The organism is Streptomyces sp. NPDC016469, assembly GCF_040632905.1.
GTDB lineage: Bacteria > Actinomycetota > Actinomycetes > Streptomycetales > Streptomycetaceae > Streptomyces.
Genome location: NZ_JBEYCQ010000009.1, coordinates 1 through 54,564 on the forward strand (window position 1 = coordinate 1; position 54,564 = coordinate 54,564).

The window sequence follows — 54,564 nt, forward strand, 5'->3', positions numbered from 1 at the left end:
CTTCAACGTCAACCGCCACCTCAACATGACCAACGTGTGCACCGCCTCGTGCGCGTACTGCTCCTTCCAGCGCAAGCCGGGGGAGAAGGACGCGTGCTCGGCGGCCCGCCCCTTCTTCGTCCGTACGTCAGTGGCCGGCCACCGCGGCCGGTGACGGTTTTACGGGGGCCTGCGCGACGGCCGCCGCGGGCACCGGACCGCCGCCGGGCGCGGGCTGCTGCTCACGAGCCGGGGCCTGCGGTTCCTGGGCCCGGGGCGCCGGGCCCTGCGGTGCGGGAGCCTGCGGGGCCGGGGGCTCCGGGGCCGGCGGCGGCTGCATGTCCGCCGGGCCGCCCGCCGGGGGCTCGCCCAGGTTGTCCAGCGCCTCCCTGGCCAGCGGCGCGTCCAGCGGCGAGAACTTCGGACTGGTCCGCAGCGCCCCCTCCAACTGGCGGCGCGCCGAACCGTAGTCGCCCAGCGCGCGCTGCACCATGCCCAGGTGGTACGCGTACGAGGCGTTCTGCCCGCCCGAGTCCACCGCCCGCTGCGCGTACTCCAGCGCCCCGTCCGAGTCGCCCGACCGGTGCAGCGCCCAGCCCAGCGCGTCCGCCACCGCCGCGCTGTGGTGGCCCCGCCGCCACTCCGCCCGCAGCAGCTCCACCGCCGCGTCCGCGTCGCCGTGCGCGGCCTCGAAGCGGCCCAGCGGCAGCGACTCGTCCACGCCGCGCGCCTTGCCCCGGTCCAGGGCCGCCCGCAGCTTCTCGTACTGGCCCACCGAATCGCCGTCCAGGCCCAGCGACTCGTACAGCTCGCCCAGCTCGAGCAGGTACGCCGGGCGCGGCGACTTCGCCAGGGCGGCCTGGTAATCCCGCACGGCCTCGTCGGTGCGCCCGAGGGCCGCCAGCGCCCGGGCCCGCCCGGCGAGCGAGGGGTGGTGGCCCTTCTCGACGCGCAGCGCCGCCCCGTACTGCGCCACGGCCTCCTTCGGCTCGCCCCGCTCCCAGGCCAGGTCGCCCAGCCTGGACAGGCAGGCGGCCTTCTCGGCGGGCGTCCTGGCCCGGTTCGCCGCGTCCTGCGCGGTGGCCAGCGCGTCCTCGCGCCAGCCCCGGTCGCGGTACATCTCGGCGGCCCGGCCCAGCGCCGGGACCCCGGCCCGCAGCTCGGTGAACCGCTCCACCGCCGTGATCGCGGACTTCTGGTCGCCGAGGCCGTTGTAGGCGTCGATCAGCTGCGGGTAGACCGCCCACTCCTTCGGCCGCCGCGCCCGGACCGTCTCACCCCACTTCTTGGCGGTCACGAAGTCGCGGCGGGCGTTGGCCAGCGATGCGAGGCCCACCCAGGCGGCGGTGTTGCCGCTCTCGCCGGGGCGCACGTCCAGCGACCGCTTCAGCGCCTGCTCGGCCCGGGTGTAGTACGCCGGGTCGGCGGCCCGCCGCCCCGCCTCCACGTACGCCGACCCCAGCACCGCCCAGGAATCCGCGTCCGAGGGGTGCGTGCCGACCCACTTCTGCCGGTCCCCGATGAGCGCCGTCAGATCGGCGAGCGCGGCGGGGGAGCCGGCGGCCGTCGCACTCATCGCCCGCGAGACCGGGCCGGCCACCGGCGGTGCTGCGTCCTTGTCGTCGTCGGGCACCGCGACCACCGCGCCCGTCACCAGGACCGCGCCCGCCACGATGCCGAACGCGGCCCGGCGCAGCGTCGTACGCATCGTGGGGGGCGGCGGCTCGGCCGGGGACGCGGGGTCCTGCGGGGACGCGTCCGGGGCGGGCCAGCCGGTGTCGAAGGAGTACTCGGGCCCGGAGGCCCCCGGGGGCTGCTGAGGCGTGAGATCCATGCCGCTCACTGTGCGTCAGTATGAAGATCACACCGCGCCTTGGGATCGCCACCGCAGACGGGTTCACACCAATGGGCCCGGGTGCCACGCTTGGATCATGGACGATCTCCTCGAACAGCTGCGGGCGGGTCTTCCCGCCGGGGCCCTGCTCACCGACCCGGACGTCACCGCCTCCTACGCCCACGACATGGCGAGCTTCTGCGAGGCCGGCGCCCCCGCCGTCGTCGTGCTCCCGCGCACCGTGGAACAGGTCCAGCACGTCATGCGCACCGCCACCGCGCTGCGCGTCCCGGTCGTCCCGCAGGGTGCCCGCACGGGCCTGTCGGGCGCCGCCAACGCCACGGACGGCTGCATCGTGCTCTCCCTGGTGAAGATGGACCGCATCCTGGAGATCAGCCCCGTCGACCGGGTCGCCGTGGTCGAGCCGGGCGTCGTCAACGCCGTGCTCTCCCGCGCGGTGGACGAGCACGGCCTGTACTACCCGCCGGACCCGTCCAGCTGGGAGATGTGCACGATCGGCGGCAACATCGGCACCGCGTCCGGCGGCCTGTGCTGCGTGAAGTACGGGGTCACCGCCGAATACGTCCTCGGTCTCGACGTCGTCCTCGCGGACGGGCGCCTGCTCAGCACCGGCCGCCGCACCGCCAAGGGCGTCGCCGGATACGACCTCACCCGCCTCTTCGTCGGCTCCGAGGGCAGCCTCGGGATCGTCGTGAGGGCCGTCCTCGCACTGAAACCCCGGCCGCCCCGGCAGCTCGTCCTCGCCGCCGAGTTCGCCGACGCGGCGGGCGCCTGCGACGCGGTCTGCCGGATCATGGAGGGCGGCCACACCCCATCACTCCTCGAACTGATGGACCGTACGACCGTCCAGGCGGTCAACCGGATGGCGAACATGGGCCTCCCCGAGACCACCGAGGCCCTGCTGCTCGCCGCCTTCGACACCCCGGACCCGGCCGCCGACCTCGCCGCCGTCGCCGCCCTGTGCACCGCCGCCGGCGCCACCGACGTCGTCCCGGCGGAGGACGCGGCCGAGTCCGAGATGCTGCTCCAGGCCCGGCGGATGTCGCTGACCGCGCTGGAGACCGTCAAGCCGGCGACGATGATCGACGACGTGTGCGTACCGCGCTCGCGGCTCGGCGAGATGCTGGCGGGCACGGCGGAGATCGCCGAGAAGTACGGCCTCACCATCGGGGTCTGCGCCCATGCGGGCGACGGCAACACCCACCCCGTCGTCTGCTTCGACCCCGCCGACGCCGACGAGTCCCGGCGGGCCCGGGAGTCCTTCGACGCGATCATGGCCCTCGGCCTCGCCCTCGGCGGCACGATCACCGGCGAGCACGGGGTGGGCGTCCTGAAGAAGGAGTGGCTGGCCCGGGAACTCGGCGAGGTGGGCGTGGAACTGCACCGGGGCATCAAGCAGGCGTTCGACCCGCTCGGGCTGCTCAACCCGGGCAAGGTGTTCTGACCGGCCCCGGCCCCGGCCCCGGCCCCCGCTCCTCAATTCTCCCCGTCCTGCGACTCGTCCGACGGCCACGGGTCGCTCATCCAGAGGTCGTCGGCCGGCAGCGGCGCGAGGAGTTCGGCCAGCCCCTCGTCGATGCCGAGCCGCCCGGTCTCCGTACCCGGCGGCACCACCCGCAGGGTCCGCTCCACCCACACCGCCACGGCGGCGGAAGGGACCTCCAGCAGGGCGTTGCCGTCCGGGGACGTCAGCGCCACGCAGATGACGTGGTTCCCGTCCACCTTGGTGGGCCAGATCCGCACGTCCCCCTGCCCGCACGGCCGGAACACCCCCTCCACCAGCAGATCGCGGGCGAACGTCCAGTACACCGGCGAGTCCGAGGTGATGTGGAAGGTGATGTGCACCGCGTACGGGTCCTCCGTGCGGTACGTCAGCCTGGCCGGTACGGGGATGCTGCGCTCGGGCGACAGGACCAGCTTGAGCTCCAGCTCGCGTTCCACGACGGTGTGCATGACGGCGTCCTTCCGTTCTCCGGGGCCGGTCCCACGACCGGCCCGCACGGGTGAGAGCGCCCCGCACGCCATCCATTACGCGACTTCCCGAAAAAAGTTCGCGTGACCGGAAAGTGGGCCAAACATCCGGACCGGCCCGGGAGTACGCGCCTGTCTGGTAGATGTGGACCCCTGTATTGAGGCCGCGAAGAGATACGGGACCACGGTGATGAGCGCCCCAACCCCGGCACCCGGTGACGAGAGCCCCCGCGAGGGGTACTACCCCGACCCGTCCATCCCCGGTTACGTCCGCTACTGGAACGGCGCCTCCTGGGTGCCCGGCTCCAGCCGCCCGGCCCCGAAGCCGGACGAACCGGCGGTGGTCGAGGAGACCGGACCGGTGTTCCTCGACGAGGAGGGTCACGAGGGCGGCCGCCCCGAACCCGCCATCGCCTGGCAGGCCGACGCCTTCGCCGGCACCCCTGACCACCACGTGTCGTGGCCGGAGACCTCCAAGCCCGCCCCCGAGGACGCGAGGCCCCCCGCCCCGAGGGTTCCGTCCTCGAACGCCGGACGGGCTGGGTCGCAACGGGCTGAGGTGCAACGGGCTGGGCTTCCCGAGCTTCCTCGGGCGCATCAGCCACCTCAAGCCCGTCCAGGGGGTACCTCCCATGCCGTTCAGGCTGTGGGGGAGATGGAGGACGGAACGGGTACGCCGGAGCCTCCCGCGCCCACCGAGGGCACCCTGACCCTCCGCACCCTCAACGCGCGCCCCGCGCCGCAGGCGCACCCGGTGCCGCAGGCACGCCCCGCGCCGGAGGCGCCCGTCACTCCCTGGAAGCCACCCGCCGCCGACCCCTTCCAAGGGCTCATCGCGGCGCGGGCCGAGGGCCGCCCCGCCCCGCTCGGCAAGCGGTTCGCCGCTCGGCTCATCGACACCGTGGTGCTGGGCGCGCTCACCGCCGTGGCCGCCGTCCCGCTGGCCGGCCGGGCGGTGGACCACATCGACGGGAAGATCGACGCCGCGAAGCAGACCGGCGAGACGGTCACGGTATGGCTGCTGGACTCCACCACGGCCGCGCTGGGCGGCGCGGTGCTGGCGGTGTTCCTCGTGCTGGGCGTACTCCTCGACGCGCTGCCGACCGCGAAGTGGGGCCGTACGCTCGGTAAGAAGCTGTGCGGCCTCGACGTACGGGACATCGAGTCCCACGAGACCCCCGGCTTCGGCGCCGCGCTGCGCCGGTGGCTGGTGTACGGCGTGCTGGGCGTCCTGGTCGTCGGGGTGGCCGGCGTCCTGTGGTGCCTGGTGGACCGGCCCTGGCGCCAGTGCTGGCACGACAAGGCGGCCCGCACCTTCGTCGCGGGCTGACACCCCCGGCCCTTCCCCCGAACGCACCTGAGCCGTTGCGGGGGCCCGGGGCGCGGGATGCACTGCCCCCATGAGCAACGATCAGCCGCCGCCCGGTCAGCCGCCCGAGGACGACCCCTTCAGGAAGCGGCCGCCCGGGGACCAGCCGCCGCCGTCGTCCGGCTCGCCCTACGGAGGCGGCGCGCCGCCTCCGCCGTACGACCCGGGACCCTACGGTGGCGGCGGACCCTACGGCGGCGCGGACCCACTGGCGGGAATGCCGCCGCTCGCGGAGCCCGGCAAGCGCATCCTGGCCCGGCTGATCGACTTCCTGATCATCTCGATCCCGCTGTACCTGATCTCCCTGCCCTGGGGCGGCGCGGTCGGTGCCGCGGACGGCAACGGCAACGACGACGACGTCAGCGACATCTTCGCCCAGACCTACACCGGACATCAGCTGCTCTGGTCGCTGATCGGGCTCGTCTGCTACGTCGCGTACGACACGTACTTCACGCACAAGGACGGCCGCACGCTCGGCAAGCGGCTGCTGAAGATGCGGGTCGCGATGCTCAACGACGGCAGGGTGCCGGACACCGGCGCGGCGTTCCTGCGGGCCGTGGTGCTGTGGCTGCCGGCGCTGCTGTGCTGCCCCTGCCTGTGGTGGCTCATCAACATCGTGCTGATGTTCACGGACAAGCCCTACCGCCAGGGGCTCCAGGACAAGGCGGCCAAGACGGTGGTGGTCACCGTCAACTGAGGTTCGGCCCGGGCTCGGCGCGGGCCGGACCGGGACTCAGCGCAGGCTCTGCGCGGAGACGGGCGCGCGGTTCTCGTCGCGGGCGGCGGGCACGGTGCCACGGTGCGCGGACACCGGGGCGGCCGTCCCCGCCGCCCTTGCCGCGTAACGGCGGGGCTTCGCGGGTACGGTGACGGACACCACGAGTCCGAGGGCGAGCGCGACCGTACCGACGGCGGCGATACCGATGCCCGAACTGGTGCGGAACAGCAGCAACATGGCCAGGGTCGAGAAGACGACGGTGACCGAACCGTAGGAGAGCTGTGCGGCAGTAGGACGCGGCATGGCGGTTTCCGTCCTCGGGACGTCGGATGGGCGGTCTCTCAACACGGTCGCGCTGTCAAGCGACTCTATGACGGTGGATGCCCTGGAGGAACGGGTGGTAAGCGTAACCTAACCCACAGTGCCGGTGCATGGGGGGCGCACGGAGTCATCTCGCGCGCCCGCAGAGGGCGTTGACGCGCCGGGCGCCCGCGAACGTCTCGTCCGGATACCGGAATGGTGCTCCTGCATAGTGCACTTGCTCCGTTCAAGTCAAGGTCTGTCTTTTCTTCCGTAACTCCGGTCGAATGTCGTCACTTGTGACGCGTTTCCGCGCGCGGCCTCTCCACACTCCCGGGCCGTCGCCGCGGACGCCGGGGAGGACTGCATCACGTGATCATTAAGAGACGGGCGCTTCGGACCGGAGCGGTTGTCGTGGCCATGGCCGCGACCGCCGCGACCGCATCCGCCTTCGCCACCGCTCAGGCAGATGACCAGGCGTCAGGCGCCGCTGCCTCCGTCGACCGCCGGGACCCGGGGTCGGCCAAGGGCAACGAGCACGACCTGGACGGCCCGTTCAGCAAGCAGCAGGCCGCTCAGCGCCAGGCTGCTCTGGAACAGGTCATATCCGGCGACAAGAAGGTTTCGTCGCGCGGAGGCTCGCAGGTCGTCAAGCTGGACGACAAGAAGTACGTCGAGCTCGGCCGTGAGAAGACCGACAAGATCTTCACCGTCCTGGTGGAGTTCGGCGACCAGGTCGACAACACGACCATGTACGACCCGGACGGCGCGGGCCCCAAGCCGGCCGTCAAGAAGTACGGCGGCACGCCCGGGCCGCTGCACAACCAGATCGCCCAGCCGGACCCGAAGAAGGACAACAGCACCGCCTGGCAGGCCGACTACAACCAGGCCCACTTCCAGGAGCTGTACTTCGGCACGGGTGCGGGCAAGCACTCCCTGAAGACGTACTACGAGAAGACCTCCTCCGGCCGTTACTCGGTCGACGGTGAGGTCTCCGACTGGGTCAAGGTCCCCTACAACGAGGCGCGCTACGGCTCGAACTACTGCGGTTCGACCAACTGCGCCAACGCCTGGGACATGATCAAGGACGGCGTCAACGCCTGGGCCGCCGACCAGAAGGCCAAGGGCCGCACGCCCGAGCAGATCAAGACGGACCTCGCCCAGTACGACCAGTGGGACCGTTACGACTTCGACAACGACGGCAACTTCAACGAGCCCGACGGCTACATCGATCACTTCCAGATCGTGCACGCGGGTGAGGACGAGTCGGCCGGCGGCGGCGTCGAGGGCACCAACGCCATCTGGGCGCACCGCTGGTACGCGTACGGCACCAACGCCGGCGCCACCGGCCCGGAGAACAACAAGGCCGGCGGCACCCAGATCGGTGACACCGGCCTCTGGGTCGGCGACTACACCGCGCAGCCCGAGAACGGCGGCCTGGGCGTCTTCGCCCACGAGTACGGCCACGACCTCGGCCTCCCGGACCTGTACGACACGACCAACACCGCCGAGAACTCGGTCGGCTTCTGGTCGCTGATGTCGGCGGGCTCCTGGCTCGGCACCGGCAAGGACAGCATCGGGGACATGCCCGGTGACATGACCGCCTGGGACAAGCTCCAGCTGGGCTGGCTGAACTACGCCGAGGCCAAGGCCGCGACGAAGTCCACCCACAAGCTGGGCGTGTCCGAGTACAACACCAAGGACAAGCAGGCGCTCGTCGTCGAGCTGCCGGAGAAGGCCGTCACCACCGCCGTCACGACGCCCGCCGAGGGCGCCAAGCAGTGGTGGAGCGACATGGGCGACAACCTCAGCAACACGCTGTCGCGCCCCGTCGACCTCACCGGCAAGTCCAAGGCCTCCCTGGACCTCCAGGGCTGGTGGGACATCGAGAAGGACTACGACTACCTCTACACCGAGGTGTCCACCAACGGCGGCACCAGCTGGACCGCGATCGACGGCACCGCCGACGGTCAGCCGATCCCGCGCGACGCCAGTGACAAGCCGGCCCTGACCGACGTCTCCGGCAAGTACCAGAAGCTGTCGTACTCGCTGGACGCCTACGCGGGCCAGAAGATCGACATCCGCTTCCGCTACGCCACCGACGGCGGCGCGGGCGGCGTGGGCTTCGCGGCCGACACCATCTCGGTGAACGCCGACGGTGCCGCGCTCTTCACGGACAACGCCGAGGGCGACGACAACGGCTGGACCAGCAAGGGCTTCTCGCGGGTCGGCTCGTCGTTCGAGAAGGACTACCCGCAGTACTACCTCGCGGAGAACCGTCAGTACGTCAGCTACGACACGACGCTCAAGACGGGCCCGTACAACTTCGGGTTCTCCACCACCCGTCCGGACTGGGTCGAGCACTACCCGTACCAGAACGGTCTGCTGGTCTGGCTCTGGGACACCTCCCAGAAGGACAACAACGTCTCGCAGCACCCGGGCCAGGGCCTGATCCTGCCGGTGGACGCGCACGCCAAGCCGCTGAAGTGGACGAACGGCTCGATCATGCGCAACAAGATCCAGCCCTTCGACGCCCCGTTCAGCTGGTACCCGACGGACGGCTTCACGCTGCACCTGGCCGACCAGGCCGTGAAGGTCAAGCCGCAGCTCGGCGTCCCGTCGTTCAACGACCACACGGGCACCTACTGGTACAAGGAGAACCCGACCGGAAGCGTCAAGGTTCCTGACACCAACACCAGGATCACGATCGTCAGCGAGCCGCTCAGCGGCGAGACGATGACCGTCCAGGTCGGTGCCGCGCACAAGTAGAACCGCGTCACCGCAGGTCACAGCATGATCGGCCGTCGCCCTCTAGCGGGCGGCGGCCGATCGTGTTTAGGTGCCTCTGTTCACTTTCTTATTGACACGATGTCTCACGGGGGAGCGCGTACGTATGGCAGGCGGAGGATTCAGCAAGTTGCCGAACGGCAGTGTGGTCGTCGCGATCACCCTGCCGAGCCCGGCCGAGGGCCCGGGTCCCGGCGCCCCCGTCCGGGTCCTGGTGCACGCGGCCAACCGGGCCCGCGCCCTGACCCGGCTGCGCAACCTGGGCCTGCGCGCCGTCTACCTGCGAGGCAACGCCGAGCCGCCCACCCCGGACGAGATCACCGCCGTCCTGCACCACCCGGACGGCGTCCTGTGGCGCGCCAGACCCGGCTGCGCGCAGGAGCTCTGGCACCCCATCCGCGCCCTGCTGAGGCCCGCCGCGCCCGCCGTCCCGGCCGGCAGCGGCTGACCCCGGCCCGGGGTGCTCAGACGACCGGCTTGCCGGTCAGCGTCACACCCGCGCCGCGCATCTCGGCCAGCGCCCGGTCGGTCGTCGCCTCGGCGACCCCCGCGGTCAGGTCGAGCAGCACCTGCGTGGTGAAGCCCTCGCGGACGGCGTCCAGCGCGGTCGCGCGCACGCAGTGGTCGGTCGCGATGCCGACCACGTCGACCTCGCTGACGCCGTGCCCGCGCAGCCACTCGGCGAGCCCGGTGCCGTTCTCGTCGAGCCCTTCGAAGCCGCTGTACGCCGCCGCGTGGGCGCCCTTGTCGAACACCGTGTCGATGGCCCCGGAGGCGACCGCGGGGGCGAAATTGGGGTGGAAGCCCACACCTTCCGTACCGGCCACGCAGTGCGGCGGCCAGGAGTGCTCGAAGTCGGGGGCCGACGAGAAGTGGTCCCCGGGATCGATGTGGTGGTCCCGGGTGGCCACCACGTACCGGTAGGCGGGCCGGCTCTCGCCGATCAGGTCGGTGATGGCGGCGGCGACATCGGCACCCCCCGCCACGGCGAGGCTCCCGCCCTCACAGAAGTCGTTCTGAACGTCCACGACGATCAAGGCGCGGTGCATGGTGGGTGTCCTTCGGGGAGTGGGGGAGCGGTACGGGGGACGGCCCCGAGCCTAGGGATTCCAGCGGGTCAAGCAAGCGCACCCGCGCAAAATCGGCGGGGTCGCCGCACATCGGGCTTCCGTCGCCCACACCGAGCCCGTCCGGCCATGGAGGACAAAGCGGTACCCCGGGGGCCGCCCGTCACGCGTACTCGGTGGGGATCACCGCCTCGCCGCGCGACAACTGCATCGCCGACAACGGCAGCCCCGCCCGCGCCGCGATGTGCCGGTCCCGCGCGGCGTCCAGCGGCTCACGGGCCACCACCTCGCCGCCCCGGACCAGCTCCACCAGCAACTGCCGCCCGGCCAGCGCCTCCGGCACCGGCCCCGTGCCGATCACCTCGGCCTCGGCCACGCCCTCCTCGTCCAGCCGGCGCGCCGCCCACTTGCGGCCGCCCTTGGACGACTTCGCGCCCATCGACTTCTTCGCGACCGGGCGCAGCTCGTCGGCCGGGTCGCCGGACCCCGCGCGGGCGACGAGCTTGTAGACCATCGAGCACGTGGGGTGCCCGCTGCCCGTGACGAGTTGCGTGCCCACCCCGTACGCGTCCACCGGCGCGGCGGCCAGCGAGGCGATGGCGTACTCGTCCAGGTCCGAGGTCACCACGATCTTCGTCTCCGTGGCGCCCAGCTCGTCCAGCTGCTGGCGCACCCGGTGGGCGACCAGCAGCAGGTCCCCGGAGTCGATCCGTACCGCGCCCAGCTCCGGCCCCGCGACTTCGACCGCCGTACGGACCGCCGTCGCCACGTCGTACGTGTCCACGAGCAGCGTCGTACCGCGCCCCAGCGAGTCCACCTGGGCGCGGAAGGCGTCCCGCTCCGAGTCGTGCAGCAGGGTGAAGGCGTGGGCGCTCGTGCCGACCGTCGGGATGTTGTAGCGGAAGCCGGCCGCCAGGTCGGAGGTGGTGTCGAAGCCGCCGATGTACGCGGCACGCGCCGAGGCGACCGCCGACAGCTCGTGGGTGCGGCGTGCGCCCATCTCGATCAGCCGGCGCCCGCCCGCCGCCGCCGACATCCGGGAGGCCGCCGCCGCGATGGCCGAGTCGTGGTTGAGGATCGAGAGGATCACCGTCTCCAGGAGCACGCACTCGGCGAACGAGCCCTCGACCCGCAGGATCGGCGAGCCGGGGAAGTACACCTCGCCCTCCGGGTAGCCCCAGATGTCGCCGCCGAACCGGTAGTCCGCCAGGTAGTCCAGCGTCGGCCCGTCCACGATCGCCTGGTCGCGCAGGAAGCCGAGCATCTCCTCGTCGAAGTGGAAGTTCTCCACCGCGTCCAGGACCCGCCCGGTGCCCGCGACGACGCCGTAGCGCCGCCCTTCCGGCAGCCGGCGGGTGAACGCCTCGAAGACCGAGCGCCGCCCGGCCGTCCCGGCCTTCAGCGCGGCCTGCACCATCGTGAGCTCGTACTGGTCGGTGAAGAGCGCTGTCGACGGCACACCGACCCGTCGCCCAAGGTCCGCAGAGTTCATGCCGGGGATGCTACCCCTATTTCGTCAGAGTGACGAGATGGGGGTGCCGAGGTGGGGCCGTTTGTGCGGGCGCCCCCTGCGAGTGGCAGCATGGGACAGGTGAGCGTCGCCCCTACAGAGATCGAACGTCCCGAATCGGCCGAGGACCACCTCGTCGTCCCCGAGCCCGACGTCCCCTGGCTGACGCTGGTCCACAACGACCCGGTCAACCTCATGAGCTACGTGACCTATGTCTTCCAGGCGTACTTCGGCTACTCCAAGGACAAGGCGCACAAGCTGATGCTCGACGTCCACCAGAAGGGCCGCGCCGTCGTCTCCAGCGGCAGCCGCGAGGAGATGGAGCGCGACGTCCAGGCCATGCACGGCTACGGGCTGTGGGCCACGCTCACCCAGGACCGCAACTAAGGGGATGTCTTGCCGATCATGGCCGGGTCCGCGCCTGATCGACAAGACACCCCCCAGCACCGCACCGCACGGCCCACCCGCACCGCCCGACCATCATCGGAGAGAACCCATGGCCGGCCACTTCGAGGCCACTCCCGGCGGCGGCGCGGCCGTCGCGCTCGACGAGGTGGAGATCGCGATCCTGCGCTCCCTCGCCGTCCAGCTGCTCGAACTCATCGGCCCCGGCGACGAGCCCGCCGAGGGCGAGGACCCGCTCGCCGCGCTCTTCGCCGAGGGCCCCAGCGAGCCGCCCGCCGACCCGGCCCTGGCCCGCCTCTTCCCCGAGGCGTACGGCGACGAGGACGACGAACTGCGCGCCGCCTCCGCCGAGTTCCGCCGGTTCACCGAGAACGACCTGCGCACCCGCAAGCGCGAGGACGCCCTCGTCGTCGTACGCACGCTGGACGCGCTGACCCCCGCCGGCGAGGGCGCCGCCGTGCTCACCCTCACCGCCGACGAGTGCCGGAACTGGCTCGGCTCCCTCAACGACCTCCGGCTCACCATCGGCACCCGCCTGGAGGTCGGCGACGAGGACGAGGGCGAGGAGAGCTCGCTCTACCGGCTCCCGGACAGCGACCCCCGAAAGCCCATGGTCATGGCCTATCTCTGGCTCGGCGCCCTCCAGGAAACCCTGGTCGAGACCATGATGCCGTGACACCCGGGGCGCGCCCCGTCACCGTGTTCGCTCAACGGACACTCAAATCCGAATAACGATCGCGTCACCTCAACGGTCTCGTTTGCAGCGCCCGGACCGCCTTGTCCGCTTTTACTTGTGCTGTGCGCCACAGAACGTCCGCCGGATCGCCTTCACGCCCGTGGTAAATCTTCACGACCACCCGGGAACGCCACCCCTGTTCCCGGGTAGGCGCTATCAGCCGGTAACCACCGGCGGCACTCCATCCGTATCCGGGGGGATCAGGACCTGATCCGCGGCCGAAAGGCGCGGATCGGCGTGGAGAAAGGCGCAACCACATGACATCGGCGCAGATCGACGACAAGGGGCAGGACGGCCCGCACGCCGCAGCCGCGGATGCCACCGCCTCTCCCGAGGGCTACCAGAGAGCCCTCGGCGCCCGCCAGATCCAGATGATCGCGATCGGCGGAGCCATCGGCACCGGGCTCTTCCTCGGCGCCGGCAAGGCCATAGCCAAGGCCGGACCCAGCATCATCCTGGCCTACGCCATCGCGGGCCTGGTCATCTTCTTCATCATGCGCGCGCTCGGCGAACTCCTCATGTACCGCCCGGTCTCGGGCTCCTTCTCGGAGTACGCGCGCGAATTCATCGGCCCCTTCGCGGGCTTCGTCACCGGCTGGACGTACTGGCTGTTCTGGGTCGTCACCGGAATCACCGAAGTCACCGCGGCCGCCCAGTACATGACGTTCTGGTTCGAAATCCCGCAATGGGTCTCGGCCCTGGTCTTCACGATCATTCTGTACGGCGTGAACCTCATCTCCGTAAAACTCTTCGGTGAGCTGGAGTTCTGGTTCTCGATGGTCAAGGTCACCGCCATCGTCGGCATGATCCTCATCTGCGCCGGAATCCTCACCCTCGGCTTCTCCGACGCCGGGGACACCGCGAGCGTCACCCACCTGTGGTCCGACGGAGGCTTCTTCCCGCACGGCATCAAGGGCACCCTGATGACCCTGCAGATCGTGATGTTCGCCTTCCTCGCCGTCGAACTCGTCGGCGTCACCGCCGGTGAGTCCAAGGACCCCAAGACCGTCCTGCCCAAGGCCATCAACACCGTGCCCTGGCGCATCGCCGTCTTCTACGTCGGCGCCCTGATCATGATCCTCTCGGTCGTGCCCTGGACCGACTTCTCGCCCGGTGTCTCCCCGTTCGTGGAAGCCTTCAAGAAGATGGGCCTCGGCGTCGGCGCCGGCATCGTCAACTTCGTCGTCCTCACCGCCGCGCTCTCCTCGTGCAACTCCGGCATGTACTCCACCGGCCGCATGCTGCGCGACCTCGCGCTCAACGGCCAGGGCCCGAAGTTCTTCACCCGGCTCACCCGCAGCGGCACCCCGCTCATCGGCACCACGTTCTCCGCGGCCCTCATGCTCGTCGGCGTGTGGATCAACTACCAGTGGCCCGGTGACGCCTTCACCTACGTCGTCTCCTTCGCCACGATCTCCGGCATGTGGGCCTGGATCATGATCCTGGTCAGCCAGATCCGCTACCGCCGCCTCGCCGAGCGCGGGCTGCTCCCGCAGTCCTCCTTCCGGGCCCCCGGAGCCCCGTTCACCAGCGGCTTCGCGCTCGCGTTCATCGCCGTGGTCATCGTCATGATGGGCATCGACAAGGACGCCAGGATCTCGCTCTACTGCGCCCCGCTGTGGGCCCTGATCCTCGGCGTCTCCTACCTGGTCCTGAAGTCCAGGAACCCGGACGGCAAGGCATTCGCGGACCGCGTGAAGCGCTGAGGCGTACGCCCCCACCAGCGGCGTCCCACGATGCGGGCCTCCGCGTACCACTCCTCGGTACGCGGGGGCCCGCCGTCCTATCCTGGGCGCCATGCTGACCATCACCCAGACGCTGTACGACCAGATCGTCGCGCACGCCCGCGCCGACCACCCCGACGAGGCGTGCGGCGTCGTCGCCGGACCCGCCGGCAGCGGCCGCCCCGAGCGCTTCATCCCCATGCTCAACGCCGCGCGCTCGCCCACGTTCTACGAGTTCGACTCGGGCGACCTGCTCAAGCTCTACCGCGAGATGGACGACCGCGACGAGGAGCCCGTGATCGTCTACCACTCGCACACGGCGACCGAGGCGTACCCCTCGCGCACCGACGTCACGTACGCCAACGAGCCCGGCGCCCACTACGTCCTCGTGTCCACCGCGGACACCGACGACGCGGGCCCCTTCCAGTTCCGCTCGTACCGCATCGTGGACGGCGAGATCACCGAGGAGGAGGTGGCGGTCGTCGAGGCGTACCCGGCGGCCTGACCACCCCCGCAGCGGCGGGACAGGGCCGCGCACAACCCGGCCCTGTCCGCCCACCGAACGCCGACCATCCATCAGGTGAGATCACACTCCGAATCCCCGACCGGGAATCGATACGATGACCGCATGGTTCCCCATGACGTGAGTGACAAGACGCCGGGCTCGCTGCTCGTGGCGCGCCTGCACGTCGACCTGTGCCGCCTCTCCAGCGCGATCTGTACGAACCACCGGTCCGCCGGCCGCGAGGCCTGAGCCGGGCCACCTCCCGGGCGCCGCCGCCCGGGCCCGGGCACCACCGCACCACGTACCGACCCCGCGCGGGGGCAGAGCCGCACGCCCCACGCCCACCGCCACCACTCCGCTTCGACAGGAGCCCACGCCATGGCCATCGAGGTCCGCATCCCGACCATCCTCCGCACCTACACCGACGGCGCCAAGGCCGTCGAGGGCCAGGGGGACACCCTCGCCGACCTCTTCACGGACCTGGAGACCCGCCACACGGGCATCCGCGAGCGGATCGTGGACGGCGACCAGCTGCGCCGCTTCGTCAACGTCTACCTGAACGACGAGGACGTCCGCTTCCTGGACGGCATCTCCACCAAGCTCAGCGACGGCGACAGCATCACCATCCTCCCGGCCGTCGCCGGCGGCATGAACTGATGCGCTTCGACAGCCCGCTCGCCGCGGTGGGCAACACCCCGCTCGTCCGCCTGCCGCGGCTGTCACCCTCGGCCGACGTCCGCATCTGGGCCAAGCTGGAGGACCGCAACCCCACCGGCTCGGTCAAGGACCGTCCCGCGCTCCACATGGTCGAGCAGGCGGAGAAGGACGGCCGGCTCACCCCCGGCTGCACGATCCTGGAGCCCACCAGCGGCAACACCGGCATCTCCCTCGCCATGGCGGCCAAGCTCAAGGGCTACCGCATCGTGTGCGTGATGCCGGAGAACACCTCCCAGGAACGGCGCGACCTGCTCGCCATGTGGGGCGCCGAGATCATCTCCTCCCCGGCGGCGGGCGGCTCCAACACCGCGGTCCGCGTCGCCAAGGAGCTCTCGGCCGAGCACCCGGACTGGGTGATGCTCTACCAGTACGGCAACCCCGACAACGCCGGCGCGCACTACGCGACGACCGGCCCGGAGATCCTCGCCGACCTCCCCTCGGTCACCCACTTCGTCGCGGGGCTCGGCACGACCGGGACCCTGATGGGCGTCGGCCGCTACCTGCGGGAGCACGTCGAGGGCGTCAAGATCGTGGCCGCCGAGCCGCGCTACGACGACCTCGTCTACGGCCTGCGCAACCTGGACGAGGGCTTCGTCCCCGAGCTGTACGACGCGTCGGTCCTCACCACGCGCTACTCGGTCGGCTCCGCCGACGCGGTCACCCGCACCCGCGAACTCCTCCAGCAGGAGGGGATCTTCGCGGGCATCTCCACGGGGGCGGCGCTGCACGCCGCGATCGGGGTCGGCAACAAGGCGGTGAAGGCGGGGGAGACCGCGGACATCGTGTTCGTCGTGGCCGACGGGGGCTGGAAGTACCTGTCCACGGGCGTGTACACCGCGCCGACCACGGAGGCGGCGATCGAGACGATGCAGGGGCAGCTCTGGGCGTAGCCGTTTTCGGGGGCGCCGCCCCCGTACCCCCGCCGCTCAATCGCCGCGGGGGCTGGATTTTGCCGCCGTCGCCGCACATCTGCGGCGGCGGCATTTTCATTCCGGCCCCTCCGGCGTCGGCAGGGGAACAGGCCCGCCGCAGGCGCCCCCGCCACCCGAACCGGTGACAGCGCAGGTGAGTTCCCCCACAACGAGCCACCCCGAAGGAGCGACCCGCACTTTCGCGCCTTACGCTCAACAAACCGCACCGCGAGAACCGCACGAACCCTCCCCGTTCCCACGTCTCGGAGGTTCACGCTCCATGAAGCTCACCGTCGTCGGCTGCTCCGGCTCGTTCCCCTCCGCGGGATCGGCATGCTCGAGCTACCTCGTAGAGGCCGACGGCTTCAGGCTGCTCCTCGACATGGGCAACGGCGCCCTCGGAGAGCTGCAGCGCCACGTCGGTCTCTACGACCTCGACGCGATCTTCCTCAGCCACCTGCACGCCGACCACTGCATCGACATGTGCGCGTACTTCGTCGTCCGCTACTACCCGCACGGCGGCGACCGCCCCGCCCGCATCCCGGTCTACGGCCCCGAGGGCACGGAGCAGCGGCTCACCACCGCGCACGCGGACACCCCGTCCGACCATGCGATGAGCGAGGTCTTCGACTTCCACACGCTGAAGCCGGGCTGGTTCGAGATCGGCCCCTTCTCGGTGCGTACGGAGAAGCTCCGGCACCCCGTGGACACGTACGGCATCCGCATCGAGCACGGCGGCTCCTCGCTCACGTACTCCGGCGACACCGGCATCTGCGAGGCCCTGGACGAGCTGGCCGAGGGCACCGGCCTCTTCCTCTGCGAGGCGTCCTTCGTGCACGGCAAGGAGGACATCCCGGACCTCCACCTCAACGGCCGCGAGGCCGGCGAGCTGGCCGCCAGGGCGGGCGTCGGCCGCCTGGTGCTGACGCACATCCCCCCGTGGACCGACGCCGAGCGCAACCTCTCCGACGCCCGCGAGGTCTTCACCGGCCCGACCGAACTCGCGGCGCCGGGCGCGGTGTACCAACTCTGAGCGGTGCGCCCGTACGCGTACGACGAAGCCCTCACCTTCCGCCGGGAAGGTGAGGGCTTCGAGCTGTCGGGCCGGACCTACTTGGTCAGGTCCTCGATCTCCTCCTCGGGCTCACGGCCCGGGGTGGTGAGGTTGAACTTGATGATCGCGAACCGGAAGGTCACGTAGTAGATCGCCGCGAAGACCAGGCCGATCGGGATGATCATCCAGGGCTTGGTGGCGTGGGTCCAGTTCAGCGCGTAGTCGATGAACCCGGCCGAGAAGTTGAAGCCCGCGTGGACGCCCAGGCCCCAGGTGACGGCCATCGACACGGCGGTCAGTACGGCGTGCAGCACGTACAGGACAGGCGCGATGAACATGAACGAGAACTCGATCGGCTCGGTCACACCGGTGACGAACGAGGTCAGCGCGAGCGAGACCATCATGCCCATCACGGCCTTGCGGCGCTCGGGGCGGGCGCAGTGCGCGATGGCGATCGCGGCGGCCGGAAGGCCGAACATCATGATCGGGAAGAAGCCGGACTGGAACATACCGGCGGTCGGGTCGTCGGCAAGGAAGCGCGGGATGTCACCGTGGACGACCTCGCCGGCGGCGTTGGTGAAGTCACCGAGCTGGAACCAGGCGACCGTGTTCACGAACTGGTGCATGCCGATCGGGATCAGCGCACGGTTGATCAGGCCGAACAGCGCGGCGCCACCGGAGCCGAGACCGGTCATCCACTCGCCGAAGTTGGATATGCCGTCACCGATGGGCTCCCAGACCAGGCCGAAGAAGACGCCGACGATGACGCCGACGAAGGCCATGATGATCGGGACCAGGCGGCGGCCGTTGAAGAAGCCGAGCCAGTCGACGAGCTTCTTGCGGTGGTACCGCTGCCACAGGACCGCGGCGAGCAGACCCATGATGATGCCGCCGAACACGCCGGGGTCGTTGTACGTCGCGGCGGTGTCCGCGCCCTTCTGGACCACGGCTTCGGTGACCGGGAACGCCTGGAGCACCTTGCTGTAGACCAGGAAGCCCACGAGGGCGGCGAGAGCGGTCGAGCCGTCCGACTTCTTCGCGAACCCGATGGCGACGCCCACGCAGAACAGGAGCGGCAGGGCGCCGGTGATCGCGCCGCCGGCATTGCCGAAGACGGCTGCGACCTTGTCCCACCCGAGACCGTCGGCGCCGAACACGTCCGGCTGACCCAGGCGGACCATGAGACCGGCGGCCGGCAGCACCGCGATCGGCAGCTGCAGGCTGCGACCCACCTTCTGCAGGCCCTGGAACAGGCCGGAGCCCCGCTTCTTCGCGGGGGCCGCCGTAGCGGTGGCCGTACTCATCAACTTCCTCCAGTAAGCAAGGCGCCGCCGGGGACAGGGGGTTTTGGGTGGGCGACGACTCGAGAAACGTGAGGCGCGAGCTTCACGTGGTCTGGACCACTGAGTGGTGTAGACCAGTTGTAGCACGGTGAGGGTTAGATAAGGAACCTGCAATTTGCGACTACTTCGCAGCAGCTACCGCATACGTACCGTGACATGCGAAAAGCCCCCGGACCGCAGGGTCCGGGGGCCGCGCTCACAAGGTCAGCGACCTTGCATAAAGCCTACTTCGTGAGGTTCCTCTCGATGTCCTCCTCCACCTCCTCGGGCTCCCGCCCGGGCGTCGGCAGGTTGAACTTCGTGATCGCGAACCGGAAGATCACGTAGTAGACGACCGCGAAGCAGGCACCGATGGGCATGATCAGCCACGGTTTCGTATCCAGATGCCAGTTGACGACGTAGTCGATCAGCCCGGCCGAGAAGCTGAACCCCGCGTGCACCCCCAGCGCCCAGGTGACGCCCATGGACACACCGGTCAGGATCGCGTGCACCCCGTACAGCAGGGGCGCGACGAACAGGAACGAGAACTCCAGCGGCTCCGTCACACCCGTCACGAACGACGTCAGCGCGACCGACAGCATCAGACCGGCCACCTCCTTGCGCCGCTCCGGCCGCGCGGTGTGCGCGATGGCCAGCGCCGCCGCGGGCAGCCCGAACATCATGATCGGGAAGAAGCCCGAGGTGAACTGCCCGGCCGACGGGTCCCCGGCGAAGAACCGGGAGATGTCGCCCTGGACGGTGCCCCCGTCGCTCCCGGTGAACTCGCCCGCCTGGAACCAGAAGAACGTGTTCAGGAACTGGTGCATGCCGATCGGGATCAGCAACCGGTTGGCGAAACCGAAGATCGCCGCGCCCCAGGCGCCCAGGTCGATCAACTGCTTGGCGAACCAGGTCAGCGCGTCACCCACCGGCTGCCACAGCAGCCCGAACAGCACGCCCAGGATCACGCAGAGGAACGCCATCAGGATCGGGACCAGGCGGCGGCCGTTGAAGAAGCCGAGCCAGTCGACCAGCTTGGTGCGGTGGTAGCGCTGCCAGACCACGGCGGTCAGCAGCCCGATGATGATCCCGCCCAGCACGCCCGGGTTCTGCGGCACCCCCTCCGGGACGTCCTTGGTCACCGAACCGTCCACCGGGAACGCCGTCAGCACCCCCCGGTAGACCAGGAAGCCGGCGACGGCGGCCAGGGCCGTCGAGCCGTCCGCCTTCTTCGCGAAGCCGATCGCGACCCCGATGCAGAAGAGCAGCGGCAGGCCCAGCTCGCCGTCGAGGATCGCGGTGCCGCCGTTGAGCAGGACCTTCGCGAACTTGTCCCAGAAACGTCCGTGCAGCGAGGAGTCGAAGAGATTGCCCAGGCTGACCAGCAGGCCCGCCGCGGGCAGGACCGCCACCGGCAGCTGCAGGCTGCGGCCGACCTTCTGCAGGCCCTGGACCGGCCCGTTCCACCACTTCCGCTGCGGTAGCGCGGCCGCGTTCGAACTCATCGGCATCCTCCCGGAACACGCCTGGTTTGGCGGTCGTCGCATACTGGTGTAGACCAGTCGCGATACGGTGCGGAGCCCGGCCCGGAAGGCGGGGCGCCGGTGATCGTCATCATTGGGGACCGTGCGGATGCCCGCCCGAGAAGTTGGGCCAACCGTGCGTTACCGTGACGAAACGGACCCATGGTGGGCCGTCGCACGCACATGAGGAACCAGGGAGAAGGCCATGGCCAGCAAGGCTGAGAAGATCGTCGCCGGGCTCGGCGGAATCGAGAACATCGAAGAGGTCGAGGGCTGCATCACGCGCCTCCGCACCGAGGTCATCGACCCGGGCAAGGTCGACGAAGCCGCGCTCAAGGCCGCCGGCGCCCACGGCGTCGTCAAGATGGGCACCGCGATCCAGGTCGTCATCGGCACCGACGCCGACCCGATCGCGGCCGACATCGAAGACATGATGTGACCACCGCCTGACCCCGCCCCCGCAGGCCCCGCCCACCCCGGACGGGGCCTGCGGCGCGTCCGGGGCCGCGGCCCGCACGGACCCCCTCCGCACCGGGGCGCCCGCCCCTCCACACCCGGAAAACGAGGCCCCCGCCACCCGATAGGCTCGGCGCCATGTCTCGTATCGACGGCCGCACCGCCGACCAGCTCCGTCCCGTCACCATCGAACGCGGATGGAGCAAGCACGCCGAAGGATCCGTGCTCATCTCCTTCGGCGACACCAAAGTCTTCTGCACCGCCTCCGTCACCGAAGGCGTGCCGCGCTGGCGCAAGGGCAGCGGCGAAGGCTGGGTCACCGCCGAATACTCGATGCTCCCCCGGTCCACCAACACCCGCGGCGACCGCGAATCCGTACGCGGCAAGATCGGCGGCCGGACCCACGAGATCAGCCGGCTCATCGGCCGCTCCCTGCGCGCCGTCATCGACTACAAGGCCCTCGGCGAGAACACCATCGTCCTGGACTGCGACGTCCTCCAGGCCGACGGCGGCACCCGCACCGCCGCCATCACCGGCGCCTACGTCGCCCTCGCCGACGCCATCGCCTGGGCCCAGGGCAAGAAGATCATCAAGCACGGCCGCAAGCCGCTGACCGGCACCGTCGCCGCCATCAGCGTCGGCATCGTGGACGGCACCCCGCTCCTCGACCTCTGCTACGAGGAGGACGTCCGCGCCGAGACCGACATGAACGTCGTCTGCACCGGCGACGGCCGCTTCGTCGAGGTCCAGGGCACCGCCGAGGCCCAGCCCTTCGACCGCACCGAGCTCAACGCCCTGCTCGACCTCGCCACCGCCGGCTGCGTCGACCTCGCCCGGCTCCAGAACGAGGCACTGGCCACCACCCTCGGCGCCTGAAAAACAGACCGAGAAGGTAAAGAGGCAACCAAGTCCCGCCCAGCGGCGTCGATACGCATACGGGCGCACGGGTCGAACCGTGCGCCCGTCCGCGCATCCGCACCCGGGGAGGGACCACACCATGGCCGCGCGCCACCGGCTCCACCGCACCGCACTGGCCGTCACCGCCGTACTCATCACCGCCACCGCGGCGGCCGGCTGCGGCGCCCTCGACAAGACGCTCGACTGCGTCCGCACCGCCGACACCATCGCCACCAGCGTCGACAACCTCCGCCAGGCCGTCTCCAACGCCTCCAGCGACCCCACCCAGGCGACCGAGGCCCTGGACCAGATCCAGGAGGAGCTGGGCAACCTCGGCGACAAGACGGACAACGCCGACCTCTCCAAGGCCGTGGACGACCTCCGCTCCGGCGTCACCAACGTCCGCGACGCCATCGACAAGGGCGACGCCACCCCCGACATCACCCCGGTCACCGACGCCGCCGGCGAGATCGCCAAGGTCTGCACCCCGTGACACACCGGTGCCCCGGCAGCACCACGGCCGCCGGGGCACCCGGACCACCTCACGACGAGGACAGGTTCTTCCAGAACGCGTAGTGGTGGTCCGCCGCGAAGTCCGTCCGGCCGATGTTCCCCGACGCCAGCCGCTGCACGTACGCGTCGCCGTCCGTGAACCGCTGCCACGCCGGCAGCCCCGCGCCGTTCATCCGCCCGGTGCTCGCGAACCGGCTCCAATACCCGACCACCGTGTCCGACAACTCCGCCTGCGCCCCGTCCAACGGCTCGAAGAGCTCGTTCTCGAACAGGTAGGCCAGATCCGTCATGTGACCGGTACCCAGGGAAAAGCTCGCCGGACGCGGCACCCCCCGGAAGTACGGAGCCGACTCCTCGGCGAACTCGTACGCGTACACCGACGTGTGCCGCGCCAGCGCCCGCTGCGTGTCCAGCGCCGCCGTCGACCAGTCCGCATCCGTCAGTACCGCCGACAGCGCTGCCGCCGGAGCCGCATACCGCTCCACCGGATACTCGGCCAGCACCGCCGGGGCATCCGCTCCGAACCGGGCCGCCACCTTCTCCGCATACCCCTCGGCGGTCAGCGGCTTCCCCGTCATGAGCTCGTCCAGACCGGCCAGCCCGCTCATCTCGTCGCGCGTCGAACCGTGCAGCACCGGCACCCGCGCGAACCGCCCCGCCGCGATCGCCCGCGCCGGCGCCTCCGGCACCACCTCACCGTCCACCACCGGCCGGTAACCGTCATGACCCGACGCGGACGCCTCGACCAGGTCGGCCGTCGGCAGGGCCCGCAGACGGGAGTCGACATTTTCCGCGTCGCCGCCCAGGGCCGCCGCGACGACGGCCTCACCCTGCTCCTCCGCCTGCGCCCGCGTGAACGAACCGTCCGGCCCGACACACCCCGCGCTCTGCAGGATCGCCTTGTGGAACAACCCCCGCGCCCCCGGCGACACCAACTGGGCGCACACGCTGTACGCCCCACCCGACTGCCCCATGAGCGTCACGTTGCCCGGATCCCCGCCGAAGGCACCCGCGTTGCGCGCCACCCACCGCAGCGCCGCCTGCTGGTCGAGCAGCCCCAGATTCGCCGGAGCGCGCAGACCCGGCGCCGACAGGAACCCGAACGCCCCCAGCCGGTAATTCACCGTCACCACCACCGCACCCTGCCGCGCGGCCGCCAGCTTCGCCGCGCCGTAGCTCGCCCCGTCCCCGTACGCGAAGCTCCCGCCGTGGATCCATACGATCACCGGCCGGGGCCGCGCCGACCGCCCGGCCGGCGTCGTCACATTCAGATACAGGCAGTCCTCACTGCCCCCACCCGCGATCGAGATGGGCTGATCGGTGGGCTGCGCGCAGGCACTTCGCGGGGCCCGGGCGTCCAGCGTGGCCGACCACGGCCGGACCGCGGCCGGCTTCTTCCACCGGCGCTCACCGGTCGGCGCAGCCGCGTACGGGATGCCCTGGAACGTACGCACCCCACCGGTGACCGCCCCCTGCACGGGGCCTTCGGCGGTCACCACCCGGGCGGGGAGGGGGGCGGTGCCGGGACGCTCCGCAGCGCCGGCGGCCGGCGCGAGAGCGACCGCGGCGAGGGTGGCCGCGGTGAGGGCGGTGACACGGGACTTCAGGGAACTCATCAAGGACTCCAGAGCTGGACGTGATCTTCGGTGCGCCAACAGGACCAACGTAGCCGGGAGTTGGGCGAACGTGCAAGACGTCTGTATGAGGCGATCGCGCAAAACATCTGCGTCAGGCGTTCGCCTCACGCCCGTGGGCGGCCCTAGGATGCGGCGCATGGGTATGGGAAACCGGGAAAAGCTGCTGGAAGCGGCCAGGAAGTGCCTCTTCGAGAAGGGGTACGAGCGCACCACGGTCCGCGACCTCGCCTCGGCGGCGGGCGTCAGCATGGCGGCCATCGGCTACCACTTCGGCTCCAAGGAGGCCCTGCTCAACCAGGCGCTCTTCGAAGCGCTCGACTCGGGCGGCCAGGCATTCGGGCCCTCGACGCGGGGCGACGGCCTCGGGGCACTGTGGGCCCACCTCATCGAGGCGTTCTCGGCCAACAAGACCTTCTGGCTGGCCAACCTGGAGACGATCCTGCGCGCCCAGCGTGACCCGGAGCTCCGCGAGCAGGTCGCCTCAGGACTGCGGCAGGGGCGCAGCGGCATGGCCCACGAGGTCACGGGGACGCCCGAGGGCGAACTCTCCGAGGAGACCGTGCGCACCCTCGGGTCCGTACAGCTCGCGCTCGTCGGCGGCCTGATGATGCAGCACATCACCGATCCGGAGTCGGCCCCCACCGCCGCCGAGGTGCTGGCCGGCATCCGCGCCCTGGCCGCCAGCCTGCCCGACGAGGCGTGACACCGGGCCGGGCGATACTGGGCGCATGACCCGCCTCATCCTCGCCACCCGCAACGCCGGGAAGATCACCGAACTCCACGCGATCCTCGCCGACGCGGGCCTCACGCACGAGCTCGTCGGCGCCGACGCGTATCCGGAGGTCCCCGACGTCAAGGAGACCGGCGTCACCTTCGCCGAGAACGCCCTGCTCAAGGCCCACGCCCTCGCGCAGGCAACCGGCCACCCCGCGATCGCCGACGACTCCGGCCTCTGCGTGGACGTCCTCGGCGGCGCCCCCGGCATCTTCTCGGCCCGCTGGTCCGGCACCCACGGCAACGACCGCGCCAACCTGGACCTGCTCCTCGCCCAGCTCGGTGACATCTCCGACCCCCATCGCGGGGCCTACTTCGCCTGCGCCGCCGCGCTCGCCCTCCCGGACGGCACGGAACGCGTGGTCGAGGGCCGCCTGACGGGCACCCTCCGCCACACCCCCGCCGGGGGTTACGGCTTCGGCTACGACCCGATCCTCCAGCCGGACGGCGAGACGCGCACCTGCGCGGAACTGACCCCGGCGGAAAAGAACGCGATCAGCCACCGGGGGAAGGCGTTCCGGGCGCTGGTGCCGGTGGTGCGGGAGCTGGTGGGGTGACGCAGGAAGTGGCCTTCGCCTTCGAAATAAAGGCGAAGGCCACTTCCTACCTGTGAGCCCGGTGGGATTTGAACCCACGACACACTGATTCTAAGTCAGCGCCCTCTAGCCTGCTGGGGTACGGGCTCGCGCAACCCACTCTACTGTGCGGTGGCGCGCCCCTTCGAGAAAGTCGCCGTTTGGCTGTGGCACGAAGGGCAGAGATAGCGCAGATTGGCCTGGCGGTTGTCGGCACGGTTCCCGTTGATGTGGTCGATCTCCAGCACGAGGCGTCTCCCTCGCCACGACTCTCCGGTTCCGCACACCGCGCACGCGCGCGGCAGCCCCACGTCGTCCAGTGCGCGTCTCAAGAGGGACGTCCTTGTCCGGGATGCGCCATCCCTCAGGACAAGGATCTCGTCAGCCCCTTTGCGGCTCGGGGAGCGCGTCCCCGCCGAGTGGCCCTGGCCGACGAAGTGAGCGGTCGAGAGCTGGTATTTCTCGATGTCTCGCTTCAGGCGGATGCGGGCGCCGCCGTTGTCGACGTGTCCCAATGCCTCCAGCACGGCGGCGAGGCTGCGGGATGCGGCAACCGCGGCCTCCAGCTGGGCGCGCGGGACCGAAGGAGTGCCCTGCTTGCGCCCGCTCGTGAAGTGGGACGTGTCTATGCCGAGTCGATCGAGCTTCGCCCGCACGTACCCGTACGGGCTGTCGCTCGGCGGCAGACCCATGTACTCGAACATCCCTCTGATGCTGCACGAGTTGGCGGCCGCTTCGGCGAGGAGTGCGGCCGGGTAGGCCGTACGGGCCCGTTCGGGAAGAGATTCGTCCGCGAAGTGGGAGGTGTCGATGCCGTAGTGCCGGAGGCGGTCGCGTACGTATCGGCATGTGCGGCTGCCCAGCGGTGCGTCGAGCTTGCGCACCAGATCGACAAGGCTGGTAGCCGTGGCCGCGGCTTTCTCGAGCACGCTGCGCGTGTACATGACGCTCATGCTGTCCTCGCGCGGTTGCGTCCGCGGTACGTGTCGGTCGACGCGTGGCAGTTGGGGCACAGGATGCGAGATTCACCGGACGGTTGTCCCACCAGTTGCCGTTGACGTGATCGACTTCAAGTCGCAGCGGCTGCCCCTGCCACTCGCCCGGGTTTCCGCACTCTGCGCACGCGTCGATCACCCCCGTACGTACCAGCTCTCGGCGCAGCCGTTCGCCGGGAATCCGGCCGTCGTGCGGGTCACCGAGAGCAAGGGGGTTTCCTCGCGCTCCCGTGGGGCGGCGGCGTGGCGGTGTGCGCACGAAGTGGGATGTGTCGATGCGGAGAGCGGCGATGCGGCGGCTGATATGCGTGTGATGTCCGCCCACCGGATTGATGCCGAGGCGGCGCACGACCTCCGCCACGCTCGTTGAGCGCGCCACCAGATCGCGCAGTACCGCTTCGGTGTGGCGCACCCTCGTGTCAGCCAAGTGCGAGACATCCACACCCCACTCCGCCACCTTCCGCCGCAGGTAGCTCCGTGCCCCCGGCGTGGGAGTCCCTCCGCACCACCGCACGGCGTCATTGATGTTCGTCGTCATGCGCGCCGCTTCTTCGAGCAGCTCGCGCGTGTACCGAATCCCCACGTTCCCCACCGCATCCGGCCGCCCGTTCGCGGCCTCGTACGGAGTAACGAACCGACTATCGGAGCGTCACGTCCGATATCCGACAAGATGCGGAACGGCCCGTACCGCTTCGGGGGAAAGCGGTACGGGCCGTGGCCGGGCGGGGTGGGTCAGAACTTCGGGTCGGGGCTCTGGGCGTGGACCAGTTCGGCGGCTTCCTCTTCCGTCTCCACCGACGGAGGGGAACCGTCCAGCGGCTTGTTCGCCGTCTCCTTCATGCAGGCCACCGCGATCACGCCCACCAGGGCCGCCGCCATCGAGTAGTACGCCGGCATCAGGTTGGTGCCCGAGACGCTGATCAGGGCCGTGATCACCAGCGGAGTCGTACCGCCGAAGATCGACGCGGAGAGGTTGTAGCCGACCGAGAGCGAGCCGTAGCGGACGTTCGTGGGGAACAGGGCCGGGAGCGCCGCCGACATCGTGCCGAGCATGCAGACCAGGGAGAGGCCCAGCATCAGCATGCCGATGATGATCGCCGGGATGCTGCCCTGGCGGATCAGGAGGAACGCCGGGAGGGAGAAGATCAGGAAGCCGAGCATGCCCGTCATCAGGAGGGGTTTGCGGCCGAAGCGGTCGGAGAGCTTGCCGACCTGGCTGATGATCAGCATCAGGAACACCATGACGCCGAGCAGGATCAGCAGGCCGTGCGTCTCGCTGTAGCCGAGCTCGTCGGAGAGGTACGTCGGCATGTACGACAGCAGCATGTAGTCGGTGATGTTGTACGCGCCGACGAGGCAGATGCAGAGGATCAGCGTCGGCCAGTAGTCGCGGAAGATCTTCGCGAGGTCCCCCTTCGCCGTCGTCTCGACGCTGTCCGCCGCCTCCGTGGCGTGTGCCGTGCCGCCCTCCAGCTTCTGGAAGGCCGGGGTCTCGTCCAGGCGCAGTCGCAGGTAGAGGCCGACGAGGCCGAGCGGGCCCGCGACGAGGAACGGTACGCGCCAGCCCCAGGCGTCCATCTGGGCGTCGTTGAGGAGCGCGTACAGCAGGGTCACCAGGCCCGCGGCGCCCACGTAACCGGCGAGCGTGCCGAACTCCAGGAAGCTGCCGAAGAAGCCGCGCCGCTTGTCGGGGGCGTACTCAGCGATGAAGGTCGAGGCGCCGCCGTACTCGCCGCCCGTCGAGAAGCCCTGGAGCATGCGGAAGAAGATCAGCAGGACCGCGGCCCAGACGCCGATGGTCTCGTGGGAGGGGATCAGGCCGATCGCGAAGGTGCCGATCGCCATCATGATCATCGTGAGGGCGAGGACCTTCTTGCGGCCGATCTTGTCGCCCATCGGGCCGAAGAACATGCCGCCGAGGGGCCGTACGAGGAAGGCGACCGCGAAGGTGGCGAACGAGGAGAGGAGCTGGGTCGTGTCGTTCCCGGACGGGAAGAACACGTCGCCGAGGGTGCCGGCCAGGTAGGAGTAGATGCCGAAGTCGAACCACTCCATGGCGTTACCGAGGGAGGCCGCCTTGACCGCGCGCTTGACCGCCTGGTCGTCCGTGATCGTGATGTCGGTGCGCCGCAGCTTGGGGTTCTGACGCTTCCGGATGGCACGGAACAGCGCGGGATGGCGTTTGACCGCTTCCGGGTCGGCCACCTGGTGGGGGTCGGAGGCCGCCATGGCCGGTTCCTTTCCTCGGCAACTGTTACAGGAAAGGCTTCTGCGCGGACATGGCGGCCGCAAACCGGTTCAGTGAAGGAATGGGATGTCCATCACATGATTTCGGCCATTCGGCCCAGTGAATGGCCCGTTTCGGTCCGTTCCGTGCGGCTTGCGGACCGGCCCGCCCGCTCCTCAGATCTTGAGGTCCTTGATGATCTTGGCGACGTGGCCGGTGGCCTTCACGTTGTAGAAGGCATGGGCGACCTTCCCCTCCTCGTCCACCACGACGGTGGACCGGATGACGCCCGTCACCGTTTTGCCGTAGAGCTTCTTCTCGCCGTAGGCGCCGTACGCCTCAAGGGTCTCCTTGGCCGGATCACCCACCAGTGTGACCTTGAGGTTCTCCTTCTCGCGGAACTTCGCGAGCTTCTCCGGCTTGTCGGGGGAGACCCCGATGACGTCGTAGCCGGCCTCGGCGAGCAGGCCGAGGTTGTCCGTGAAGTCGCACGCCTGCTTGGTGCAGCCGGGGGTAAGCGCTGCGGGGTAGAAGTACACGATGACCTTGCGGCCCTTGTGGTCCGCGAGCGAGACGTCGTTGCCGTCGGCGTCGGGGAGGGTGAAGGCGGGGGCGGTGTCGCCGGGCGTGAGGCGCTCGCTCATGGTTCTCCTCGTTGGTACGTGGGGTCTAAGGGACCGAGCGTAATGGGGGTGCCGCCGGGTGCGGATGCGGCGGAACTGACAGACTGTCGATGAAGGTTTACCGGACGAGGACCACGGAGGCGGCGCGGTGTCGGATGCCAGGACCCCTGCGCAGATCGAGGCGGACATCATCAGCAGGCGCGAGCGGCTTGCGGTGGTACTCGATGAGATCGGGGTGCGGGTGCACCCGAAGACGATCATGGGCGACGCGAAGGCGAAGGTCGCCGGGACCGTGGACCGGACGGCCGGCCGGGCTTACGTGGCGGTGAACCGGGCGGTGTCGGACGTGAAGGCCCAGTTCGTGTCGGAGACGGGGAGCCCGCGGCTGGAGCGCGTGATTCCGGCGGCACTGCTCGCGGTGGGCGTGGTCGGCCTGGTGGTCGTCTCCTCGCGACGCGGCAAGCGCTGACCCCTCGCGCGGGGCGGGCGCGCCGCCCGGTAGGTTGCGGGGCGTGAGCGAGAACAGCGACGACAAGCTGCCCATCCGGATGCTGCACGACCGAGTGCTGGTCCGGTCCGAGTCGCCCGAGGGCGAGCGGCGTTCCGGCGGCGGCATTCTGATTCCCGCGACGGCCGCGGTCGGCCGTCGGCTGGCGTGGGCCGTGGTGGTGGCGGTGGGGCAGAACGTGCGGACGGTCGAGCCGGGTGACCGGGTGCTGTTCGACCCGGAGGACCGGGCGGAGGTCGAGGTGCGGGGTGTGGCGTACGTGCTGATGCGCGAGCGCGACCTGCATGCGGTGGCCGCGGACCGGTTCGAGGGTTCGGAGGATTCGACCGGGTTGTATCTGTAGTTCTGTGGGTGAAGGGCCCGGTGACGGTTGTCACCGGGCCCTTTGCCTGTCCTTTGCTACGGTGGGGGGACCCCGACGAGACGCGCCGTACCGGGTTTCGCAAAGACGACGCACCCGTGTTGTTCGCGTGTTCTGTCTCGTCGGAGGTGCTGTCGTGGCGTGGGTTCTGCTGGTCGTGGCCGGTCTGCTGGAAGTGGCCTGGTCGATCGGGATGAAGTACACCGAGGGGTTCACCCGGCTGTGGCCGAGTGTGTTCACGGGTCTGGGGATCGTGGCGAGCATGATGCTGCTGTCGCACGCGGCCCGGACGCTGCCGATCGGTACGGCGTACGGGGTGTGGGTCGGGATCGGTGCGGCGGGTGCCGCGGTCCTGGGCATGGTGGTGCTGCACGAGCCGGTGACGGCGGCCCGGATCTTCTTCGTGTGTCTGCTGCTGGTGGCCGTGGTGGGGCTGAAGGCGACCTCGGGGCACTGAGCCCGGGCGGGGCTCGGGGGCTTCAGGGCCGGGTGCTGGGGGCCCGGGTGCCGCGCGGCCCTTCGAGGAAGCCGCCGATGTCGCCGCCGTCCCCGCCCCCGGTGTCCCCGCCGTCCCCGCCGCCCGTGTCCGCCCCGCCGTCGCCGGTGCCTCCGGCCGGGTTGTCCGTGGTGCCGGGGGTGGTGCGCGGGGCGGAGGGGGTCCGGGACGGGGTGGTGCGCGGGGTGCGCCGGGGGGTGGCCGAGGGGGTGCGGCGGCCGGTGTCGCCGGGGGCGGTGGATTCGGCGGTGGGCAGGGCGGTGTCGCCGGTGTCCTCTTCCACGTCGAGGTCGAAGTCCTGGGCGGGGGTGGCCTTGAGGGCGGCCCCGGTGTACTGGGCCCAGGTCTCGGCGGGGGCGCCGCCGCCGTTGATGCGGGGGAGTCCGAGCGCGCCGTAGAGGGACTTCTGGGCTCCGGTGTCGGGGTCCTGGCCCATGACGGCGATGACGGTGGCGAGGTCGGGGGTGTAGCCGGCGAACCAGGCGGCCCGGTCCTCCTCGGCGGTTCCGGTCTTTCCGGCGGCGGGGCGGCCCGCGCCGCGTGCGGCGGTGCCGGTGCCGCCCTCGACGACGCTTTGGAGGATCGACGTGGTGGTGTCGGCGGCCTCGCGGCTGACGGCCTGCTTCACCGTGCGGTCGGGCAGGGTGACGTTCTCGCCGTCCTTGGTGACCTTGCTGACCAGGACGTGGGCGCCGTGCTTGCCGTGGGCGGCGAGGGTGGCGTACGCCTCGGTCATGTCGAGGACGCTGGCGGTGGCGACGCCGAGGGCGATGGAGGGGGTGGGGGTGAGGTCGGAGGTGTCCTTGGGGATGCCGAGGTCGATGGCGGTCTGCCGGACCTTCTCGGGGCCGACGTCCTCGGCCATCTGGGCGTAGACGGCGTTGACGGACTTGTCGGTGGCGGTGCTCACGGTGATGGGGCCGTAGCTGCGGTCGTCCTCGTTGGCGGGGTCGTAGCCGGTGGGTCCGTCGGGGCCTTCGACCATGCGCTTGTTGGTGCCGTCGTAGATGGTGCTGGGGGTGATGCGGCGGCCGTCCTGGGTGGTGGAGTCGTTGGCGACGGCGGAGGTGAAGACGAAGGGTTTGAAGGTGGAGCCGACCTGGTAGTCGCGGCGGGTCGCGTTGTTGACGTACTGGCGGGTGTAGTCGATGCCGCCGTACATGGCGACGACGTGGCCGTCGGCGGGGTCGATGGAGGCGCCGCCGACACGGACGTTGCGGTCGGGTGCGCGGTCGTCGTCGGTCTTGGACATGACCTTGTCCTCGACGGCTTCGATCAGGGCGTCCTGCTTCTTCTTCTGGAGTGTGGTGGTGATGCGGTAGCCGCGGGTGGCGAGGGTCTTCTCGTCCAGGATGTCGTTGCCGACGAGGTAGTCCTCGACGGCTTTGACGATGTAGCCGCGCTGCCCGGAGAGGCTGTTGGCGGGCTTGACGGGGCCGGGGACGGGGAAGGTCATTGCGGCGCGTTCGGCGGGGCCGAGCCACTTCTCCTTGACCATGCCGTCCAGTACGTAGTTCCAGCGGGCGACGGCTGCGGCCTTGTTCTCGGGGTGGGCGACGACGTCGTAGGCGCTGGGGGCATTGAGGAGGGAGGCGAGGTACGCGCCCTGGGCGGTGGTGACGTCGCCGATGTCCTTGCCGTAGTACGCCTGGGCGGCGGCCTGGATGCCGTAGGCGTTGCGGCCGAAGTAGCTGGTGTTGAGGTAGCCCTCCAGGATCTGGTCCTTGGACTGTTCGCGGTTGAGCTTGATGGAGATGAAGAATTCCTTGATCTTGCGGACGACGGTCTGTTCCTGGCCGAGGTAGTAGTTCTTGACGTACTGCTGGGTGATGGTGGAGCCGCCCTGTTTGCCCTTGCCGGTGAGGGTGTTCCAGCCGGCCCGGAACATCGCTTTGACGTCGACGGCGCGTTCGGAGTAGAAGTCCCGGTCCTCGGCGGCGAGGACGGCGTGCTGGACGGTGCGGGGGACCTGGGCGAGCTTGATGTTCTCGCGGTTGACGTCGCCGTCGCGGGCGATGACGGTGCCGTCGGCGTAGAGGTAGACGTTGGACTGGGCCGTGGCGCTGGCGTTGGCGGCGGGGATGTCGACCAGTTGGTAGCCGGCGATGAAGCCGCCGATGAGGATCAGGGCGATGAGGAGGACGCCGCCGAGGACCATGCGCCAGGTGGGGATGAGCCGCCGCCAGCCGGTGCGCTTGGGGCGCTTGGCCTTGCCGGGCTTCTTCGGGGCGGTGCCGTCGGCGGCCTCGGCCCGGTCGCCTTCGGGGGCCGGTCCGGGGGCGGCGGCGTCGGCAGGCAGGTCCCTGGGGGCCCAGCCCGGCGGGTCGGCGTCCCCGTTCTGCTGCTGTGGCTCGTCGCTCATGTCGGTGCAGACTCCTCGGCCGCGGTCAGTTCCCCCATAGTGCCCTTTTCTGGCGCATATCCCTTGGATCGACGGCCGAAAAGCGCTCGCGGCGGCTGTCCCGGCTGGACTAGGCTCCTGCGCTTTGGTGTCCGCGCACGGTGCGGCACCCGTTGACGGGGAGGCGGTTGCTGTGCGGGTCTACGCGGTGGTGGCGGCGGGTGGTTTCCGCCGTTACGCCACCTATCGGATCGAGACGGCGGCGGGGGTGTTCACCAACACCGTCTTCGGCTTCATCCTCGCCTACACGTACATGGCGTTGTGGGACGAGCGGCCCCGGCTCGGCGGTTACGACATGCCCCAGGCGCTCACCTTCGTCTGGCTGGGCCAGGCGCTGCTGATGACCTGCGTGATGATGGGCGGCGGTTTCGAGGACGAGCTGATCGAGCGCATCCGCACGGGCGACATCGCGGTCGACCTCTACCGCCCGGTCGACCTCCAGCTGTGGTGGCTGGCGCAGGACTTGGGGCGGGCGGCCTTCCATCTGCTGGGGCGCGGCATCGTGCCGATGGTGCTGGGCGGGCTGGCGTTCGACCTGGCGCTGCCGGGGTCGGCGGGGCCGTGGCTGGCGTTCCTCGTCTCGGTGGCGCTGGGTGTGGTGGTGAGCTTCGCGATCCGCTATCTGGTGGCGCTGTCCGCCTTCTGGCTGATGGACGGGGCGGGCGCGGCGCAGATCGCCTTCCTGGCCGGGCTGTTCTTCTCGGGGATGCTGCTGCCGCTGAGCCTGTTCCCGGGTCTGCTGGGGGAGGTGGCGCGGCTGCTGCCGTGGTCGGCGCTGCTCCAGGTGCCGGCGGATGTGTTCCTGGGCAAGCACACGGGCTGGGGTCTGGTGAGGGTGTACGTGTTCCAGGCGTCCTGGGCCGTGGTGCTGCTGCTGGTGGGGCGGATGGTGCAGTCGGTGGCGACGCGGAGGGTGGTGGTCCAGGGTGGCTGAGGTGGCGGAGGCGGTCGTGCCGGAGGCGCCGGGGGAGGTGTTCGCCCCGCGCCCGCGGCTGGTCGAGGGGGTGCGGGCGTACGGGCTGATCGTGTCGATGTGGCTGCGCTCGACGATGGCGTACCGGGCGTCGTTCCTGATGACGGCGGTCGGTAACTTCGCGGCGACGGCGTTCGACTTCGTGACGATCATGCTGATGTTCGGGCACGTCGACGCGCTGGGCGGCTACACGCTCCCGGAGATCGCACTGCTGTACGGGGCTTCGGGGACGGCGTTCGGGCTGGCGGACCTGCTGATGGGGTCGATGGACCGGCTGGGCCGCCGGGTGCGCGACGGCACGCTGGACACGTTGCTGGTGCGGCCGGTCCCGGTCCTCGCGCAGGTGGCGGCCGACCGCTTCGCGCTGCGCAGGCTGGGGCGGATCACTCAGGGGCTGCTGGTGCTCGGCTACGGGCTGGTGGCGGCGGACATCGACTGGACCGTGGCGAAGGCGGTCCTGCTGCCGCTGATGCTGCTGAGCGGGTCGGTGATCTTCGGGGCGGTGTTCGTGGCGGGCGGGGCGTTCCAGTTCATCGCGCAGGACGCCTCGCAGGTGCAGAACTCGTTCACGTACGGCGGCAACACGCTGCTCCAGTACCCGCCGACGATCTTCGCGAAGGACCTGGTGCGCGGGGTGACGTTCGTGGTGCCGCTGGCCTTCGTGAACTGGCTGCCGGCGCTGTACGTGCTGGGCCGGGAGCTGCCGCTGGGGCTGCCGTCGTGGGTGGCGTTCCTGCCGCCGGTGGTGGCCGCCGTCTGCGCGACCGGGGCGGGCCTGGCGTGGCGGGCGGGGCTGCGGGCGTACCGGAGTACGGGAAGTTGAGACGGGACGGGAGAGGGAGCGGCATGGGAACGGACACGGGCGGCGGGGCGGCCTTCATCGAGCTGGACCGCCTGGAAAAGGTCTTCGACGTCCGGCGCAGGACGGGGTTCCTGCGCGGCGAGCGGCGTCAGGTGCGGGCGGTCGACGGGATCAGCTTCCGGGTGGAGCGCGGCGAGATGGTCGGCTACATCGGGCCGAACGGGGCCGGGAAGTCGACCACGATCAAGATGCTGACGGGCATCCTCACGCCGAGCGGCGGCTCCCTGCGCGTCGCGGGCATCGATCCTTCGCGGGAGCGTACGCGGCTGGCGCACCGGATCGGGGTGGTCTTCGGCCAGCGCACGACGCTCTGGTGGGACCTGCCGCTGCGCGACTCGTACCGGCTGGTGCACCGCATGTACCGGGTGCCGGACGCGCGCTTCCGGGCCAACCTGGACAGGTGCGTCGAACTCCTGGACCTGGGCGAGCTGTTGGACGTACCGGTGCGCCAGCTGTCGTTGGGGCAGCGGATGCGCGGCGACATCGCGGCGGCGCTGCTGCACGACCCGGAGGTGCTGTATCTGGACGAGCCGACGATCGGCCTCGACGTGGTCTCCAAGGCCAAGGTGCGGCAGTTCCTGCGGGACCTGAACGCGGAGCGCGGGACGACGGTGCTGCTGACGACCCATGACCTCACGGACATCGAGCAGCTGTGCGACCGGGTGATGGTGATCGACCACGGCCGGCTGATGTACGACGGTGCGTTGGCCGGGCTGCACGAGGTGGGGGAGAGCGAGCGGACGCTCGTGGTCGATCTGGAGCGCGAACTCCCGCCGATCCGGCTGGAGTCGGAGCCCTCGGTGCGGACGGTGAAGGTGGAGGGGCCGCGCCAGTGGCTGGCTTTCCCGGCGTCCGCGTCGGCGGCTCCGCTGGTGGCGCGGATCGCCGCGGAGTACCCGTTGGCGGACCTTTCGGTGCGGGAGCCGGACATCGAGGCGGTGATCGCGAAGATGTACGCGCGCGAGCGGCCCGGTGAGCCGGTGACGTGAGCGGGCGCGTTCCATAGGCTGAGTGCCATGACGAGCGAACTCCCCGATATGCGCGCCTCCGACGCCGAGCGTGAACGTGTTGCCGAGATCCTGCGTGAGGCGGTCGCCGAAGGGCGTCTGGAGATGGAGGAGTTCGAGCAGCGCCTCGACACCGCCTACAAGGCGCGGACGCACGGCGAGCTGGAACCGCTGGTCCGTGATCTGCCGGCCGTCGGCTCCGCCTCGTCGGTGGCCGCCGTCGTCCAGCCCCGGTCGGGTTCGGCGGCCCGCTGGTCGGAGCGGATCGGGCGGCCGGCGACGTCGACCGGCGGGTTCGCGCTCTGGGGCGGTTTCCGCCGCCGGGGCAACTGGACGGTCGGCCGGGTGTTCACCGCGTTCGCGATGTGGGGCGGTGGTGACATCGACCTGCGTGAGGCGAACTTCGAGGCCCGTGAGACCGTCATCCGCTGTTTCACGATCATGGGGGGCCTCCATGTGACGGTCCCGCCGGACCTCGACGTGGAGGTCCGGGGCATCGGCATCATGGGCGGTTTCGGGGAGCACGCCAAGGACGAGTCGGCCCCCGCGCCGGACGCGCCCCGGGTCCGGATCACCGGCTTCGCGCTCATGGGCGGTGTCGGGGTGGAGCACAAGCGCAGCAAGGCGGAGAAGCAGCGGCTGCGGGAGGCCGAGCGCGAGCGGGGGCGCCTGGAGAAGGGCGAGGGGCGCTAGCTCAGAGCGCGTCGACCTCCGGCCTGTCCCCGGTCAGGGCGTCCACGTCCAGCAGTGCCGCCAGGCGGGCGTATCCGGCGTCGTTGAGGTGCAGGTGGTCGCCGGAGTCGTAGGGGGCGCGCAGGTGTCGGGGGTGGGCCGGGTCGCGCAGGGACAGGTCGGAGTCGAGGACCTGGTCGAAGATCCCGCCCGCCCGGATCTCCGCGTTGACGTGCTGCCGCACCCGCTCCCCGCCGGCCGTCCAGACCGCCGAGCCCTGGTACGGCATGAGGGTCGCGCCGATGACCTTCAGGCCGCGTGCGTGGGCCCGCCGGGTGAGGTCGCGCAGGGCGTCGGTGATCCGCTCGGGGTCGGTCTCCCTCGGGAGCGCCTGGATGTCGTTGATGCCGAGGGCGATGACGACGGTCTTCGCGCCGGAGACGCCGAGGACGTCGCGTTCGAAGCGGTCGAGGGCGCGGGGGCCGATGCCGTCGCGCAGGAGGCGGTTGCCGCCGATGCCCTGGTTGGCCACCGCGTACCGGCCGTGCAGCCGGTCGGCGACGACGTCCGGCCAGCGGGTGTTGGCGTCGGTGGTGGTGCCGGAGCCGGCGGTGAGCGAGTCGCCGAACGCGACGAGTGTCCCGGTCGCCTTCGTGCCGCCGCCCCGCACGTCGACGGCGGTGAGGTAGCGCCACTGCGTGGTGGCCCAGGTGCCCCGGTCGTCCTCGGTGTACGAGGTCTGGTGGCTGTTGGGGTGTACGGTGACCGGCCCGTCGGCGGTCGGGGTGCGCAGGGTGACCACGAGGTCGGCGTCGGCGGCGACCGGGACGGCGACGGCGTCGCTGACGGTCTGCCCGCCGGCGGCGACCGTGACGGACGAGGCGCCCCGGAACGTCACGGGCCGGGTGTTCACGGTGACGCGGTCGATGAGCAGGGGCCGCGTACCGAACAGGTTGGACAGCGTGACGCGGGCCTCGGTGCCGCCGATGCTGGTGTGCACGACGTTGCGGATGACGCGCCGGCTCTGGTCCTCCGCCTGCGCCGGGTCGGCCACGCCCCCGACGGGGGCCGCCGCCCAGGTGGCGAGCCAGTGCCCGGAGGAGTGGGCCGGGGCGGCCGGGCTGTGGGCCACGCCCCGCGGGGCCGTGGTGGCGGCGGCCGTCGCCCTGTCCCCGGAGAACAGCAGGGAACCGGCGAACGCCACGGCTGCGGCGAGCGCGGCGGTACCCGCCACGAGGGCTATGAGCAGGGCGTACCCCTGGCGCCTGGGCATGGGCGGTGTGTCTCCTTGCGGAAATGAGGAAAGCGGGGAGTGGACCGGTTCCCATGATGAGGCAGGGCGCGGGGAACTCGACGTGCGGGCCGGGAGTAGGTCAGGTAGGCACAATGCGTAGCGGACGTCTGGGGCTGTGCGTACGCGGACGGGTGGAGCGGATGGAACGGATCGACGGAACCGGGCGGACCGAGCGGGGAGAGCTGCCCCCGGGGCCCGGTGGGAGGGCGAGACCCGGGGGCCTCGCCTCGTTCGCGTACACCGCGGCGGACGAGGAGAAGCGTCGTGGCGTACGCCGTATGAAGACCACGGCCACCGGCCTCCTTCTGCTGGTCGCGCTGGTGTACGTCCTCGCCACCTGGGCGAAGAACGAGGGGGTGAGCGGCTGGCCGGGCTTCGTCGCGGCGGCCGCCGAGGCGGGCATGGTGGGTGCGCTGGCGGACTGGTTCGCCGTCACGGCCCTCTTCAAGCGTCCGCTCGGTCTGCCGATTCCGCACACCGCCATCATTCCCACCAAGAAGGACCAGCTGGGGGCGTCCCTCGGTTCCTTCGTCGGCGAGAACTTTCTCTCCGGGGACGTCGTACGTGACCGGATTCACTCGCTGGGCATCGGCGGCCGGGTCGGGGCGTGGCTCGCGGAGCCGGCCCACGCGGACCGGGTCACGGCCGAGCTGGCGACCGCGCTGCGCGGGGCGCTCACCGTCCTGCGGGACGCGGACGTCCAGGCCGTCGTCGGCGAGGCGATCACCCGGCGGGCGGACGCGGCGGAGGTCGGCCCCGGCCTCGGCCGGATGCTGGAGAAGGTCGTCGCGGACGGCGGTCACCGCAAGCTGGTCGACCTGGTCTGTACCCGCGCGCACGACTGGCTCGTGCTGCACGGCGACTCGGTGATGGACGCGGTGCAGGGCGGGGCGCCGGGCTGGACGCCCCGGTTCGTGGACAAGCGGGTCGGGGAGCGGGTCTACAAGGAGCTCCTGCGCTTCGTCACGGAGATGCGGGACATGCCGGGGCACCCGGCGCGCGGCTCCATCGACACCTTCCTCGCGGACTTCGCGGCCGACCTGCAGACCGACTCGGAGACCCGGGAGCGGGTGGAGCGCCTGAAGTCGGAGATCCTGGGGCGCGGCGAGGTGCAGGACGTCATCGCCTCCGCCTGGGCGTCGGTGCGCGCGATGGTGATCGCGGCGGCGGAGGACGAGCAGAGCGAGCTGCGGCTGCGCGCCCGGGCCTCGCTGATGTCGCTGGGTGCCCGGCTGGCCACGGACGAACGGCTCCAGGGGAAGCTGGAGGGCTGGCTGGAGGACGCGGCGGCGTACGTCGTGACGACGTACCGGGCGGAGATCACCTCGCTGATCAGCGACACGGTGGCCGGCTGGGACGCGGACCAGACGTCCCGCAAGATCGAGGCCCACATCGGCCGCGACCTGCAGTTCATCCGCATCAACGGCACGGTGGTGGGGGCGCTGGCGGGGCTGGCGATCTACACGGTGTCGTGGGCGTTGTGGGGGTGAGGGGGCCCCGGGGCGGGGCCGCGGGGGCCCCGGGGCGGGGCCGCGTGAGGCGGCACCGGGCGCCGGGCCCAGGGCGGGCGGCCGTTCGCGCCCGGCCCACTGCGTCACCGCGCGTCCGCGCGGTGCCTGCGCCGGGGTCGGGAGTGCCCGCGCCCGGGTCAGGGGCGCCCGGCTCGGGGATGCCCGGATGGGAGGCGCCCGGGGTCGGGGTCGCCCGGGGGCAGGGACGCCTCACGACGGCGCCCGGAGGGCGCTCCGGTCAGGCCGGCCGGCGGGTGACCGCCCAGGACGCGGCGGCCACCGTGCCCGCCGCGGTGAAGACGGCGGGCCAGGCGCCGACCTTCTTGGCCAGCGGGTGCGAGCCCGCGAACGCGGCCACGTACGCGGTGGTCAGCGCGACGGCCGCGCGCCGGCCCGCCTGCCGGTTCCACTCGTACGCGGCGACGCCGCCCGCCGCCGCGAGCGCGACCCCGCCCAGCGGACGCTTGCGGGTCCACCGCGCGACGGCGTAACCGCCGACCAGTCCGCCCGCCGCCACCGCCGCTGCCGGCACCTTCGCCATCGCAGCCACCTCCGCCTTCGTCCACGTCATGGGTGTGCGCCCGGCGCACTCGTACGCGCCCCGCGCCCAGCGCCGTACCGGCGCCGGAACCGAGGCTAACGCGCGCTTCCGCCCCGCCGTCGCGGAGGGGGTGCACAGACGTTTACCCTGGGGGGTGAACATCCGTGCACCCCGAGCCGGCAACGGAGAACCATGCCCGCGGACATACCCGCCCCCGCCGCCCCGACGACCCCTGCGGCCCAGGCCCCGCACCCGCGCTTCGCGGTGGGTGTACTGGCCTTCTGCGGGGTCGTCGTCGCGGTCATGCAGACGATCGTCGTCCCCCTGCTCCCGCACATCCCCGAGCTGACCGGCGCCACCCCGGCCGCCGCGAGCTGGCTGGTCACCGTCACGCTGCTGACCGGCGCGGTCTTCACGCCCGTGCTCGGCCGGGTCGGCGACATGTACGGCAAGCGGCGGGTGCTCGTCGCCTCGCTCGCCGTGCTCGTGGTGGGCTCGGTGCTCTGCGGGATCAGCTCGCACATCGGCGTGCTGATCACCGGCCGCGCGCTCCAGGGCGCCGCGATCGCCGTCGTCCCGCTGGGCATCAGCATCCTGCGCGACGAACTGCCGCCCGAGCGCGTGCTGTCCGCCGTCGCGCTGATGAGCTCCACCCTCGGCATCGGCGCCGCCGTGGGCCTGCCGATCGCCGCGCTCGTGGTGGAGAACTTCGACTGGCACACGATGTTCTGGGTCTCCGGCGTCATCGGCCTCATCGACATCGTGCTCGTCCTCGTCTTCGTACCCGAGTCCCCGCTCCGCAGCCGCGGCCGCTTCGACGCGCTCGGCGCCCTGGGGCTGTCCGGCGCGCTGGTCTGCCTGCTGCTCGCGGTGACGCAGGGCGGCGACTGGGGCTGGACCTCCGGCCGGACGGTCGGCCTGCTCGTGGCGGCCGTCGTGGTGGCGCTGGTCTGGGGGGCGTACGAGCTCCGCGTCGCGACGCCCATGGTCGACCTGCGGATCTCCGCCCGCCCGGCCGTCCTGCTCACCAACGTCGCGGCCCTGCTCATCGGCTTCGCCTTCTACGCGAACTCCCTGGTCACCGCCCAGATGGTGCAGGAGCCGAAGGCGACCGGTTACGGGCTCGGCGCCTCGCTCGTCGTCAGCGGTCTGTGCCTGCTCCCGGGCGGTGTCGCCATGGTGGCGCTGTCCCCGGTCTCCGCCCGGATCTCCGCCAAGCACGGCCCCAAGGTCAGCCTCGCGCTGGCGGCCGGGATCATCGCCGCCGGTTACGGGGTGCGGTACTTCACCAGCCACAGCCTGTGGCTCATCATCGCGGGCGCCACGGTCGTCGCCTCCGGCACGGCCATCGCCTACTCGGCGCTGCCGGCCCTCGTGATGCGCGGGGTCCCGGTCAGCGAGACCGGCGCGGCGAACGGCCTGAACACCCTGATGCGCTCGATCGGCCAGGCGTTCTGCAGCGCCACGGTGGCCGCCGTCCTGGCCAACCTCACCTTCCGGGCGGGGGGCCGGACCGCGCCGACCCTCCACGCGTACCAGCTGGTCTTCGTCATCGCGGCGGGCGCGGCGCTGCTGGCCCTGCTGGTCACGCTCATGCTGCCGGGCCGCGGGCCCGCCGGGGCGGGTACCGTCGAAGAGAGCCGCAAGGCGCCGGTCACCCCGACGGGGGGTGCGCGGCCGGCGGGAATCCAGGAGGGCGCATGACCGGCGGCCAGGCCATCGCCGCGACCCCGGCCACGGACACCGGCACGGGCCGGGACGCGATCCTGCGCGCGGCCCGGCGGGCGTTCACGCAGCGCCCGTACGCGGAGGTGACGATCCGGGGGATCGCGGCGGACGCCGGGGTCAGCCCGTCCCTGGTGGTCAAGCACTTCGGCCGCAAGGAGGAACTGTTCAACACGGTGGCCGACTTCGGACCGGCCGCCGCGAAACTCTTCGACGCCCCGCTCGACGTGCTGGGCCGCCACATGGTCGTCACCCTGGTCACCCACCGCCGGGCCCTCCAGTCGGACCCGCTGCTGCGCGTCGTCTTCTCCCTGGGCAACCAGGACGAACGCTCCCTGCTCCGCGACCGCTTCCACGAACAGGTCACCGACGCGCTCACCGCCCGCCTCCCCGGCGAGGGCCGCGCCCTGCGCGCGGAACTCCTGGCCGGCCACCTGCTGGGCCTGGGCGCGACGCTGAGCCTGCACCGGGCCGGCGCGGGGGCGTCCGCGACGCCGGAACGCATCGCCGACCTGTACGCGCCGGCCCTTCAGCGGCTCATCACGGGCGAAACGTAGCCTCGCCGGCGTTCGAGGCGCGGGGTCCGGGGCGGAGCCCCGGAACTCAGCCCTCCGGCGCTTGAGGAGCGGGGTTCCGGGGCAGCGCACCGGTTTCGGGAAGGGGCGGGGTGGGGGAACAGGCCCGCCGCAGGGGCCCCGCCCGCGCTCACCGTGCCGCGTTCCGCCAGACCGTCACGTCGAGCGTGACGTAGTCACTCGGGGAGTCCTCCGGCGAGTGCCCCTGATACGTCACCAGCGCCATGTGTCCCGTGCCCGTGGTGACACACATCTGCCGCCCCTTCGACAACTGCTCCAGGGGCACGTTGTCGGCGAACCGGGTCTCCGCACGGCAGACGTCCAACGACCCCTCCTGTCCCGGGTCGAGCAGGGTGAGGCGGCCGCCCTCGCTCTCCGCGTCGAGGTATCCGGATTCGTACGTCAGGTCGTACCCGCCGTCCGTGCCGTCCTGCGGCCGGACATCCGAGTCCCCGAACGTCAGGTGGTATCCCCGCGTGAGGTTGATGCCCGTGAAGTCCTCGGGCGTCGGGCTCGACGTGGCGGTGGGCATCGGGTTGGGATCGACCGACGCACCGTCGTCCCCCGACTCCGTCGGCTCCGCACTCGGCTTCGAACTCTCCTTCGCCGCAGGCGAGTTCTTGTCCTGGGCGGTGGTGCCGCTCTGCGACCCCTTGTCGTCGTCCTTCTGCGTCAGGAAGTACGCAGTCCCCCCACCCGCCACTCCGACCAGCAGCGCGGCCACGACCGCGATCGCCGCCGCCCGGCCCCGCCGCCGCTTGGGGGGCGCGGGCGTCTGCGGTGTCGGCTGTGTGACGTGCGACTGCGGCGGCACGCCACCGCCGGGATACGTGGGCCCCGGCCCCGGGTACCCGTACGACGGCTGCTGGGCGGCCGGGTACCCGTACGCCGGGGTCTGCGCGGAGGGCGCCGTGGGCGCACCGTACGCGCCCTGCCCCACCGGCGCGGGCCCCTGCCCGGGCGCGGGCGTGACCGGCGGCCCGTACCCCGGCGGCGGGGTGCTCGGCGCCGGCGTCGTGGGCGAGTAGGCGGCGGGCGCGGCCGGGCCGGCGGGAGTCGCGGGCGCGGGGGGCGTCGCGGCCGGCGGCGTGGCCGGGGCGGTCGACGGCGGCGGCGGCGTCTGCACGGGCGCCGGCGCGGCGGCCCGTACGGTGATGTCGGCGGCGACCGGTTTCGGCAGCCAGTCCTCGGGCCGCCGCAGCACGGTCTCCGCGTTCGCGGTCTGGCAGAGCTGGATCACCTCGGCGACCGAGGGCCGGTCCTCCGGGTTCTTCGCCAGGCAGCGCCCCACGAGATCCATCAGCCGCTCCGGCACACCGGTGAGATCCGGCTCCTCGTGCACGATCCGGTAGAGCACCCCGTGCGAGGTCCCCTCGCCGAACGCGGGCGTCCCGGTCGAGGCGAACACGGCGACCTGGCCGAGCGCGAAGATGTCCGTCGCGGCGGTGACCCGGCGCCCGGCGGCCTGCTCGGGCGCCATGAACGACGGCGTGCCGATCGTGACCCCGCTCCCCGTGAGCGACGTCGCGTCGGCCGCGTACGCGATGCCGAAGTCGATGACGCGCGGCCCGTCCGCCGCGAGCAGCACGTTGGACGGCTTGAGGTCGCGGTGGACGATGCCGGCGCCGTGGATGACGTGCAGCGCCTCCGCCATGCCCGCGATCAGCAGCAGCACCGCCTCGACGGGCAGCGCGCCGTGCTCGACGACCGCGTCGGCGAGCGAGGGGCCCGGCACGTAGGCGGTGGCGAGCCACGGCTGGGCGCCCTTGGTGTCGGCGTCGATCACGGGCGCGGTGAACAGCCCCTGCACGCGCTGCGCGGACTGCACCTCCTGCGCGAACCGCCGCCGGAACTCCGCGTCCTCGCCGAACTCCGGCCGGATGACCTTGATCGCGACGGGCCGCCCGCCGGGCGTGTACGACAGGTACACCTTGCCCATGCCGCCCGCGCCGAGCTTGGCCGCCAGCCGGTAGCCGGCGATGGTGGTGGGGTCGTCACCCGCGAGGGGCTGGAAGACCTGCGAGGCGCCGCCTCTGCGTGGCTGCTGACCGCTCATGTACTCGTAACTCCCCCGGAGAGCGCTGCTGTAGACACGGCACCTTATCCAAATACCGGGGCCCTGCGGAGCGGTGGGAGCGCGTGGGTTCAGCCGGACGGGGGGAAGGCGAACCGCACACCCGTGGCCTCCTCCGACACCTCCCACAGCCGCCGCCCCGTCGCGGCGTCGGCCGCTCCGGCGGACAGCCGCACCCGGGTCGGCGCGCCGCGCAGCTCACCCCTGCCGTCCGGCCCGATGAACTCGCCTCCGGCCAGACCCGGTTCGGTCGCCGCGTACAGCTGCGGCAGCGCCCCCCGGCCGGGGGTCTGGGCGAGCGGTCTGAGTACGCGGCCGAACAGCAGGGAGACCGGGGCGACGGGTCCGCCGGTCTGGAGGTTGGTGGCGGTGTAGCCGGGGTGGGCGAGCAGGCTGCGGACCGGGCTGCCGGCCTCGGTGAGGCGGCGGTGCAGCTCGTGGCCGAAGACGGCGTTGGCCAGCTTGGACTGGTTGTAGTAGCCCATCGGCGAGTACCGCCGTTCGCCCGTGAGGTCGTCGAAGTACAGGTGTGCCTTGCGGTGGTTGGGCGAGCTGACGGTGACGACGCGCGGGTCGGTGCCCGCCGCCAGGAGGCCGAGCAGCCGCCCGGTGAGCGCGAAGTGGCCGAGGTGGTTCGCCGCGAACTGCACCTCGTGGCCCTGCGGGGACAGCGTCCGGGGCGGCGCCATGACCCCGGCGTTGTTCACGAGCACGTCGAGGCGCGCGTGGTCCGCGTGCAGCTTCTCCGCGAACGCGCGTACGGAATCGAGGTCGGCCAGGTCGAGCCGGCGCACCTCCAGCCGGGCGTCCGGCTGCGCGGCGGTCAGCTCCGCCGCCGCGCGGCGCCCCTTCGCCTCGTCGCGTACGGCGAGGACCACGTGCCCGCCCCGGCGGGCGAGGGCCCGGCTCGTGGCCAGGCCGAGACCGCTGTTGGCCCCGGTGACGACGAAGACGCGCCCGGTCTGGTCCGGGATGTGCTCGGCGGTCCAGCGTTCCTGCTGTGTCATACGGCATAGGCTGCCTCGTATGACACCAAGTGTCAACATGGCGCAGGGTGCCATGTAAGGCATGGAGTACCGTGTGGAGGGTGAGCACTCCCCGAACCACCCTGGCCGAGCGCAAGCGCCGGCTGGTCTCCGACGAACTGACCGAATCCGCCCTGCAGTTGCTGGCCCTGAAGGGCTTCGACGCGGTCACGGTGGACGAGATCGCGGCGGCGGCGGGCGTCTCCAAGCGGACGTTCTTCCGCTACTTCGCGTCCAAGGAGGACGTGGTCGTCCAGTTCCTCGCGGACATGGGCACAGGCATCCGCGCCGAGCTGGCCGCCCGCCCCGCCGCCGAGCCGCCGTCCGTCGCGCTGCGCCACGCGGTCTGGGTGCCGCTCGGCACGTGCGCGGACCACGGGGACCGGGCGCTGCGCGTCGTACGGCTGATCCTGCGCACGCCCGCGCTGCTGGCCCGCTTCCTGGAGCGCCAGGCGCGGTGGCGCGACGACCTCGCGCAGGAGCTGGCCGAGCGGCTGGGGCGGGACGCCGAGGCGGACCTCTACCCGAGGCTGGCGGCGGGCATGGCGCTGAACGCCTTCGACGCCGTGCTCCACCACTGGAGCGCCGACGGTTCCACGGACACCCCGGCCGACCTCACGGACCGGGCCTTCGCGGTGATCGCCCCGGCGCTGGACGCGCACGCCTAGGCACCGGAAGCCGCCATTCCCGTTGCCTGCCACGGGAGCCCGTTCGATCATGAACGGCCCGCGGCCCCGCGTACCGGAGGCCGCCCCCGGACGAAAGGCTCCCCGTGCGCAAGCTGGTGTACTTCATCGCCGCGACCCTCGACGGCTTCATCGCCGGCCCGGACGGAGCCGATCCCTCCGCTCCGGGCGGCTTCTGGCCCATCCCGGAGGACTACCTCACGCACCTGGTCGCCGAGTACCCGGAGACCCTGCCCGGCCCGGCGCGCGCCGCGCTCGGCGTGACGGCGGAGGGCACGCACTTCGACACGGTCGTCGAGGGCCGCCGCTCGTACGGGATCGGCCTCGACGCCGGGCTCACGGACGCCTACCCGCATCTGCGGCACCTGGTGTTCTCCCGCACCCTGGGCGAGAGCCCGGACCCGGCCGTGGAGCTCGTCGCGGGCGACCCGGTCGCGCGCGTACGGGAGTTGAAGCAGGAGGACGGCAAGGACATCTGGCTCGTCGGCGGCGGTGAGCTGGCCGCCTCGCTCTACACGGAGATCGACACGCTGATCCTGAAGCTCAGCCCGACGACGATCGGCACGGGCATACCGCTGTTCGGCCGGCGGGCGGCGTTCGAACCGGCCGCCTGGACGCTCGCGGACCACACGGTCCTGGGGAGCGGAGCGATGTATCTGACGTACCGGCGTGCCGTGGCCGCCGGCTGACTCGCCGAGACCGGCCGGCAGGGGTGCGAGCCCCCGCCGGCCGGCACCGGGTCACGCGGCGGCGCAGGCCGCGCCGCTGAGGGTGAAGGCGGCCGGGACGGCGTTCGTGCCGCTCTGGCTGCCCGTGAAGCCCACGGTCACCGAGGAGTTCGGGGCGATCGTGGAGGTGTACGAGGCCGGCGTGACGCTCACCGAGCCGCCCGTCTGCTTGGGCGTACCACCCCACATGTTGGTGACGGTCTGCCCGTTGGCGAAGGTGAAACCGAGCGTCCAGCCGTCGATCGCGGCGGTGCCCGTGTTGCGGATGGTGATCTCGCCCTGGAAGCCGCCCGGCCACTGGCCGACCACCTTGTAACCGACCGAGCAGCTGCCCGCCGGGGCGGTCGTGCCCTCGTCCGTGGTCACGCTCACGGTGGCCGACCGTGCCGAACGGTTGCCGGCCGCGTCCCGGGCGTAGACCGCGAAGGAGTACGCGGTGCCGGCGCTCAGGCCCGTCACGGTGACGCTCGTGGTGGCCGAGGAGGCGACCGCGGTCTCCGTACCGCCGCTGACGCGGACGACGTCGTAGCCGGCTACGGCAACGTTGTCGGAGGACGCGGCCCAGGTCAGCGTGGCGGAGGTGTCGGTCACGGCGGAGGCGGCCGGGGTGCCCGGGGCGGTCGGGGCCTCGGTGTCCTCGGAGGTGCCGCCGTAGACCGTGGCCTCGCGGGAGGTCTGCGCGATGCCGTTCGCGCCGTGGAAGATCCGCTCGCCCCAGGAGCTGAGCCGCGCCGGGTCGAATCCGATGGTCAGGTCGAGGATCGGGTCGGTGTTGCCGCTCCACGACCAGGCGATCCAGCCGAGCCCGAGCCGCTGGGCCTCGGACATCATGGTGTCCTCGTCCGGGTCCCCGTACTGGTCGGCGGGCCCGCCGAACTCACCGATGACCAGGGGCAGTCCGGCGTCCACGAACGCGTTCAGATAGTCGGTGACCTTCTGGGCCGTGTTGTAGACGCTGTACATGTGGATCGAGAAGAGCAGGTTCCCGGTGGTGTCGGCGTCGTACACCGCCTGGGCGTTGTCCCGCATGACGTTCTGCCAGTCCTGGCCCCAGTTGGGCGCGTCCACCATGATCGTGTGCGCGAACCCGGCGGCGCGCAGCTTCTTGACCGCGGCGGTGGTGGGGGCGGTCCAGCCGGCCGGATTCGTGTTGCCCCAGGGCTCGTTGCCGATGTTGATGACGACGTAGTCCTCCTGGCCCTGGAGGACGTCCTTGAGGGAGATCCAGTAGTCGGCCGCGTGGTCCAGCGTGCCGGCGGCGGAGTCCTCGCCGTACCCGGTGGTGTCGTGCACCTCCAGGACGCAGATCAGCCGGTTCGCCTTGCACTGGGCGATGACGGCGGCGACGTCGTCCGGCCCGTTCTTGCTCCAGCGGTAGCCGTCGGACAGCACGACGCGGACGGTGTTGGCGCCGGTCGCCTTGATGTCGGCCAGCGACTGGGTTTCGCCGGGGTACCAGGTGTGCGCGTGGTTGACGCCGCGCATGATGAAGTCGTTGCCGTTGCCCTCGACCAGCCGGCCGTCGCTGATGTGCAGCCCGGTGGCGGCGGCGGGCGCGGCCTGCGCGGGGGCGAGGGCGCCGAGGGAGAGGAACCCGAGCAGGGTGGCCAGGACGGTGAGGATGACGGCGGCGGGACGCTTTGCCGGATGTCTCGCTGTTCTCACTGCGGCTCCAGAGGGGGAGGAGGGGCGGTCACCGGTGTGGGAGCGCTCCCACACGGAGTGGACCCATCAAGCCATTCGGTCAGGGGCACGTCAATAGATCGGACGACCGGAGACGAGGTTCTATGGTTCCCCGTACCGGTCGCCGCACCCGATGAAGCGCTCGTCACGCCCGATGAAGGGAACGCCGCAGATGACTGAAACCGACCAGAACGAGATACGGGCCCGCATCGCGAAGGGCCTCATCTACACGGAGACCGAGGCGGCCTTCCTGGCCCCGCGCCGTCGCGCGGACGAGATCTTCGCGTACAACCTGACGCCCCCGGGCGACACGGAGAGACTGCGTGCGCTGCTGACCGGGATCTTTGCCTCGGTGGGCGAACGCACCGTCCTCCAGGCGCCGTTCCACGCCGCGTTCGGCAGCAATGTGTACATCGGCGACGACTTCTTCGGCAACGTGAACCTGACGTTCGTGGACGACGTGGAGATCCGCATCGGCGACGACGTCATGATCGCCCCGAGCGTGACCCTGACGACGACGGGCCACCCGGTGCACCCCGCGCGCCGGGCGGATTTCGGCCGCTTCTCGGAGCCGATCGTCATCGAGGACAAGGTGTGGATCGGCAGCAACGTGGTGGTCCTGCCGGGCGTCCGTATCGGCTACGGCTCGGTCATCGGCGCGGGCAGTGTCGTGAGCCGCGACATTCCTCCGATGAGCGTCGCCCTCGGCACGCCGTGCCGGGTGGTCCGGCCGATCACGGACGAGGACCTGGCCACCCGGATGTAACCGGCCCCGCTCACCAGGCCCCGTGGTCCCGCACGCTCAGGACCAGGGCGGCGATCGCCGTCGCCAGGAAGGCGATGCCGCCGACGATGTTGCGGGAGCCCACCCGCAGATGGGCGATGATCGCGCCGACGAAGGAGAGGGATGAGCCCGCACGCGGCGAGCGTGCCGAGCGCGGGCGCGGCGAACCCGGCGAGCAGCCCCGCGGTGCCTGCGGCCAGGCACATGCCGAGCCACGGGACGTATGTGCGGGGGATGCCCTTCATGTCGGCCTGGGACTTCGGGTATGCGTGGCCGATGAGGTAGGTCGCGGCGACGGCACCGTTGAAGAAGATGCCGGGCCCCGCCGGCCGGTTCAACGCACCGAAGGCCCTCCGGGGCGCTCGGTCAGCAACTCCGCCAGCCGGTCCGCGAAGGCGGTGATCCACTCCAGTTCGGGCCCGCCGCGGGCGACCCGGAACCCGTGCCGCCGGGCCCAGAACGCCGCCTGCACGGCGTGCAACTGCGCCCACCGCCTCACCCGTTCGCGTTCCAGCTCGGCGGCGTCCGCGAACACGTCCACGATGCGGTGCACGGCCCTGCCGAGGTCGTGGGCGCCCACTCCCGCGAGGGCGTACGCGCGCGACTTCATCAGCGCCCCCGAGTCGTACGCCGGGTCGCCCACGTATCCCTTGGGATCGACGGCCAGCCACGGTTCGCGCTCGGCCCGCAGGATGTTCCGGCCGTGCAGGTCCCCGTGGACGAGCGTGTCGGGCTGCTCCCGCCCCAACTCCCGCACGGTGGCGAGGGCGGCGTCCAGCACGGGGCGCGGCAGGCCGTGCCCCAGCTCGGCGGCGTCCCTGCGCAGCTCGTCCTCCCACTCCCCGGCCCGGTCACTGAGCCGCGGCAGTCCGTCGGGCGCGGGCACGGCGAGCCGCCGCCCGAGCCGCGCGGCGACGGCCACCACCTCGTCCCCGTCGCCCGCCTCGGCGAGCGTCACCGGCGAGACCCGCTCCAGCAGCATCGCGTACCGCGCGTCGTCCCGCTCGTACAGCGCCACGGCCCCCCGCCCGGCCCAGGCGACGAAGGCGTCGGGCTCGTGGTCGTTGCCGGGGTGCGGGCAGGACACCTTGAGCACGGCGGGCGGCGTGCCGTCGCGTCGCACGGGGACGATGATCCCGACGCCGCCGTGCATGACGTGGCCGTCGGGCGCACAGGCCCAGGTGTCGGCCAAGTCGGCGACTGTGTCAGGCAGTTCAGCGATCCAGCGCGCCCCGGCGTCGCCTTCGCGCTCGACGGTGGTCCGCGCGAACTCCTCCGGAATGACGATCATCCGGGCACCTTACGCGGGCCCGGGCCGCGGCTCGGCCCGGCGGTCGCGGTCCAGCAGCGGGGAGTGCGTACGCCGGGCATCGGCGATGTACGGCACCGTCCCGGACCACGGCCCGCGATGCGGCCGGGCCGGTGTTCTCCTTCGCTCTGGTGACCGCACGCAAGAACTGAGCAGACACGGCGTCGACGGTCTGTCCTTCCGGTGCCGGGACGTGGGGCCGGGCCGGGCAGCGGAAGACCCCACCGGGCCGGGCTCGGTGGGGCCTTCCGCCGGGCGGCCCGTCGGTCAGGACTGCCGGCCGCTCGCCTGCTTGGCGACCTTGTCCGTCACGTCGACCGTGTCCCCGGCGGTGGGTGCGTCGACATCGACGTCGGTTCCGAAGTCGCTGAAGTCCATGACGACCTTCACCTTGCCCCGGTTCGCCGAACCGGAGTCCTTCGCGCCCCCGGCCGGCTGCGCGGTCATCTCGATCTGCTGGCGGCGCATCAGCCCCTTGCCGTCGACCCACAGGTCCACCGGTACTTTCTCGCCAAGCTGTTCACGCAACTTCCGGGCCTGCGCCGCGTCGCCCTTGGCGAGCTTGTCGATGTCGAGGCCGACCTTGTAGTGCGTCGTCCCGACACCACCCAGGCTCTCCGTACCGACCTTCTTCACGTCCTTCTCGGACAGCGCCTCGGAGTAGGCGAAGGAGTCGGTCGGATCACTCACCTGGCTGCTTCCGGCGGCCCCGGAGGCGCGCAGCTTCTCCATGTCGATCTTCATCCAGCTCTTGCCCCCGGGCAGGCCGCCCTCGCCCTTCGGCGGCTTCTGGTAGATCACCTTGTCCACGACCCGCTGCTCCAGCCGCTGACCGGACTGCTCCATGGTCAGCTTGCTCTCCCCGTCCTCGAAGTCCATGACGCCGGAGCCGGTGACCGTCCGGCTCTGCCCCCCGGCGCTGACCGAGGTCGTGATCTTCACGCGGGCGGACCCGGCCTCGGTGGTGTTCTTGTTGGTCGCCTGCACGACCTGCGAGGGCGACCTGTCGGTCGTCTTGCCCGCCCCGGAGGGCTTCGCGTCCTTCGCGGAGTCGCCCTTGTCGTCCGACCCGCACCCGGCGAGCGCGGCAACGGCCAGCAGGCCCGCCACCCCGTACGCGGCCGCCTTGGACTTCCGGGACTTCACATTCGCCATCACAGCAGCCTCCCCAAACCAGAACCGTTACGTCAGGTATGCGCCCGGTGCCCTGGAGGCGGTCCCGCATGCGAAGCGTCACCCGTTCTACGCCAGCCGCAGTAGTTCCCGTCCAGGCGGGCAGCCGCCGTACGTACTCACCCTCGGCCCCACTGCAAGGGCCACGAGACCCCGTCCGGCTCCCCGTACCAAACCCGCTGCTCCGCCGGGGTCACCGTAAGACCGAAGTCCTCCCGGGCAGGCGCACCGTCCGGGAAGGCGGTGACCAGTTCCTCCACCACGTCCCACAGGCGCTGCGGACCGATCTGCCGGGCCTTCCCCGAGGCGTGGAGCGTGGCCGTGGAGCCGTCCTCCGTCCAGAGACCCACGCCGGTCACGGCGCCCGCGTCGTCAAGCCAAGAGCACGAGCGGTACCCCGGAAGGGCCAGAGAAAGCGGGAACTTCAGCCGGTCCAGTACGTCCGTCACAGGCACCGACGTGGCCCTCCCCGCCTCCGCCTCCAGCCCCGCGAAGTCCGGGGCCATCGCGGGCCGACGGCGTGGCATGAAGTGCGCGGGCACGGGCAGGAACCGCCCGGTCGCCTCCCCGGCCCCCGAGACAACGCACCGCGCGACGCCGAAGCCGATCGGGGCGACGACGACCGCTCCAGCGCCGGCCTGCGCCAGCAGAGCCGGAGGGATGCGACGCAGGGCGGCCGTCGCGATGATGCGGTCGTACGGAGCCCTGTCCGGGCAGCCCTTCACGCCGTCGCCGGCGAACACGTGGGGGCGGTAGCGCCCCCTCGCCAGGTGCTGCCGGGCGCGCCGGACGAGGTCCGGGTCGACATCCACGCTCACGACGTTGTCGCTCCCGAGGAGCGATGACGCCAGGGCGGCGTTGTAGCCGGTGCCCAGCCCGAGCTCGAAGAGCCGATGCCCAGGCTCGGCGTCCAGCGCATCGAGCATGGCCAGCATCAACCGGGGCTCGCTGGACGAGGAGGTCGGCACGCCGTGCGCGTCGAGCTGTGTCGTGAGGGCGGTGTCCGAGTAGACGGCCTCCAGGTGGCCCGGGTCTCCCTCGGAGACCTCGTACCAGTGCCCCCGCCCGTCCTGCCGGTAGAACCTGGGTACGAAGTGCTCCCGCGGTACGTCGGCAAACGCGGCCAACCACCGGCTCGAGCGGGTCTCTTCGCCGAGGGCGGCGGCGAACTGGGCGCGCAGGGCGGCCGAGGCGAGGTCGTTCGGCGCGGTCATGTCGTAGCCCCTTGCAAGTAGTCGGCGTGCGCGGCGGCAATGGGCAGCCCGGTGCGACTCTCGACCCAGGACCACGTGCCGGCGGGGTTGTTCTCGAAGAACACCCATGTGTCGTCAGGGGTGACGGCGAAGTCGAAGGACCCGAACACGATTCCGTACGAGGTCATGAACCGTCGCACGGCCGCCCCAACCGAGGTGGGCACTTCGGTCGTGCCGTACACAAGGTTCTCGTAGTCGGTACGCCAATCGGTGCGCGCCTTCTCCGACGTACCGACAATGGTCCCCGCGAACAGGTTGCCGTCCACGACGACCAGCCGTACTTCGTACTTCTTGGGCACGTCCTCCTGGAAGTAGTGGGCGGTCAGCCGCACGCTTTCGTCGAAGCCGGCGGGTTCGACGCGGTGCGTGGCCACCATCAGTTGCCGTTCCCCGCCCGTGTCCAGACGTCCACCGAGCACCGGTTTGCAGATCAGCGGCCCGTCCACCGCCTTGGCGAACGCGCGGGCTTCGGCGGGGTCGTTGGTGATGAGGCTGCGGGGCACGCGCAGGCCTGCGCGTGCTGCCGCAACCAGTTGCTGCGGCTTGTGCGCAGCAACGCGGTCGTGGTGGGGGTTGTTGATCCACCGGACTGGCAGGGCGGACAGCAGATTGAGCATGGCCGCGTCTGCCTGGTTCTGCGCCCAGGTCGCGTAGGGCTCGGCCACGGTGTCGGCGATGCGAGGGCGTCCGGGCCGTCTGTAGTAGACGGCCCGGACATCCTCCAGCCGCACCGATCGGTGCCCTTCGATCAGCACGCCTCCCCACCCTGCCGCCGTCGGCCGATGGCCTGCGGACAGCGATACACGCTGGGGGAAGTCGGCCGAATCGAATCGCATCACTCCAACGCCACGCTGATTCAGCTGGTCCACAACCATGTCTGCGGCAGCGTCGAGCCGTTCTGCGACGACGAGTACCGGCCGGGCGGCGCCCATCAGGAGGCGGGGGCGAAGTAGGGGTCGGCCACGTCGTCGCCCTTGCCGTCCAGGTTGGTGTCGGTGGTGGACGCCGCGTGATCGGCAGTGTGCCAGGGCGAACCGTCGGCCTGCACGTTGATCTGAAGCTCGTCGTCCCAGGTGACACCCGCAATGGACGTAGTCACCAGGCAGGGCGGCTCAGCGGCGCGGGCGGCGAAAGGGATCATGGTGGTTGTCATGTCATCTCCTTTGGTCATGCATGGGCATTCCGGCAGTTGCACGGAAGGTTCATCAGGGAGTCACGGCATCGGATGCGTGTCGCGTCGCTGCAGCACGATGATCACCACGAATCTCCCTCGGCCCGTTTGACGGCGGCGTGTGAAGAGATAACCGCGGAGAGTGTGTGGGCGGGTACCGTGGAAGCGAGGGCAAAGCATGAATCCCATGAATGCGCGGGGAGTTGACGTGGCTACTGCCTCCGGGAAACAGCGCAACACGGAGTTGAAGAACCTGCTTGGCCAGGCGCAATGGTCCGAGACACAACTTGCCCAGGCCGTGAACCGACTCGGTACTGAGGCCGGCATGGGGCTCACGTACAGCCAATCCACGGTGGCGCAGTGGATCAGAGGCTCACAGCCCAATGAGCGGGTCAGGCCGCTGATCATCGAAGCATTCGAGCGAAGGCTGGGGCGGCACATCCTCTACACGGAGGCCGGTCTCAGACAGCCGATAACGGGAGAGGGCCACCCGCAGGGGGCCACCGCCGAGTCGTTGCTTCAGCTGGGAAAGGCGGATATGGACCCCTCGCGGCGTGGCGTACTTGCTGCGGGTCTGTACTCGGCCGCACTGTCCGTTCCTC

Annotated in this window: 55 protein-coding genes, 1 tRNA gene, 1 pseudogene and 1 riboswitch (1 of these 58 only partly in view); of the genes and pseudogenes, 33 read left to right on the forward strand and 24 right to left on the reverse strand. The window is 71.1% G+C overall.

What is annotated here, in order from left to right:
* Positions 1-127: 127 nt before the first annotated feature.
* A complete protein-coding gene (locus tag ABZ565_RS12245; protein ID WP_361024128.1) occupies positions 128-1,813 on the reverse strand; it encodes a tetratricopeptide repeat protein in 1,686 nt (561 codons plus the stop codon).
* A gap of 97 nt (positions 1,814-1,910) precedes the next feature.
* Here ABZ565_RS12245 and ABZ565_RS12250 point away from each other — a divergent pair, with 97 nt between their 5' ends.
* Entirely contained in the window at positions 1,911-3,278 is a 1,368-nt protein-coding gene (locus tag ABZ565_RS12250) for an FAD-linked oxidase C-terminal domain-containing protein (RefSeq protein WP_361024131.1), read from the forward strand.
* A gap of 32 nt (positions 3,279-3,310) precedes the next feature.
* Here the strand turns inward: ABZ565_RS12250 and ABZ565_RS12255 are convergent, their stop codons facing one another.
* Positions 3,311-3,787, reverse strand: coding sequence for an SsgA family sporulation/cell division regulator (locus tag ABZ565_RS12255; RefSeq protein ID WP_361024134.1), 477 nt, complete (start codon positions 3,785-3,787; stop codon positions 3,311-3,313).
* Between the two features lie 208 nt (positions 3,788-3,995).
* Here ABZ565_RS12255 and ABZ565_RS12260 point away from each other — a divergent pair, with 208 nt between their 5' ends.
* Positions 3,996-5,135: an RDD family protein gene (locus tag ABZ565_RS12260; protein WP_361024137.1), complete on the forward strand. Its 1,140-nt coding sequence runs from the start codon at positions 3,996-3,998 to the stop codon at positions 5,133-5,135.
* 70 nt (positions 5,136-5,205) lie between these two features.
* Positions 5,206-5,871 carry an RDD family protein gene (locus tag ABZ565_RS12265; protein ID WP_361024140.1) on the forward strand — a complete coding sequence of 222 codons (666 nt, stop codon included), beginning with the start codon at positions 5,206-5,208 and terminating at the stop codon, positions 5,869-5,871.
* A 36-nt stretch (positions 5,872-5,907) separates the two neighbouring features.
* On the opposite strand, the gene ABZ565_RS12270 is transcribed toward ABZ565_RS12265, so the two are convergent.
* Positions 5,908-6,195: a hypothetical protein gene (locus tag ABZ565_RS12270; protein ID WP_361024143.1), complete on the reverse strand. Its 288-nt coding sequence runs from the start codon at positions 6,193-6,195 to the stop codon at positions 5,908-5,910.
* A gap of 369 nt (positions 6,196-6,564) precedes the next feature.
* Between ABZ565_RS12270 and ABZ565_RS12275 the strand changes: the two genes are divergently transcribed.
* A complete protein-coding gene (locus ABZ565_RS12275) occupies positions 6,565-8,961 on the forward strand; it encodes an immune inhibitor A domain-containing protein (protein ID WP_361024146.1) in 2,397 nt (798 codons plus the stop codon).
* Between the two features lie 124 nt (positions 8,962-9,085).
* Entirely contained in the window at positions 9,086-9,427 is a 342-nt protein-coding gene (locus ABZ565_RS12280) for a hypothetical protein (RefSeq protein WP_361024149.1), read from the forward strand.
* Positions 9,428-9,443: 16 nt separating this feature from the next.
* On the opposite strand, the gene ABZ565_RS12285 is transcribed toward ABZ565_RS12280, so the two are convergent.
* Together ABZ565_RS12285 and ABZ565_RS12290 are read right to left on the reverse strand one after the other, a co-directional pair.
* Positions 9,444-10,028: an isochorismatase family protein gene (locus tag ABZ565_RS12285; protein WP_361024152.1), complete on the reverse strand. Its 585-nt coding sequence runs from the start codon at positions 10,026-10,028 to the stop codon at positions 9,444-9,446.
* Between the two features lie 181 nt (positions 10,029-10,209).
* A complete protein-coding gene (locus ABZ565_RS12290) occupies positions 10,210-11,538 on the reverse strand; it encodes a nicotinate phosphoribosyltransferase (RefSeq protein ID WP_361024155.1) in 1,329 nt (442 codons plus the stop codon).
* A gap of 90 nt (positions 11,539-11,628) precedes the next feature.
* Between ABZ565_RS12290 and clpS the strand changes: the two genes are divergently transcribed.
* The 8 genes from clpS (at position 11,629) to ABZ565_RS12330 (ending at position 17,587) form a co-directional block, all read left to right on the forward strand.
* Entirely contained in the window at positions 11,629-11,943 is a 315-nt protein-coding gene (gene clpS / locus ABZ565_RS12295; protein ID WP_361024158.1) for an ATP-dependent Clp protease adapter ClpS, read from the forward strand.
* A gap of 109 nt (positions 11,944-12,052) precedes the next feature.
* On the forward strand, positions 12,053-12,637 hold the full coding sequence (locus tag ABZ565_RS12300) for a DUF2017 domain-containing protein (RefSeq protein WP_361024161.1): 585 nt from the start codon (positions 12,053-12,055) through the stop codon (positions 12,635-12,637).
* Positions 12,638-12,954: 317 nt separating this feature from the next.
* Positions 12,955-14,403: an amino acid permease gene (locus ABZ565_RS12305; RefSeq protein ID WP_361024164.1), complete on the forward strand. Its 1,449-nt coding sequence runs from the start codon at positions 12,955-12,957 to the stop codon at positions 14,401-14,403.
* 91 nt (positions 14,404-14,494) lie between these two features.
* Complete coding sequence (locus ABZ565_RS12310; RefSeq protein WP_361024167.1) at positions 14,495-14,926, forward strand: M67 family metallopeptidase; 432 nt, start codon at positions 14,495-14,497, stop codon at positions 14,924-14,926.
* A 123-nt stretch (positions 14,927-15,049) separates the two neighbouring features.
* Positions 15,050-15,175, forward strand: coding sequence for a putative leader peptide (locus tag ABZ565_RS12315; RefSeq protein ID WP_275408399.1), 126 nt, complete (start codon positions 15,050-15,052; stop codon positions 15,173-15,175).
* 129 nt (positions 15,176-15,304) lie between these two features.
* The gene (locus tag ABZ565_RS12320) at positions 15,305-15,583 is read left to right on the forward strand and encodes a MoaD/ThiS family protein (protein ID WP_143616195.1); all 279 of its coding nucleotides are present in this window, start codon (positions 15,305-15,307) and stop codon (positions 15,581-15,583) included.
* The gene (locus ABZ565_RS12325) at positions 15,583-16,533 is read left to right on the forward strand and encodes a cysteine synthase (protein ID WP_361024170.1); all 951 of its coding nucleotides are present in this window, start codon (positions 15,583-15,585) and stop codon (positions 16,531-16,533) included. Before ABZ565_RS12320 ends, ABZ565_RS12325 begins: the two co-directional genes overlap by 1 nt.
* A 301-nt stretch (positions 16,534-16,834) precedes the next feature.
* On the forward strand, positions 16,835-17,587 hold the full coding sequence (locus ABZ565_RS12330) for an MBL fold metallo-hydrolase (RefSeq protein ID WP_361024173.1): 753 nt from the start codon (positions 16,835-16,837) through the stop codon (positions 17,585-17,587).
* Between the two features lie 77 nt (positions 17,588-17,664).
* On the opposite strand, the gene ABZ565_RS12335 is transcribed toward ABZ565_RS12330, so the two are convergent.
* Together ABZ565_RS12335 and ABZ565_RS12340 are read right to left on the reverse strand one after the other, a co-directional pair.
* Positions 17,665-18,912, reverse strand: coding sequence for a PTS transporter subunit EIIC (locus ABZ565_RS12335; protein ID WP_361024176.1), 1,248 nt, complete (start codon positions 18,910-18,912; stop codon positions 17,665-17,667).
* Positions 18,913-19,175: 263 nt separating this feature from the next.
* On the reverse strand, positions 19,176-20,435 hold the full coding sequence (locus ABZ565_RS12340; RefSeq protein ID WP_361024179.1) for a PTS transporter subunit EIIC: 1,260 nt from the start codon (positions 20,433-20,435) through the stop codon (positions 19,176-19,178).
* A 223-nt stretch (positions 20,436-20,658) separates the two neighbouring features.
* Between ABZ565_RS12340 and ABZ565_RS12345 the strand changes: the two genes are divergently transcribed.
* From ABZ565_RS12345 to ABZ565_RS12355, 3 genes are all read left to right on the forward strand, one after another.
* Positions 20,659-20,892, forward strand: coding sequence for a PTS glucose/sucrose transporter subunit IIB (locus ABZ565_RS12345; protein WP_093708643.1), 234 nt, complete (start codon positions 20,659-20,661; stop codon positions 20,890-20,892).
* Between the two features lie 155 nt (positions 20,893-21,047).
* On the forward strand, positions 21,048-21,785 hold the full coding sequence (gene rph / locus ABZ565_RS12350; RefSeq protein WP_361024182.1) for a ribonuclease PH: 738 nt from the start codon (positions 21,048-21,050) through the stop codon (positions 21,783-21,785).
* A gap of 121 nt (positions 21,786-21,906) precedes the next feature.
* Complete coding sequence (locus tag ABZ565_RS12355; protein ID WP_361024185.1) at positions 21,907-22,299, forward strand: hypothetical protein; 393 nt, start codon at positions 21,907-21,909, stop codon at positions 22,297-22,299.
* Between the two features lie 49 nt (positions 22,300-22,348).
* On the opposite strand, the gene ABZ565_RS12360 is transcribed toward ABZ565_RS12355, so the two are convergent.
* A complete protein-coding gene (locus tag ABZ565_RS12360) occupies positions 22,349-23,935 on the reverse strand; it encodes a carboxylesterase family protein (RefSeq protein WP_361024188.1) in 1,587 nt (528 codons plus the stop codon).
* 157 nt (positions 23,936-24,092) lie between these two features.
* On the opposite strand from ABZ565_RS12360, the gene ABZ565_RS12365 reads away from it, so the two are divergent.
* The gene (locus ABZ565_RS12365) at positions 24,093-24,659 is read left to right on the forward strand and encodes a TetR family transcriptional regulator (RefSeq protein WP_361024191.1); all 567 of its coding nucleotides are present in this window, start codon (positions 24,093-24,095) and stop codon (positions 24,657-24,659) included.
* 25 nt (positions 24,660-24,684) lie between these two features.
* Positions 24,685-25,287, forward strand: a complete 603-nt coding sequence (rdgB, locus tag ABZ565_RS12370) for an RdgB/HAM1 family non-canonical purine NTP pyrophosphatase (protein ID WP_361024194.1) — start codon at positions 24,685-24,687, stop codon at positions 25,285-25,287.
* A gap of 53 nt (positions 25,288-25,340) precedes the next feature.
* On the opposite strand, the gene ABZ565_RS12375 is transcribed toward rdgB, so the two are convergent.
* Together ABZ565_RS12375 and ABZ565_RS12380 are read right to left on the reverse strand one after the other, a co-directional pair.
* Positions 25,341-25,415: transfer RNA gene (locus ABZ565_RS12375), tRNA-Leu, on the reverse strand.
* Between the two features lie 12 nt (positions 25,416-25,427).
* Positions 25,428-26,258, reverse strand: a complete 831-nt coding sequence (locus ABZ565_RS12380) for an HNH endonuclease signature motif containing protein (RefSeq protein ID WP_361024197.1) — start codon at positions 26,256-26,258, stop codon at positions 25,428-25,430.
* Between the two features lie 106 nt (positions 26,259-26,364).
* Here ABZ565_RS12380 and ABZ565_RS12385 point away from each other — a divergent pair, with 106 nt between their 5' ends.
* Positions 26,365-26,670, forward strand: coding sequence for a hypothetical protein (locus tag ABZ565_RS12385; protein WP_361024200.1), 306 nt, complete (start codon positions 26,365-26,367; stop codon positions 26,668-26,670).
* Between the two features lie 362 nt (positions 26,671-27,032).
* Here ABZ565_RS12385 and proP read toward each other — a convergent pair whose 3' ends face one another.
* Together proP and bcp are read right to left on the reverse strand one after the other, a co-directional pair.
* Positions 27,033-28,529, reverse strand: coding sequence for a glycine betaine/L-proline transporter ProP (gene proP / locus ABZ565_RS12390; protein WP_361024203.1), 1,497 nt, complete (start codon positions 28,527-28,529; stop codon positions 27,033-27,035).
* Between the two features lie 174 nt (positions 28,530-28,703).
* Positions 28,704-29,171, reverse strand: coding sequence for a thioredoxin-dependent thiol peroxidase (bcp, locus tag ABZ565_RS12395; RefSeq protein WP_361024206.1), 468 nt, complete (start codon positions 29,169-29,171; stop codon positions 28,704-28,706).
* Between the two features lie 127 nt (positions 29,172-29,298).
* Between bcp and ABZ565_RS12400 the strand changes: the two genes are divergently transcribed.
* The 3 genes from ABZ565_RS12400 to ABZ565_RS12410 all read left to right on the forward strand — a co-directional run bounded on the left by ABZ565_RS12400 (position 29,299) and on the right by ABZ565_RS12410 (position 30,476).
* Complete coding sequence (locus ABZ565_RS12400) at positions 29,299-29,619, forward strand: DUF3618 domain-containing protein (RefSeq protein ID WP_361024209.1); 321 nt, start codon at positions 29,299-29,301, stop codon at positions 29,617-29,619.
* Positions 29,620-29,662: 43 nt separating this feature from the next.
* A complete protein-coding gene (locus tag ABZ565_RS12405) occupies positions 29,663-30,001 on the forward strand; it encodes a co-chaperone GroES (RefSeq protein ID WP_164399948.1) in 339 nt (112 codons plus the stop codon).
* A gap of 44 nt (positions 30,002-30,045) precedes the next feature.
* A riboswitch (guanidine-III (ykkC-III) riboswitch) is annotated at positions 30,046-30,116 on the forward strand.
* 39 nt (positions 30,117-30,155) lie between these two features.
* Positions 30,156-30,476 (forward strand): multidrug efflux SMR transporter, encoded by a 321-nt coding sequence (locus ABZ565_RS12410; RefSeq protein WP_018105629.1) that lies wholly within the window; start codon positions 30,156-30,158, stop codon positions 30,474-30,476.
* A gap of 22 nt (positions 30,477-30,498) precedes the next feature.
* Here ABZ565_RS12410 and ABZ565_RS12415 read toward each other — a convergent pair whose 3' ends face one another.
* On the reverse strand, positions 30,499-32,877 hold the full coding sequence (locus ABZ565_RS12415) for a transglycosylase domain-containing protein (protein ID WP_361024214.1): 2,379 nt from the start codon (positions 32,875-32,877) through the stop codon (positions 30,499-30,501).
* Positions 32,878-33,049: 172 nt separating this feature from the next.
* On the opposite strand from ABZ565_RS12415, the gene ABZ565_RS12420 reads away from it, so the two are divergent.
* From ABZ565_RS12420 to ABZ565_RS12435, 4 genes are read left to right on the forward strand one after another with little or no spacing between them, the layout of a single operon-like run.
* Positions 33,050-33,850, forward strand: coding sequence for an ABC-2 family transporter protein (locus ABZ565_RS12420; protein WP_361024217.1), 801 nt, complete (start codon positions 33,050-33,052; stop codon positions 33,848-33,850).
* On the forward strand, positions 33,843-34,712 hold the full coding sequence (locus tag ABZ565_RS12425; protein WP_361024220.1) for an ABC transporter permease: 870 nt from the start codon (positions 33,843-33,845) through the stop codon (positions 34,710-34,712). The genes ABZ565_RS12420 and ABZ565_RS12425 overlap by 8 nt, the downstream gene beginning before the upstream one ends.
* A gap of 23 nt (positions 34,713-34,735) precedes the next feature.
* The gene (locus tag ABZ565_RS12430) at positions 34,736-35,740 is read left to right on the forward strand and encodes an ATP-binding cassette domain-containing protein (protein WP_361024223.1); all 1,005 of its coding nucleotides are present in this window, start codon (positions 34,736-34,738) and stop codon (positions 35,738-35,740) included.
* 48 nt (positions 35,741-35,788) lie between these two features.
* Entirely contained in the window at positions 35,789-36,451 is a 663-nt protein-coding gene (locus ABZ565_RS12435; RefSeq protein ID WP_361024741.1) for a DUF1707 domain-containing protein, read from the forward strand.
* Position 36,452: 1 nt separating this feature from the next.
* Here ABZ565_RS12435 and ABZ565_RS12440 read toward each other — a convergent pair whose 3' ends face one another.
* Positions 36,453-37,703, reverse strand: coding sequence for an SGNH/GDSL hydrolase family protein (locus ABZ565_RS12440; protein WP_361024225.1), 1,251 nt, complete (start codon positions 37,701-37,703; stop codon positions 36,453-36,455).
* Positions 37,704-37,816: 113 nt separating this feature from the next.
* Between ABZ565_RS12440 and ABZ565_RS12445 the strand changes: the two genes are divergently transcribed.
* Positions 37,817-39,214, forward strand: coding sequence for a DUF445 domain-containing protein (locus ABZ565_RS12445; protein ID WP_361024228.1), 1,398 nt, complete (start codon positions 37,817-37,819; stop codon positions 39,212-39,214).
* Positions 39,215-39,473: 259 nt separating this feature from the next.
* Here the strand turns inward: ABZ565_RS12445 and ABZ565_RS12450 are convergent, their stop codons facing one another.
* Entirely contained in the window at positions 39,474-39,776 is a 303-nt protein-coding gene (locus ABZ565_RS12450; RefSeq protein WP_361024744.1) for a hypothetical protein, read from the reverse strand.
* 192 nt (positions 39,777-39,968) lie between these two features.
* Here ABZ565_RS12450 and ABZ565_RS12455 point away from each other — a divergent pair, with 192 nt between their 5' ends.
* The gene (locus tag ABZ565_RS12455) at positions 39,969-41,480 is read left to right on the forward strand and encodes an MFS transporter (RefSeq protein WP_361024231.1); all 1,512 of its coding nucleotides are present in this window, start codon (positions 39,969-39,971) and stop codon (positions 41,478-41,480) included.
* A complete protein-coding gene (locus ABZ565_RS12460) occupies positions 41,477-42,058 on the forward strand; it encodes a TetR family transcriptional regulator (RefSeq protein WP_361024234.1) in 582 nt (193 codons plus the stop codon). The genes ABZ565_RS12455 and ABZ565_RS12460 overlap by 4 nt, the downstream gene beginning before the upstream one ends.
* Before the next feature lie 148 nt (positions 42,059-42,206).
* Here the strand turns inward: ABZ565_RS12460 and ABZ565_RS12465 are convergent, their stop codons facing one another.
* Positions 42,207-44,132: a serine/threonine-protein kinase gene (locus tag ABZ565_RS12465; RefSeq protein WP_361024237.1), complete on the reverse strand. Its 1,926-nt coding sequence runs from the start codon at positions 44,130-44,132 to the stop codon at positions 42,207-42,209.
* A gap of 89 nt (positions 44,133-44,221) precedes the next feature.
* Positions 44,222-45,157 (reverse strand): oxidoreductase, encoded by a 936-nt coding sequence (locus ABZ565_RS12470; RefSeq protein WP_361024240.1) that lies wholly within the window; start codon positions 45,155-45,157, stop codon positions 44,222-44,224.
* Between the two features lie 80 nt (positions 45,158-45,237).
* Here ABZ565_RS12470 and ABZ565_RS12475 point away from each other — a divergent pair, with 80 nt between their 5' ends.
* Both ABZ565_RS12475 and ABZ565_RS12480 read left to right on the forward strand, forming a co-directional pair.
* Positions 45,238-45,843: a TetR family transcriptional regulator gene (locus ABZ565_RS12475; RefSeq protein ID WP_361024243.1), complete on the forward strand. Its 606-nt coding sequence runs from the start codon at positions 45,238-45,240 to the stop codon at positions 45,841-45,843.
* A 104-nt stretch (positions 45,844-45,947) separates the two neighbouring features.
* Positions 45,948-46,550, forward strand: a complete 603-nt coding sequence (locus ABZ565_RS12480) for a dihydrofolate reductase family protein (RefSeq protein WP_361024246.1) — start codon at positions 45,948-45,950, stop codon at positions 46,548-46,550.
* A gap of 51 nt (positions 46,551-46,601) precedes the next feature.
* On the opposite strand, the gene ABZ565_RS12485 is transcribed toward ABZ565_RS12480, so the two are convergent.
* Complete coding sequence (locus ABZ565_RS12485) at positions 46,602-48,254, reverse strand: cellulase family glycosylhydrolase (RefSeq protein WP_361024249.1); 1,653 nt, start codon at positions 48,252-48,254, stop codon at positions 46,602-46,604.
* A 190-nt stretch (positions 48,255-48,444) separates the two neighbouring features.
* Between ABZ565_RS12485 and ABZ565_RS12490 the strand changes: the two genes are divergently transcribed.
* A complete protein-coding gene (locus tag ABZ565_RS12490) occupies positions 48,445-49,038 on the forward strand; it encodes a sugar O-acetyltransferase (RefSeq protein WP_361024252.1) in 594 nt (197 codons plus the stop codon).
* Between the two features lie 10 nt (positions 49,039-49,048).
* Here the strand turns inward: ABZ565_RS12490 and ABZ565_RS12495 are convergent.
* The 6 genes and pseudogenes from ABZ565_RS12495 to ABZ565_RS12520 all read right to left on the reverse strand — a co-directional run bounded on the left by ABZ565_RS12495 (position 49,049) and on the right by ABZ565_RS12520 (position 53,944).
* Positions 49,049-49,394 (reverse strand): annotated as a pseudogene (locus tag ABZ565_RS12495) (DoxX family protein).
* Positions 49,391-50,347: an aminoglycoside phosphotransferase family protein gene (locus tag ABZ565_RS12500; RefSeq protein ID WP_361024255.1), complete on the reverse strand. Its 957-nt coding sequence runs from the start codon at positions 50,345-50,347 to the stop codon at positions 49,391-49,393. The pseudogene ABZ565_RS12495 and the gene ABZ565_RS12500 overlap by 4 nt, the downstream one beginning before the upstream one ends.
* Positions 50,348-50,632: 285 nt before the next feature.
* A complete protein-coding gene (locus ABZ565_RS12505; RefSeq protein ID WP_361024258.1) occupies positions 50,633-51,520 on the reverse strand; it encodes a hypothetical protein in 888 nt (295 codons plus the stop codon).
* 137 nt (positions 51,521-51,657) lie between these two features.
* Positions 51,658-52,752, reverse strand: coding sequence for a methyltransferase domain-containing protein (locus ABZ565_RS12510; protein ID WP_361024261.1), 1,095 nt, complete (start codon positions 52,750-52,752; stop codon positions 51,658-51,660).
* A complete protein-coding gene (tgmB, locus tag ABZ565_RS12515; RefSeq protein ID WP_361024264.1) occupies positions 52,749-53,723 on the reverse strand; it encodes an ATP-grasp ribosomal peptide maturase in 975 nt (324 codons plus the stop codon). Before tgmB ends, ABZ565_RS12510 begins: the two co-directional genes overlap by 4 nt.
* Entirely contained in the window at positions 53,723-53,944 is a 222-nt protein-coding gene (locus tag ABZ565_RS12520) for a hypothetical protein (protein ID WP_361024267.1), read from the reverse strand. Before ABZ565_RS12520 ends, tgmB begins: the two co-directional genes overlap by 1 nt.
* A 205-nt stretch (positions 53,945-54,149) precedes the next feature.
* On the opposite strand from ABZ565_RS12520, the gene ABZ565_RS12525 reads away from it, so the two are divergent.
* Positions 54,150-54,564, forward strand: the beginning of a protein-coding gene (locus ABZ565_RS12525; RefSeq protein ID WP_361024747.1) for a hypothetical protein. Its footprint extends 956 nt past the window's final position; only the first 415 of its 1,371 coding nucleotides appear in the window; the start codon lies at positions 54,150-54,152; its stop codon lies off the right edge, out of view.

Excerpts from the sequence above, each read along its gene's own strand:
- ABZ565_RS12500 (WP_361024255.1), bottom strand. The coding sequence starts at position 50,347 with ATGATCGTCATTCCGGAGGAGTTCGCGCGGACCACCGTCGAGCGCGAA.
- ABZ565_RS12325 (WP_361024170.1), top strand. The coding sequence starts at position 15,583 with ATGCGCTTCGACAGCCCGCTCGCCGCGGTGGGCAACACCCCGCTCGTC.
- ABZ565_RS12365 (WP_361024191.1), top strand. The coding sequence starts at position 24,093 with ATGGGTATGGGAAACCGGGAAAAGCTGCTGGAAGCGGCCAGGAAGTGC.
- ABZ565_RS12490 (WP_361024252.1), top strand. The coding sequence starts at position 48,445 with ATGACTGAAACCGACCAGAACGAGATACGGGCCCGCATCGCGAAGGGC.
- rdgB (WP_361024194.1), top strand. The coding sequence starts at position 24,685 with ATGACCCGCCTCATCCTCGCCACCCGCAACGCCGGGAAGATCACCGAA.
- ABZ565_RS12430 (WP_361024223.1), top strand. The coding sequence starts at position 34,736 with ATGGGAACGGACACGGGCGGCGGGGCGGCCTTCATCGAGCTGGACCGC.
- ABZ565_RS12265 (WP_361024140.1), top strand. The coding sequence starts at position 5,206 with ATGAGCAACGATCAGCCGCCGCCCGGTCAGCCGCCCGAGGACGACCCC.
- proP (WP_361024203.1), bottom strand. The coding sequence starts at position 28,529 with ATGGCGGCCTCCGACCCCCACCAGGTGGCCGACCCGGAAGCGGTCAAA.
- ABZ565_RS12290 (WP_361024155.1), bottom strand. The coding sequence starts at position 11,538 with ATGAACTCTGCGGACCTTGGGCGACGGGTCGGTGTGCCGTCGACAGCG.
- ABZ565_RS12300 (WP_361024161.1), top strand. The coding sequence starts at position 12,053 with ATGGCCGGCCACTTCGAGGCCACTCCCGGCGGCGGCGCGGCCGTCGCG.
- ABZ565_RS12315 (WP_275408399.1), top strand. The coding sequence starts at position 15,050 with ATGGTTCCCCATGACGTGAGTGACAAGACGCCGGGCTCGCTGCTCGTG.
- ABZ565_RS12445 (WP_361024228.1), top strand. The coding sequence starts at position 37,817 with ATGCGTAGCGGACGTCTGGGGCTGTGCGTACGCGGACGGGTGGAGCGG.
- ABZ565_RS12280 (WP_361024149.1), top strand. The coding sequence starts at position 9,086 with ATGGCAGGCGGAGGATTCAGCAAGTTGCCGAACGGCAGTGTGGTCGTC.
- ABZ565_RS12335 (WP_361024176.1), bottom strand. The coding sequence starts at position 18,912 with ATGAGTACGGCCACCGCTACGGCGGCCCCCGCGAAGAAGCGGGGCTCC.
- ABZ565_RS12285 (WP_361024152.1), bottom strand. The coding sequence starts at position 10,028 with ATGCACCGCGCCTTGATCGTCGTGGACGTTCAGAACGACTTCTGTGAG.
- ABZ565_RS12450 (WP_361024744.1), bottom strand. The coding sequence starts at position 39,776 with ATGGCGAAGGTGCCGGCAGCGGCGGTGGCGGCGGGCGGACTGGTCGGC.
- ABZ565_RS12435 (WP_361024741.1), top strand. The coding sequence starts at position 35,789 with ATGCGCGCCTCCGACGCCGAGCGTGAACGTGTTGCCGAGATCCTGCGT.
- ABZ565_RS12520 (WP_361024267.1), bottom strand. The coding sequence starts at position 53,944 with ATGACAACCACCATGATCCCTTTCGCCGCCCGCGCCGCTGAGCCGCCC.
- bcp (WP_361024206.1), bottom strand. The coding sequence starts at position 29,171 with ATGAGCGAGCGCCTCACGCCCGGCGACACCGCCCCCGCCTTCACCCTC.
- ABZ565_RS12470 (WP_361024240.1), bottom strand. The coding sequence starts at position 45,157 with ATGACACAGCAGGAACGCTGGACCGCCGAGCACATCCCGGACCAGACC.
- ABZ565_RS12305 (WP_361024164.1), top strand. The coding sequence starts at position 12,955 with ATGACATCGGCGCAGATCGACGACAAGGGGCAGGACGGCCCGCACGCC.
- ABZ565_RS12330 (WP_361024173.1), top strand. The coding sequence starts at position 16,835 with ATGAAGCTCACCGTCGTCGGCTGCTCCGGCTCGTTCCCCTCCGCGGGA.
- ABZ565_RS12440 (WP_361024225.1), bottom strand. The coding sequence starts at position 37,703 with ATGCCCAGGCGCCAGGGGTACGCCCTGCTCATAGCCCTCGTGGCGGGT.
- ABZ565_RS12460 (WP_361024234.1), top strand. The coding sequence starts at position 41,477 with ATGACCGGCGGCCAGGCCATCGCCGCGACCCCGGCCACGGACACCGGC.
- ABZ565_RS12465 (WP_361024237.1), bottom strand. The coding sequence starts at position 44,132 with ATGAGCGGTCAGCAGCCACGCAGAGGCGGCGCCTCGCAGGTCTTCCAG.
- rph (WP_361024182.1), top strand. The coding sequence starts at position 21,048 with ATGTCTCGTATCGACGGCCGCACCGCCGACCAGCTCCGTCCCGTCACC.
- ABZ565_RS12320 (WP_143616195.1), top strand. The coding sequence starts at position 15,305 with ATGGCCATCGAGGTCCGCATCCCGACCATCCTCCGCACCTACACCGAC.
- ABZ565_RS12380 (WP_361024197.1), bottom strand. The coding sequence starts at position 26,258 with ATGAGCGTCATGTACACGCGCAGCGTGCTCGAGAAAGCCGCGGCCACG.
- ABZ565_RS12510 (WP_361024261.1), bottom strand. The coding sequence starts at position 52,752 with ATGACCGCGCCGAACGACCTCGCCTCGGCCGCCCTGCGCGCCCAGTTC.
- tgmB (WP_361024264.1), bottom strand. The coding sequence starts at position 53,723 with ATGGGCGCCGCCCGGCCGGTACTCGTCGTCGCAGAACGGCTCGACGCT.
- ABZ565_RS12250 (WP_361024131.1), top strand. The coding sequence starts at position 1,911 with ATGGACGATCTCCTCGAACAGCTGCGGGCGGGTCTTCCCGCCGGGGCC.
- ABZ565_RS12355 (WP_361024185.1), top strand. The coding sequence starts at position 21,907 with ATGGCCGCGCGCCACCGGCTCCACCGCACCGCACTGGCCGTCACCGCC.
- ABZ565_RS12345 (WP_093708643.1), top strand. The coding sequence starts at position 20,659 with ATGGCCAGCAAGGCTGAGAAGATCGTCGCCGGGCTCGGCGGAATCGAG.
- ABZ565_RS12505 (WP_361024258.1), bottom strand. The coding sequence starts at position 51,520 with ATGGCGAATGTGAAGTCCCGGAAGTCCAAGGCGGCCGCGTACGGGGTG.
- clpS (WP_361024158.1), top strand. The coding sequence starts at position 11,629 with ATGGGACAGGTGAGCGTCGCCCCTACAGAGATCGAACGTCCCGAATCG.
- ABZ565_RS12310 (WP_361024167.1), top strand. The coding sequence starts at position 14,495 with ATGCTGACCATCACCCAGACGCTGTACGACCAGATCGTCGCGCACGCC.
- ABZ565_RS12455 (WP_361024231.1), top strand. The coding sequence starts at position 39,969 with ATGCCCGCGGACATACCCGCCCCCGCCGCCCCGACGACCCCTGCGGCC.
- ABZ565_RS12360 (WP_361024188.1), bottom strand. The coding sequence starts at position 23,935 with ATGAGTTCCCTGAAGTCCCGTGTCACCGCCCTCACCGCGGCCACCCTC.
- ABZ565_RS12340 (WP_361024179.1), bottom strand. The coding sequence starts at position 20,435 with ATGAGTTCGAACGCGGCCGCGCTACCGCAGCGGAAGTGGTGGAACGGG.
- ABZ565_RS12255 (WP_361024134.1), bottom strand. The coding sequence starts at position 3,787 with ATGCACACCGTCGTGGAACGCGAGCTGGAGCTCAAGCTGGTCCTGTCG.
- ABZ565_RS12245 (WP_361024128.1), bottom strand. The coding sequence starts at position 1,813 with ATGGATCTCACGCCTCAGCAGCCCCCGGGGGCCTCCGGGCCCGAGTAC.
- ABZ565_RS12260 (WP_361024137.1), top strand. The coding sequence starts at position 3,996 with ATGAGCGCCCCAACCCCGGCACCCGGTGACGAGAGCCCCCGCGAGGGG.
- ABZ565_RS12270 (WP_361024143.1), bottom strand. The coding sequence starts at position 6,195 with ATGCCGCGTCCTACTGCCGCACAGCTCTCCTACGGTTCGGTCACCGTC.
- ABZ565_RS12415 (WP_361024214.1), bottom strand. The coding sequence starts at position 32,877 with ATGAGCGACGAGCCACAGCAGCAGAACGGGGACGCCGACCCGCCGGGC.